Genomic DNA, 56737 nt, shown 5'->3' with positions numbered 1-56737 from the left:
GTCGGTGAAGGTGGCCACGCGGCGGCCGCCGCCGACCTCCTTGGCGGGGCTGGTCACCGTGGCGCCCGCGGCGGTGACCTCGGCCAGCTTGCCCTCGATGTCGGCCACGTGCCAGTAGGCGACCTGCGCGTCCTGCGCCCCGGCCGGCACCAGCCCGATGTGCTGGCCGGCCACGTCGAAGCCGACGTAGTACTCCGAGTCGGTCTGCGGCTCGATGCCGAACAGGGCGGTGTACAGCTTCTTGGCCGCTGCCACGTCCGCCACGGGGTGCAGCACGGTCCTGATTCCCTGGATGGCCTCGTCAGCCATTCTCACTCCCGGGGGTTGGGGGGTTTCCTCGCCCCCTCATGCTAAGGAAGTACCGGCATTCCCCGCGTCATCACGCGCCCTGCCTCCAGCGGACTTCCAGGCGTTCTTGAGCCGAAGCCGACAAGCCGGTGCCACGCTGCCAGCGCGCTGAATTCAGGAGGGGAATTACGTGAGAAAGCTTGCGTTGGTCACAACGGTGGTCGCGGCCGCCCTGGTGGGCTCGGCCGTCGTCCCGGTCGCGGCGGCCGAGGAGACGGCCCGCCCGGCCGCCGGCACCGTCGACTGGGCGCCCTGCGAGGGCGGCGACCCGGTCCTCGGCGACATGCTCGTGGGCCTGGAGTGCGGCTCGGTGCAGGTGCCGCTCGACTACGACGCCCCGGGAGGCAGGAAGATCAGCCTGGCACTGACCCGCGCCAAGCACACCGCTCCCGACAGCGAGTACAAGGGCGTCGTCGTGCTCAACCGCGGCCAGTGGCCCGGCGGCATAGGCCGCGACCTGCCCACCCGGTACGCCGAGGGCACCACCGGTCTCGCCAAGGACGTCGGCGACGCCTACGACTGGATCGGCTTCGACCCGCGCGGCGTCGGGGCCAGCGAGCCGTCCGTCGTCTGCGACAGCGGCTACCTCGACCCCGGGCACGCCCAGCCGGACCCGGTGCCGTCCACGCCCGCCGCCGAGCGGGAGTGGAAGGAGCGGGCCCGCGCCTACGCGGACAGCTGCGGCGACACGTACGGCGACGTGCTCGAGCACCTGACGACCGAGGACGCGGCCCGCGACCTGGACCGGATGCGCGTCGCGCTCGGCCAGGAGAAGATCACCTACTTCGGCACCGACTGGGGCACCTACCTCGGCTCGGTGTACGCCTCGCTGTTCCCGCGCCGGGTGGAGCGGATGGTGCTGGACAGCGTGGTGCGCCCCAGCGGCGTGGGATACCGCGACGCCCTGCGCAAGAACGTGCTCTCCGAGCGCAACGCCGGGATCTTCTTCGACTGGATCGCCAAGTACGACGACGTCTACCACCTGGGCACCACCGGGGCCGAGGTCGAGGCGAACTACTACGAGGGACAGGACGCGCTCCGCGCGGCGCCCGTCGACGGGCGGATCGGCCCGTCCGAGTGGGCGGACGTCTTCGAACCGGTCGTCTACCGCAGCTGGACCTGGCTCTCCCGCGCGAAGATCCTGTCCGACTGGGTGGTGAACGAGGACCCGGCGTCGCTGCGGGCCAACTACTCGCCGCCGGGCTTCCCGCACCAGAACCGGCACGCGATGACCAACGCGGTCAACTGCACCGACGGTCCCTGGCCGACCGACTGGAAGCGGTGGCACCGTGATTACACCCGCCAGTACAACGCCGGCAACCGGTTCCTGACCTGGACCAACGCCTGGTACAACGCGCCGTGCGCCTTCTGGCCCGAGCCTGCGCGGAGCGAGCCGGTCGACGTCGGCAACCGCAAGGTGGACGTCCTGCTGGTGCAGCCCCAGTTCGACACCGCGCACGGTGTGGCCGGCGCCGCCGAGACGCACCGGCTGTTCCCGAACTCCCGGTTGGTCCTGGAGAAGGGCGGCCACAACGTCGGCGCGGCCCTGTCGGCGAACGGCAACACCTGCCTCAACGAGTACGTCGGCGACTTCCTCAGGGACGGCACCCGGCCGCACTCCCGCCGGGGCGTCGACGCCGTCTGCCAGGCGGCACCGGACCCGGTGCCCACGTCCTGACCCGCACACCGGACGGGCCCCGCACGATCGCCGTGCGGGGCCCGTCCGGTGTCCCGGTGCGCCGGCGTCCTCAGCGCACGGCGGGTGCCCGGCCGGCCCGGTGGGCGGCGACCACGTCCTGAAGGGTGTGCGCCAGGTCGTTGGGGGAGGGCATGGCCCGCGTCTCCTCGCCCAGGCGCCGGGCGTTCGCGCGCAGCTCCCGGTCCGTCAGGAGGCGCAGCAGCGCGGAGCGGACCGCGGGCCCGTCCGCCTGGTCCGGCGTCATGGCCGTGCCCGCGCCGGCGCGTTCGAGGCAGCCGAACTTCAGCGGGGCGTCGAACGCCCGGCCGATCAGCAGCTGCGGAACGCCGTGGCGCAGGGCGCCCCCGAACGACCAGGTGCCGCCGTGGTGCACCACGGCCGAGCAGGTCGGCAGGACCTCGGCCAGCGGTACGGACCCGACCACGCGGGTGTTGGCCGGTACCTCGCGCAGCTCCCGCCGCGCCTGCGGCGGCAGGGCCAGCACCAGTTCCATCTCCAGGTCGGCCACCGCGTCGAGGATCTCCCGCACGCGCTCGACCGGCAGCAGCCGCAGCGGCCCGTCGTCGACCGAGTCGCCGAACGTCATCAGCACCCGCGGCGCCCGCGGCGGCCCGGCGAGCCAGCCGGGCACGACGGCCGGGCCGTTGTAGGGGACGTACTGCACGGGGAGCGTGGCCGGGCGCGAGTCGGGCCGGAACGCCTCGGGGAACGGGGCGACGGTGAACTGCCCGTCCACCAGCTCCTCGGAGAACTCCACGCCGTACCGGCCCGCCCAGCCCGCCAGCCAGTCGCGCAGCGCGTCGGGGCGCCGCCCGGGCGGCTGAAGGGCCTGGGCGTGCAGGAAGTCCTCCCGCAGCCGCGCGTAGACGTCCACGGAGTACAGCACCCGGGCGTGGGCCGCGCCCACCGCGGCGGCGGCCACCGCCCCCGCGAACGCCTTGGCGCCCCAGAGCACCAGGTCAGGACGCCAGGCGCGGGCCAGGGCGACCAGGTCCTCCATCATCGGGTCGTTGGACCGCCGGGCCTGCGGCAGCACCAGGTCGTCGAAGACCCGGGACACCTGCTCCCAGCCCAGCCGCTCGCGGTCCGGCCGGAGGTCGAACAGCGGGCCGAGCCCCTGCTGCGGGGCCCGCTTCGCGGCGGCGGCGCGCTCCGAGGTCTGGCGCCGGTCCCGGCGGCCGCGGACCTCGGGCGTCTCGCCGGGGCCGACGGCCAGCCCCGGCAGGCCGGCGTCGGTGACGGCGTCCAGGAGGTCGGGCCAGCCGGCCACGCGCACCTCGTGCCCGGCCGTCCGCAGCGACCACGCCAGCGGCACCAGGTTGTACAGGTGAGTCTTCCAGGGAAACGGCACGACGAGAACGCGCACGACGCACCCCTTTCGAATCGTGGGGGATGGAATCAACGCGTCCAGGAAAGGGGGTCGCGAACCCGGTGTTCAACCGCAGCGCCGCAGCGGTTGAACAAGTTGAGGGCCCGGCCGGCAACGCCGGTGAATGCGGGAACTTGACAGGGCCGAGTGCACAAAGGGACCGTCGATGCACTCGGTTGCCGAGTCATCCTCAGGAGGTGAAACAGATGAAGACGCTTCGTCAGTGGAACGCTCTGCGCTCGCAGCGCAAGGGCGGTGTCCGCCCGGCCGGTTCGCACTTCAAGTGGGCCGCCTGACCAGGGCAGATCTCATAGTCCGTGGAGGGCCGTGCGGCCCTCCACGGACTGGGCTGTGGGCCTGATGAATATCCGAGAAACCGGCAGTCGAGGTGAAACCAGTGCACCGATGGAGTTACGAGCGCTTTGCCGTTGAACAGAAAACATTGAACGGGCTGGTGGATCGTTTCCTGGCCCACGAACCGTGGCAGAAATCGCGCGATCCGCTGACCGACGCGGAACGCGCCGAACTGCGTGCGGAGATCGCCGATTTCCGGCACCCCAGGATCATTGAGGAAATCTGCGCGATGGCGGCCACCCACCCGCGCGCGGACGTCCGCCTGACGGTGCTCGAGGGCGTCGAGCCGTTCCTGGCCACCCACCCCGCGGCGCGGGAGTTCCTGGTCTGGCTGCTCGGCGACGACGAGGACTTCGTAGTGTTCACCGCCGCGACGATCGCCGGCCGGCACCGCGTCGGAGAGGCCTACGAGGAACTGGTCCACATCACCGGGCCGGCCGAGGCCGGTCTGTTCCGCAGCACCAAGCCGGTGGGCATCGGCGCCGCCGTGGTGGCCAAGGCGATGGACCGGATCCTGGGCGCCGAGGACCGCGCGGCCCGCCTCGGGATCGAGCGGGAGCACGCCGAGACCGGTCAGCTGCCGCCGGGAACCGCGCTGGACGAGCACTGGGACTACGACCCGGAGAACCTGCCCGGCGCCGTCCCCGACGGCATGGTGCGCGTCCCGGCCTCCGACTTCGTCACCGGCATCGGCATGGACGACGTCGTCCACCCGCTGTACGACGTGGACGACGCGGTCCCCCGGCAGGTCCGCCACCTGCCCGACTTCCTCATCGACCGCCACCCGGTGACCAACCGGGAGTACGACGCGTGGGCGGACGGCCCGCAGGCCGCCGAGCACGCGCTGTGCCACCCCGACGAGCCCGAGGGCAAGGACCACCGCCGCGGGATCGCCGGCGACGCCCGGTTCGGCCCCGACCACCCCGCCACGGGCGTCGACTGGTTCGACGCCTACGCCTACCTCGCCCACCTCGGCAAGCGGCTGCCGACCGAGCTGGAGTGGGAGAAGGCCGCACGGGGCGAGCAGGGGGCCCGCTACCCGTGGGGCGACGCGTTCGACCCGGACGCCCTGCGCTGGTTCGGCGCGTCCTTCGGACCGGCCCGGAGCCTGGAGCACTGGCGCGACGTCCTGAGCACCTTCGACGCGACGACCCCCGCCGTCACCACCGTCCCGGTCGGCTCCCACCCCCGCAACGTCAGCCCCTACGGCGTCGTGGACATGGTCGGCAACTGCTGGGAGTGGACGGACACCAACTTCTTCACCCGCGACCGGATGAAACCGATGATCTCCGGCCGGCCCCGCACCGAGTGGGCCACGGCCGAGGAGACCTCGGTGGTCATCCGGGGCGGCGCGTGGACCTCCATGCTGGAGCAGGTCACCACCTACTTCCGCGGCAAGGACCTCTTCACGGACCGGCACAACGAGATCGGCTTCCGGGGAGTGATCCGGTGAGCGCCCCGCAGCGCGTCCCGCGCTTCCACTACGACGGCACGGTCACCGCGGAACAACGCGCCTTCTACGAGCAGTACGGCTTCGTGATCTACCGCGGCGTGTTCGACGCCGAGGACGTGGAGGTCGTCCGCCGCGACGCCCGGCGCCTGGAGCGCGACACCCTCGACGGGAAGGTGCCCGCCGAGCACCGCGACCAGGTGATCAAGCCGTCCTACGACGAGGACGGCCGGGCCACCCTGCACCGGCTGCCCTACTTCACCCTGCACTGCGCCGACACCCGGGAACTGATCGGGCGCCGGAACCTGGACGCGCTCGGCCCCGGCCTGCTCGGCGGGCCGACCTGGCGGTTCGAGGACGCCATCGACGGCGCCGTGTGGCAGATGAAGCGGGGCAGGCGCAGCTCGTACAGTGCGCTGGACTGGCACCTCGACTTCCCGCACGACCTCCCGGTGACACCGCTGGTGAACGTGGGCATCTACCTGGACGCCGCCACCGTCCGCAACGGCTGCCTGGTCCTCGTGCCCGGCTCCCACCGCTATCCGCCCCGGCGGCTGGAGTCCGAGGGCCTCGCGCTGGAGGCCGAGGCGGGCGACGTCATCTGCCACACCTACAACATCCTCCACCACTCCGGCCCGGTGCTGGACGACACCAGCCGGGCGACGCTGTACGTGTACTACTCGGCGGGGGAGAAGCCCACCGCGGGCACGGCGTACAGCCACCGGGCGGGCGAGGATTTCGCAAGCATGATCACCGGAGCGGAGGCCGGCACGCGATGACCGTCACCGAGCAGTTCTCACCGGAGACCTCCACCGCACGAACGCCCCACGAGGTCCTGCGGATCGCCGGCTGGACCGAGGGCCCGGCGGCGGAACGCGACGCGCTGCTCGGCGGCTACCTGGGCGCGCTGGAACGGCTCACCGGCGACCCGGAACTCCTCGGGGAGTGCCTGGCCGTCGGCCTGCTGCACGACGCGCCGGAGATCCGCCGGCAGGCGCTCGCGGCCTGCGTACGGCTCTGTCCGGACCTGGCGGCCGAGGCCGTCGGGTGGGCGCTGGCCGACCCGGACGAGACCGTGCGCACCCCCGCCCTCGCGTCGCTGGCCCGGACCCCCGCCCTGCGCTCCGCGGGCGGCCCGTCGGCGCTGCACGCCCTGCTGGCCGTGCTCGGCCGCTCGCCGGACCAGATCGCCGCGGGCGCCGGCAACTTCGTCACCGTGGCGGACGCGCACGCGCTCGCCTCGGCGCGGACGCTGCTCGCCGACCCGGCGGTGGCCGGGGCGGTGCTGGACGACCTGCCCGTCCCGCTGTCCGCCGACCGGCTGCCCAGCAGGCTCTCGCTCGAGGGGATGCGGCACGTCCCGGCTGGCCGGCTGCGGCGCGGCCCGCGCCCCGGCCAGGAGAGCTCCTGGGGCGACCCGGGCGGCTCCGCGGTGGAGGAGGCCGACGTGGCGGGCTTCTACCTGGACACCCTGCCGGTCACCAACGACGCCTACGACGCGTTCGTCGCCGACGTCGCCGCCCACGGCCACCTGTGGTGCCACCCTGACGAGCCGCGCGGCACCGACCACACCCGCTCCACCGCCGACGACCCCCGCTTCGCCGGCGACCACCCGGTCACCGGCGTCAACTGGTACGACGCGGTCGCCTACGCCGACTGGTGCGGCAAGCGGCTGCCCACCGAGGACGAGTGGGAGCGGGCCGCGCGGGGCGACGACCACCGCCGCCACCCGTGGGGCGAGGAGTTCCGGCCCGCCCTGGTGCGCGGCCTGCACACGGTCGCCCCGGACGGCGAACAGGCCCCGGACCGCGCCACGTGGCTGCGCCGGCTGGCGGACCTGCGCGGCACCGAGCCGTCGGCGTCGACCGGCCCGGCCGGCGCGCTGCCGGGCGACGAGTCCCCGTTCGGGATCCGCGACCTGTGCGGCAACGTGTGGGAATGGACGTCCACCCGCTACCTGGACGGCCTCCCGCTCGAGCCGCGCTTCGGCACGATGGACCCCGGCGACCTGTGGGGCGAGTGGTCGGCCGAGGTCAGCGTGCGCGGCGGCGCGTGGAGTTCGCCCCCCGCGCTGCTGACGGCCGTGAGCCGGGCCGGGAAGGTTCTGACGGCCAGGAGCCCGGAGATCGGCTTCCGCTGCGCGGTGAGCGAAGCCGAGGCGCAGCGGTGACGAACGGAACACGGTGGGCGCGGCGGGTGCTGCCCGAGGGGTACGCCCGCTGCCTCGCCAACCCCGACTTCCGCCGGCTCCAGCCCGGCTTCCTGGTCTCCTTCCTCGGCGACGGCATGAGCTTCGTCGGCGTGGCCTGGCTGGCCGTCGAACTGGCCGCGCCGGCCGACCGGTCCACCGTGGTGGGCCTGGCCGTCGCCGCCTACAGCCTGCCCGCCGCGATCGGCTCGCTCACGCTGGGACGCTGGCTGAGCGGGCGCAACGCCAGAAGCCTGATCCTGCTGAACTCCGTGCTGCGCGCGGCCGTGTTCGCGCTGATCCCGGCCCTGTACTGGCTGGACCTGCTGGACGTCACGACGTACATCGCGCTGCTCGCGGCCTCCTCGGTGCTGCACGCCTGGGGCATCGCCGGGCGGCAGACGTTCGTCGCCGAGACCCTGCCGGCCGACGACCGGCTGGCCGGGCACGCGCTGGTGGGCAGCCAGGAGCAGCTGTCGTTCATCATCGGGCCGCCGCTGGCCGGTCTGGTGACGGCCGCGCTCGGACCGGCCGCGGTGCTGGCCGGCGACGCGATCAGCTACGTGTACCTCGCCGCCGTGTCGGCCCGGGTGCGCGGCGAGGGCAAGGTCGCCCGCCGTCCGGCGGTCCCGTTGCGGCGCAGCGGCCAGACCCTCGCCCGGCATCCGGAGCTGATGGGCCTGCTGGCGCTGACCTTCGTGTTCTACCTGCTGTACGGGCCGATCGAGGTGGCGGTCCCGGTCTTCGTGGCCGAGCGGATGGGCGGGGACCCCACCGCGCTGGGCTGGATCTGGGGCACCTTCGGCGTCGGCGCGGTCGTCGGCGCGCTGGTCGCCGGCACGCTGCGGCGGCTGCCGCTGTGGCCGACCGCGCTGGCCATCGTGGCCGGCTGGGGGCTGGCGATCCTGCCGTTCGCGCACTTCGGCACGCTCGCCGCGGGCGTCGTGGGCTTCGGCCTCGGCGGGCTGATCTACGCGCCCTACGGGCCGGTGACGATCACGCTGCTGCAGAAGAAGGCGCCCCTGGAGGAGCTGGTGAGCCTCAGCGCCTTCCGCAGCGCGATCCTGGTGATCGCGACGCCGCTGGGCGCGGCGCTCGGCGGACCCCTGGTCGGGGCGTTCGGGCCGGCGGGCACGATCAAGCTGTCCGGCCTGACCACGGTCGGCCTAGCCGTCCTGGGCGCGGTCCTGATCCTGCTGGTACGGCTGCGCCGGCAGCGCGGCGGACCGCGGCCGGTCGCCGACCGGCAACGGGAGCACGCCGACCGCACCTAGGCCGCACACCGGCCGACCGCACCTGGGCCGCACACCGGCCGACCGGATCTGAACGCGCCCCCGAACGGGCCGCGCGCACCGGCGCCGAGACCTCGGCGCCGGTCTTCTCGGCGCCGGGACCACCCGCGCCAGGGACAAGGAGGGGTGGAGATGAAACTCGGGCAGGACGAGATGCGGAGCCGGTTCGAGGGGGAGCGGTCCGTCCGGATGGGCACGGTCGACGCGCGCGGCGGAGCCCACCTGGTGCCCGTCATCTTCGTCGTCGACGGCGACGTCCTCTACTCGCCGACCGACCGGCCGAAGAACGGGAACCCGCGGCCCAAGCGGCTGCGCAACCTCGACCACGACCAGCGGGTCACGGTGCTGGCCGACCTCTACGACGACGACTGGCTGAAGGCGTGGTGGGTGCGGTTGCGCGGCACCGGCCGGGTGGTCGGCGAGAGCCCGGAGCGCACGCACGCGCTCGGCCTGATCGACCGCAAGTACGCGCAGTTCGACGGCGACCGCTACCTCAGGGACGGCGGGCCGGTGCTGGCGGTGGACATCAAGGACTGGCTCGGCTGGGCCTTCAGCGACCTGCCCGCCGAACCCGACCGGCCGCGGCGCGAGCGGTGGTGGCGGCGCTCCCGCTGACCCCCGGGCAGCCTCCCGGGCGGCGCGGTCCACCCGTCCTTGACCCGGGGTGCAGACGCCCTTGCCATGCTGCGAGCACTACCAAGCCCGGCACGTACGGCAGTCCCCGTTCCCCCGAGACGCAACGCCGGCGCGGGTCTGTCTGTCACCTTCCGAAAGGACGAACATGGGATCAGTCGAGGTTCCGGTTCTGATCGTGGGCGGTGGCGGATGCGGTCTGTCCGCCTCCGTCTTCCTGTCCGACCAGGGCGTCGACCATCTGCTGGTGGAGCGGCACCCGGACACGTCGCGGGTGCCGAAGGCGCACTACCTCAACCAGCGCACGATGGAGATCTACCGACAGCACTCGGTCGCCGACGACGTGCTCGCCGAGGCGGCGCCGCTGGAGAAGTTCGGCAAGGTGCGCTGGCAGACCACGCTGGCCGGCGACGGACCGCTGGACCGGCGCCTGATCCACGAGATGGACGCCTTCGGCGGCGGTGAACTGACCGAGACCTACGCGGCGGCCGGGCCGGTCCTGCCCGCCAAGCTGCCGCAGATGTGGCTGGAGCCGATCCTGCGCCGGCACGCGGAGGACCGCAATCCCGGCCGGATCCTCTTCCACCACGAGCTGCTCTCCTTCTCCGACGAGGGCGACCACGTCGTCGCCGAGGTGCGCGACCTCGACACCGGCGAGACCACCACGGTCACGTCGAAGTACCTCATCGGGGCCGACGGCGGCCGCATGGTCGGGGCCGAGGTCGGCATCGAGATGCAGGGCCCGCCCGGACTGGTCAACACCACGACCGCGTACTTCTCCGCCGACCTGTCGCAGTGGTGGGAGGAGGGCACGCTCATCACGCACTTCCTCAGCCCGGAGGACCCCGACCTGTCCAGCAACCTCATAGAGATGGGGCCGAGCTGGGGCAAGGACTGCGAGCAGTGGGGCCTGCACTTCGCCCCGGGCCCGCCCGGACGCTGGGACAACGAGACGGTCGTCCCCCGGATCCGCGAGCTGCTGCGCCTGCCGGACCTGGAGGTGACGGTGCACAAGGTGACGGACTGGATCGTGCACGCGCACCTCGCCGACCGCTACCGGGTCGGCCGGGTGCTGATCGCCGGCGACGCCGCGCACCGCCAGCCGCCCGCCGTCGGCCTCGGCCTCAACACCGGCATCCAGGACGCGCACAACCTCGCCTGGAAGCTGGCCGCGGTGCTCGACGGCCGGGCCACCGACGCCCTGATCGACACCTACGAGGCCGAACGCCGCCCCGTGGGCCGGGAGAACGTGGACTGGGCGGTGTCCGCCGCCGTCCACCACCAGGCGGTCATCGACGCCGTGGGCGCCGGCCACAACATCCCGGCGGGGCGCCGCAGGCAGCGTCTCGAGGCGTACTTCGACCCCTCGCCGCTCGGCGACACCGTGCGGGCCCGCGCCCTGGAGATCTTCCACACCCACCGCGGGGGCTGCCAGTCCCTCGACATGGAGGTCGGCTTCCACTACGAGGACGGGGCACTCGTCCCGGACGGCAGCGAGGCACCGGCCCGCGTCCCGATGCGCAACGAGCACGTGCCGACGTCCCGCCCCGGGCACCGGCTGCCGCACGCCTGGATCACCCGCGACGGCCGTCGCCTGTCCACCCTCGACACCACCCGCGGCACCGACTTCACGCTGATCACCAGTGGGCGGGGCACGGCGTGGGCCGAGGCCGCCGCGCGGGTGGCGGAGAAGTTCTCGGTCCGCCTCGCCGTGGTGCGCATCGGCGCCGGCGGCGAGTACGCCGACGTGGCCGGCGGCTGGGAGGCGGTGCGCGGCATCACCGACGACGGCGCGCTCCTGGTCCGTCCCGACCAGCACGTCGCCTGGCGCGGCACGGGCGCCTGCGAGGACCCGGAGCAGGCACTGACCCAGGCGTTCGCCGCGGTGCTGGAGCGCTGAGACCCCGCAGAGAAGCACGACACGTGGAAGGGGCCGTGCCCGGAGTTCCCGGGCACGGCCCCTTCCACGCGGTACCGGGACGGCTCAGGCGCCGGCCGCGACCGCGTCGCGCTGCCCGATCCCGGCCAGCACCTGCTCGACGGCCCGGCGCGCGGAGGCCATGCACACCCCGACGCCCACACCGTCGTACAGGGCGCCGCACACCGCGAGTCCGGGCTGGGCGGCCACCGTCTCCCGGATCCGGCGCACCCGCTCGAAGTGGCCGACGGTGTACTGCGGCAGGGCGTCCTGCCAGCGGCTGACCCGGGTCGCCACCGGGACGCCCGTCACGCCGGTGGCCTCGGCCAGTTCGGCGGCCGCCAGCGCCACCAGGTCGCCGTCGTCGCGCTGGAGCAGGCCCTCCTCGCCGAACCGCCCCATCGAGCAGCGGACGATCTCCACCTCGCCGGCCAGGTGCGGCCACTTCACCGTGGTGAACGTGACCTCCTTGACCGCCCTGCCCTCCACCGCGGGCACCCGGTAGCCGGCGTATCCGCGGTCCCGCAGCCCGCCGGGGAACGCCGCGCGCGGGTAGGCGAGCGTCACCATCGCCACGCTCGAGTACGGCACCTCCTCGAACGCCGAGACCGCCGCGGAGGTCCCGGGGACACCCGCGAGCAGCCGGGCCGAGGGGCCGGCCGGGGTGGCGACGACGACGGCGTCGGCGTCGATGTGCTCCGGCGCGGCGGCCGGACCGACGGTCACCCGCCAGCCGTCCGCGCGGCGGGCCAGCTCCCGCACGGGGGCGCCGGTGCGGATGGACGCGTCGGGCGAGGACGCCAGCACCTGGCGCACCAGCACGGGCGGCAGCGAACCGAACCCGCCGTCCAGGGTGGCCACCCGTACCGGCGGCGGCTTCTGCCCCTCGGCGAGCACCGGCACCAGCGAGCCCGCCGCGTCCGCGAGCGAGACGTGCGCGCGGGACGCCTTGGCCAGCGGCGTCAGCGTGGCCTCGAACGACAGGTCCGCGGCCCGGCCGGAGAACACCCCGGCGAGGAACGGCTCGACGAGTCGGTCCACGACCTCCTGGCCGAAGCGCCCGCCGACGTGGTCCGCGACCGAGACGTCGCCCTCCCGGTCGAAGGACGGCAGTACGAGATCCTGCCGGGCCCGGTCGACACCCTCGGCGGAGACGACACCGGACCGGGCGAGGTCGTCCATGTCGCAGGGCACGCCCATGAACTGACGGTCCGGCTGCCGCCGGATCCCGCCCCGGGTCCAGATCGCCGACGCGGTCTCGCCCGCCGACCTGATCGTCCCGCCGAGTCCGGCGTCCTCGATCAGGCCGGTGGTCCTGCGCCGGTTGGCGTACAGGGACTCGGCACCCTCGTCGACCGCGACGCCCGCCACCTCGGAGACCGAGAGCTTCCCGCCGAGCCGGGACGACGCCTCCAGGACGGTCACCCGGACCGGCTCGTCACGGAGCAGGAACGCCGCCGCAAGTCCCGCGATACCACCCCCGATGACGACCACATGGGGCTTTCCACTCACCTGATCCTGTTCGGTGCCAGCCATTCCACCAGATCCTTCGCGGTTAGTGTCGTAGAGGCCGTCCCGGCTCCGGCGCCCGGCGCGGGGACAGGTGCCTGGCAGTCTGACCGGGGGGACCGGCCCCCCGGTCGAGGGCGCCTAGAGGGCCGTGCGGGCGGGGCCGAACCAGCGGTCGAGGGCCTGGTCGAGGTCGTCGGTGGTGCCGGGTGCGGTCCAGGCGACGTAGCCGTCGGGGCGGACGAGGACGGCGTCGAGCGTGGCGTCGGGTGCGGGGTCGGGGGTGTCGGTCCAGGTGCCGGTGACGGTGTCGACGCGGTCGGCGTATTCGTTGTGGTGGGGTGCGGTGATGTCGGTGTCGCCGGTGGTGATGAGCAGGCCGCGGCCGGTGCGCAGGAGGTCGGCGACGCGGGTGCGGGTGCCGTCGGGGAGGGTGAGGGTGCGGTCGGGGGGCAGGCGCCGGCCGAGCAGCGGGTGGTCGCCCTTGGCCAGGTCGTAGCGGACGCCGAGGTTGCTCAGCATGCCGGCCGCGTACTCGGCGGCGTCGCGGTGGGTCAGCAGTTCGCCCACGATCTCGCGGACCGGGTCCATGTCCTCGCCGGTGAGCCGCAGTTCGATCGCCGCCCGGGCGTTGCGGGCCAGCTGCTCGCCGACGGGGTGGCGTTCGGCGTGGTAGGTGTCGAGCAGGCCCTCGGGGGCCCGGCCGCGGACCACCGCCGCCAGCTTCCAGCCGAGGTTCACCGCGTCCTGGACGCCCACGCTCAGCCCCTGCGCCATCGCCGGGGGCTGCACGTGCGCCGCGTCGCCCGCCAGGAAGACCCGCCCGCGCCGGTACTCGGCGGCGGCCCGCGAGGCGTCGGTGAAGCAGCTGATCCAGCGGCACCGCCCGTGGTGGATGGACTCGCCGGTGAGCCGCTGCCAGGCGTCGGCGAGGTCGGCGAAGGACAGCGCGTCGCGGTCGCGCGGCGGCGGGGTGCCGGCCTCGTGGACGACGACCCGGGTGACGCCGTTCTCCAGGTCCATGGCCATCACCATGCTGCCGCCCGGCAGGTCCTCGCCGATGCGCCGCTTGCGGGTGTCGATCCCGGTGACGTCGGCGGTGAGGAAGCCGCGCCGCCCGTCGGTGCCGGGGAAGCCGATCCCGGCGAGCTTGCGGACGGTGCTGCGCCCGCCGTCGCAGCCGACCAGGTGGGCGGCGCGCACCTCGGCCGGCCCGTCGGGTCCCTCGACGTCCACGACGACGCCGTCCGCGTCCTGCCGCAGTCCGGTCACCTCCCGGCCGCGCAGCACCGGTACGCCGAGTTCGCCCACCCACTCCTCCAGCATCCGCTCGGTGCGGAACTGGGAGACGCCCCGGTGCCCGTAGTGGTCCTGCGTCAGCATGCCGAGGTCGATGGGGACCCCGCCGAAGTGGCTGTCGGCGGGCTCGGTGGCGCCGAGACGGCCGAGCAGGCCCCGCTGGTCGAAGCACTCGGCGGTGCGCCTGGTGAAGCTCGCGCCGCGCGACTGCCGCGTCGGGGCGGGCAGCCGCTCGAGGACGACGACGTCCACGCCGCGGAGTCCGAGTTCGCCCGCCGTCATCAGCCCGACCGGGCCGGCCCCGACGACGATGACATCCCTGGCCATGTGCTCACTCCTCTTCGAAGGGTGCCGCCGGGCGCTCACCGGCCGCCGAACCAGCGGTCGAGGGCCTGGTCGAGGTCGTCGGTGGTGCCGGGTGCGGTCCAGGCGACGTAGCCGTCGGGGCGGACGAGGACGGCGTCGAGGGCATCGGGTGCGGTGCCGGGCGCGGTGCCGGGTGCGGTGCCCGGGGTGTCGGTCCAGGTGCCGGTGACGGTGTCGACGCGGTCGGCGTATTCGTTGTGGTGGGGTGCGGTGATGTCGGTGTCGCCGGTGGTGATGAGCAGGCCGCGGCCGGTGCGCAGGAGGTCGGCGACGCGGGTGCGGGTGCCGTCGGGGAGAGTGAGGGTGCGGTCCGGGGGCAGGCGCCGGCCGAGCAGCGGGTGGTCGCCCTTGGCCAGGTCGTAGCGGATGCCGAGACCGCTCACGATCCCGGCGATCCGCTCGGCGGCGTCCTTGTGGGCCAGCAGTTCGCCCACGACCTCGCGGACCGGGTCCATGGCCTCGTCGCCGAGGTAGAGCTTCGACGCCGCGCCGGAGTCGCGGACCAACTGCTCGCCGACGGGGTGGCGTTCGGCGTGGTAGGTGTCGAGCAGGCCCTCGGGGGCCCGGCCGCGGACCACCGCCGCCAGCTTCCAGCCGAGGTTCACCGCGTCCTGCAACCCGGCGCTCAGCCCCCACGCGGCCAGCGGCGGGATCTCGTGCGCCGCGTCGCCCACCAGCAGGACCCGCCCGCGCCGGTACTCGGCGGCCAGCGCCGCGGAGTTGCCGCACGCCCACAGCCACTGGCAGTCCGCGCCGTCGATGGACTCGCCGGTCAGCCGCCGCCACGCGCCGGCGACCTGGGCGAAGGTCAGCGCGCCCGGCTCCGGGCGGGCAGGCAGGTCCGGGTCGTGGACGACCACGCGGAACCGGCCGCCGCCCAGCGGGGTGCACACCACCATGCGTCCGCCGGGCAGCCGTTCGCCGATCGGCCGGGGACGCGGGGAGACGCCGCTGATCTCCGCGGTGAACATGCCCCGGGTCGGTTCCCGGTCCCGGGTGGGGATGCCGGCCAGCGCGCGCACCGCACTGCCCGCCCCGTCGCAGCCGGCCACGTACCCGGCGCTCACCTCGCCGGGCCCGTCGGGACCGGTGAAGGACACGACGACACCCTCGGGCGTCTGCCGCAGCCCGGTCACCTCGTGGCCGCGGCGCACCGGCACGCCGAGCTCGGCCAGCCGGCCGCCCAGCGCCTCCTCGGTCCTGGCCTGGGACAGGCCCAGCACACCGCTGTGGTCCTCGTCGAGCATGCCGAGGTCGAAACGGACCCCGCCGAAGTGGCCCATCGGGCCCCACCGGACCTCGCCCAGCCGCTCCAGCAGTCCGCGCTGTGCCAGCGACTCGGCCGCCCGCCGGTTGAAGCCGAGGGCCCGGGACTCCCCGTGCGGGGCGGGCAGCCGGTCCAGGACGGTCACGTCCGCTCCGCCCAGCCGGAGCTCCCCGGCCAGCATCAGGCCGGCCGGCCCCGCACCGACCACTATGACGTCAGTTCTCTTCATTTCATGAGGCCCTTTGCGCTGTGGCAATGGTTGGCCTTGTGAAGCTACTCAGGGCGAAGTGCGGCCGCAACGATTCCGGAATTCGACGGTGCACCCGCGCCGTGTTCGACTGCGGACCGGTGCCTTTTGAACGCGCCGGTGAACGCTTGAACGGAGGAGTGCGCCGCAGCAATATCGTCGGGTGGGAATTGTGCGCGTTTTCGGCCGCAGAAAGGAAGCTGACGTGACCCTCGAGAAGGTCGCCCTGGTCACGGGCGCCAACAAGGGCATCGGTTTCGCCGCCGCGCGGCAACTCGGTGAGCGGGGCATCGCCGTCCTCGTCGGCGCGCGGGACGAGGCCCTCGGCAAGCGGGCCGCCGACGCGCTGGCCGCCGACGGCATCGCCGCGACACCGATCGGGCTCGACGTGACGGACCCGGCGCGGGTGGCCGAGGCGGCCGGCGAGATCGAGCGGCGGTACGGGCGCCTGGACATCCTGGTGAACAACGCGGGCACCGCCGGCGGCTTCACCGGCGCGCCGAGCGAGGCGGGCGCGGCCGACCTGCGGGAGGTCTACGAGACCAACGTCTTCGGCGTGGTCACCGTGACCGGCGCGATGCTGCCGCTGCTGCTGCGCTCCCCGGCCGGACGCGTCGTCAACCTGTCCAGCCACGTGGGGTCGCTGACCCTTCAGTCGGACCCGGGCTCCCCACTGGCGGGCGTCAACATGATCGCCTACCAGTCCTCGAAGACCGCGCTGAACGCGGTCACCGTCGCCTACGCGAAGGAGCTGCGGGGGACCCCGGTCAAGGTCAACACCGCCCTGCCCGGGGTGGTGGCCACCGACATCAACCACCACCGAGGCCGCCGCACACCCGCCGAGGGGGCCGCGATCGTGGTCCGGCTCGCCCTGCTGGACGAGGACGGCCCGTCGGGCGCGTGCCTGGCGGACGAGGGGCCCGTGCCCTGGTAGCGCGCCCTGAGACGCACGGCGGCCGCGGTGCGGCCGCCGCATCCGACCGCACCGCCGGACCTGCGCCGGCGGGCACGACACTTGGAGAAGACAGTGGCGCTTGACCAGACGATCCTGGTGCTGGGCGGGACCGGCCGGCAGGGCGGGGCCGTGGCCCGCGAACTGCTGCGGCGCGGACACACCGTGCACGCCCTGGTCCGCGACCCCGCGGCGGAGCGGGCGGCCGAACTGCGGGAGGCGGGCGCGGTCCTGGTCCGCGGCGACATGGACGACGAGGCGTCGCTGACGGCGGCGATGGCCGGCGTCCACGGCGTGTTCAGCGTCCAGACCTTCCGGGGACCCGGCGGCGTCGAGGCCGAGGAACGCCAGGCCAGGGCGGTGGCCGACGCCGCGGTACGGGCCGGGGTGCGGCACTTCGTCTACAGCTCGGTCGGCGGCGCGGACCGCGACACCCGCGTCCCGCACTTCGAGAGCAAGCACCGCACCGAGCAGTACCTGCGCACGCTCGACCTGCCGACGACCGTGCTGCGGCCGGTCATGTTCCACGACATCCTGCTCGACATCGCCCCGCGCCCCGTCGAGGGCGAACTCGTGCTCTCCATGTGGCTGGACCCCGCCACCCCGGTGCAGCTCATCGCGACCGCCGACATCGGCGTGTTCGCGGCGGACGCCTTCGAGGACCCGGACGCGTGGCTGGGCCGGGTGGTCGAGATCGCCGGGGACTGCCTGACCGGACCGCAGATGGCCGCGGCGTTCGAGGCGGTCGCCGGCGTGCCGGTCAGCTACCGGCGGCTGCCGATCGAGCCGCTGCGCTCGGCCCGCCCCGACCTCGCCAACATGTTCGACTGGTTCGAGCGGGACGGCTACCGCGCCGACCTCGGGGAACTGCGCCGCGGCCGGCCCGGCCTCGTCTCCCTGGAGACCTGGCTGGCCGCCAACTGGACGGCCCCCGTGGCCGCCGCCCCCGCGACCCCCGTGGCCGCCGCGGGCCGCTGACGGCGCGGCCCAGGCGTCAGGGGCCCCGGCGTCAGGTGAGGACCGGCTTCCCGGTGCGGGTGCGCTTGAGCTCGAAGAACCCGTCGGTCGCGGCCACGGCGAGCACACCGTCCCACAGCCGCGTCGCCGCCTCACCGCGCGGGGCCGGGGACACCACCGGCCCGAAGAACGCGACGTCCCCCACCGCCACCACGGGCGTGCCGACGTCGGTGCCGACCCGGCCCACGGCGTTCTGGTGCGAGGCCCGCACCGCGTCGTCGTGGGCGCCGGAGCCGGCCGCGTCGGCGAGGCGGGGATCGAGGCCCGCGGCGGTGAGGGCGGCCGCGTAGGTGGCGTGCTCCTTGGGCGCCCCCTCCAGGTGGAACCGGGTGCCCAGCTCGGTGTAGAGCCCGCCCAGCACCCCGGGGCCGTACGCCTCCTCGGCGGCGGCGCAGACCCGTACCGGCTCCATCCGTACGGCCAGGTCCCGGTGCCAGCGTTCGGGCAGGTCGGTGCGCCCCTCGTTGAGCACCGTCAGGCTCATCAGGTGCCAGCGGATCTCCAGGGGCCGCAGGCGGGCGACCTCGAGGACCCAGCGGGAGGTCAGCCACGCCCAGGGGCAGGTCGGGTCGAACCAGAAATCCACCGTGGTCGGGTTGTCGTGCCGCAGGTGCCGCAACGGGGGCCTCCTCGATATAGCCGGGCCGGAACAATTTGACAAGCGGGGCCGGAATGCCGCTGGAGCGGTACTGGATCCGTCCTGTTCAACCGCTCAAATTCCCCGGTTGAACGTCCTTACGGCCATTGCGTGAATACCTTGGTTGCGGTTTTGAGAAGGCCCCGCCTATCGTCTGGAATCCGCGAGAAGAGGCGCTGGGAAAGGAATGGCATGTCCGTGCTGCCCGAGGTTCGTGACCAGTCCGAATCGTATGCACTGCTGCACCTCGTCCAGGGTGCGGTGATCACCCAGGCGATTTCCGTCGCGGCCCGGCTCGGCATCGCGGACGTGCTGGCCGACGGCCCGCTGTCCGCCCCGGACATCGCGGCGCGGGTCGGTTCCGACGCCAGGGCCACCCACCGCGTCCTGCGCGCGCTCACCGGCCACGGCGTGTTCGCCGTCCGCCCGGACGGCCGGTACGAGCAGACGCCGCTGTCCGACAAGCTCCGCGAGGACGCGACGGACTCGATGCGCGGCTTCGCCCTGCTGATGAACCACCCCACGCTGTGGGAGGAGTGGGGCCACCTGTACGACACCGTGGAGAGCGGCGAGGCCAACCTGCCCAAGCTGCGCGGCATGGGCGCGCTGGACTTCTTCCACGCCAACCCCGGCTACGCGAAGGTGTTCTTCGAGGCGTTCGGCGAGCTGTCCACCTCGGAGACCGACCCGATCCTGGCCGCCTACGACTTCTCCGGCTTCGGCACCGTCGTCGACGTCATCGCCGGCCGCGGCAACCTCCTGGCGGGCATTCTCGGCCAGGCGCCCGACACCAAGGGCGTGCTGTACGACTCCGAGGTCGCCACCGTGGACTCGCCGGCGCTCTTCGAGGCGGCCGGAGTGGCGGACCGGCTCACCATCGAGCACGGCGGCTACCTCGGCAAGCTGCCCGCGGGCGCCGACGCCTACCTCTTCAAGCACATCATCCACGACTTCTCCGAGGCCGACGCCGTCACGGCCCTGCGCAACGCGCGCGAGGCGATCGCCCCCGGCGGCCGGCTGCTCGTCCTCGAGTACGTGCTTCCGGAGAACAACGAGAAGCACATCGGCCACACCGTCGACCTCTGGCTGATGCTCATGCTGGGCGCCCGGGAACGCACCCGCGCCGAGTACGCCGCGCTGTTCGCCGAGGCCGGCTTCGAGCTCACCAGGGTGGTCCCCACCGGCTCGCCGATCTCGATCGTCGAGGGCATCCCGGTCTGAGACCCCGCCGCGAGCACCCGGCCCGTCCGCGCGAGCACCCGACCCGTCCACGCATACCGCACAGGAGAAGACCCGATGACCCCACGGATGGAAAATCCCTCCCTGGTCGTTCCCGGCGCACTGCAGCCCCTGCTCGACCTGACCGAGGTCATCGGCAAGGTGGGCGTACCGCAGAGCACCCTCGACCTGGTCCGGCTGCGCGTCAGCGAGATCAACGGCCGCGAGTACACCTTCCCGGACGGCCCCGGGCAGCCGGCGGACCAGCGGCTGCCGCGGGTGGCCGGCTGGCGCACCGAGTCCTGCTTCGACGATGCCGAGCGCGCCGCACTGGAGATGGCCGAGGCCGTCACGCTGATGACCGACCCGCAGGACATGGCGTCGGACGACATCTGGGAGAAGTCCTCCGGGCACTACACCGACGAGCAGCTCGGTGCCCTGGTCATGCACATCGGCCTGGTCAACTTCTGGAACCGGGTGAACGTCGCCACCCGCCAGGAAGCCGCGGCCTGGCGCTGAGGAAGGGACACACCGTGCTGAAGATCGTCAACGCCGGCCTCGGCAGGACCGGCACGACCTCGCTCAAGGCGGCCCTGGACCGGCTCGGCCTCGGCCCCTCCTTCCACATGTTCGACATCGTCGGCGACGCGGAACGGCTGCGGCAGTGGGAGCGGGTCGTCTGCGACGGCGAGAGCCCCGACTGGCAGGCCCTCTTCGCCGGCTACCGCTCCGCCGTGGACGGCCCCTGCGCCGTGTACTACCGGCAGATCAGCGAGGCGTTCGAGGACGCCAAGGTGATCCTGACGGTGCGCGACCCCGAGAGCTGGTACCGCAGCACCCACGACACGCTGTACCAGTTCGCCCTGCGCAGCGCCGCGCACCCGCCGGAGCCCGGCAGCCCGCAGGCCGCGCTGTTCCGTGTCACCACCACGATGGTCTGGGACGGCCTGTTCGGCGGCCGCTTCTCCGACAAGGACCACGCCATCGAGGTCTACCACCGGCACAACGAGGAGGTCGTGCGCACCCTGGGCGCGGACAACGTCCTCGTGTACGACGTGCGCGACGGCTGGGAGCCGCTGTGCGACTTCCTCGGCGTCGACGCCCCGCGGGAGGAGTTCCCGCGGACCAACGACACCGCCTCCATGCGGCAGCGGGTCGCGGCGGCGGCCGGGGCCGCCGCGGCGGTCACCGGCTGAGCCGCGAGGAGCCCGAGGTGCTGACAACGGAAATGACGGTCCCCGGCGCGTACCGCGTCGAACCCGAGCCCCTGCACGACCGGCGGGGCCACTTCTTCGAGTCCGTGCGGGCCAGCGCCCTGCTGTCCGGCGCCGGCTGGGAGTTCACGGTCCGCCAGGTCAACTACTCGGTGTCCCGGCGGGGCACCCTGCGCGGCATCCACGGCACGAAGGTCCCGCCGGGCCAGGCGAAGTTCGTCACGTGCGTGCGGGGTGCCGCCCTGGACATCGCCGTCGACCTGAGGGTGGGGTCGCCGACGTTCGGCCACTACGACGTCACCCACCAGAGCCCCGAGACGGGGACGGCCGTGTACCTGCCCGACGGGGTGGGGCACGCCTTCCTCGCCCTCACCGACGACACGTGCATGAGCTACCTGTGCTCCCAGGAGTACGAGCCCGGCACGATGATCGACGTCGACGCGCTCGACCCCGCGCTCGCCCTGCCCTGGGACCTGACGGAGCCGCCGATCCGCTCGGACAAGGACGCCGCGGCGCCCACCCTCGCCGAGGCCGCGGCGGCGGGACTGCTGCCCACCTGGGAGCAGTGCCCCCCGCGCCCCCTCGGCGCGGCACGGGCCGGAGCCGGAGTCGGAGCCGGACGGTAGCGCACGCGGAACGGCGGTCGGCACCCCCCCTGGGGGCCGACCGCCGTTCCGCGTCCTTCTCGTCGGTTTGTCGTTCTCACCGGGGCCGCGCGCCGAGGGCGTGCGCGCGGACGCCGGCCATCAGTCCCGCCTGCCGCACCAGGTCGCGGTGGTGCACCGCCCGTGCCGCCGGATCGCGCACGGCGTCGTGGAACGTGCCGAACACGCCGAGGAACTGGTCGAAGGCCGGGGCGAGGATCCGCGTCTCGCGGTCCCTCTGCTCCAGGCGCAGCACCGGACGTGCGCTGTGCGAGGGCGTGAACGCCCACTCCAGGACCAGCCGTCCCTCGCTGCCCCACAGGTCGTACGTCGACCGGTAGCCGTGGGACAGGCCGAAGGCGCAGTGGGCGGTGACGCCCTCGTCGTCGCCCAGCAGCGCCACCCCGGAGACGTCCACGCCCAGATCCGGATCGGACTTCAGGCCCGCCCCCAGGACCCGGGCCGACTCCCCGAGGTACTCCTGGGCGGCGCGCACCGGGTAGCAGCCGACCTCCCACAGGGCCCCGCCGCCGAGATCCGCCTGGTACTTGATCTGGCCCGGGTCGGTCGGCGGAATGCCGAACGCCCCGTTGTAGGAGCGCAGTTCCCCGATCGCCCCGTCGGCCACCAGGGCCCGCGCCTGCTCGTGCTGGGGGTGGCGCAGGAACGCGAAGTTCTCCATGACGGCCAGGGAGCGCTCCTCGGCGAGCGCGACGAGTTCCCGGGCACTGTCCCCGTCGGGCACCGCGGGCTTCTCCAGCAGGACGTGCTTGCCCGCCTCCAGCGCCAGCCGGGCCCACTTGGCGTGCTCACTGTTCGGCAGCGGGACGTAGACCGCGTCGACGCCGGGGGTCTCGAGGAGGCGCTCGTACCCCTCGACGGCCGTACAGCCGGCCCCGGCCGCGACGTCCTCGGCCTTCTCGCGGGAACGGCTCGCGACCGCCGCCAGCCGGAAGGGCGAGCGGAGAATCGCGGGGATGGCCCGCCGCACGGCGATGTCGGCGCACCCGATGATGCCGATACCGGCGCTCTGCCCGGATTCGAGAACGGGCGTCAGATCTTCGATTTCCACAGGTCCACCTAAACGAAGACAGTAAATGCGCATGCCTGAACCGGGTACGCCGCAAGCCTGAGTAAGCAGGCCCGATTCTGTCAACAGGAACGCCATTCGTACGGCGGCCGGGGAAAACTTTCGGGCGGGCGCCGGCCACCGATAAAGTGCGGACACGCCTGACGGGCACGAAGTCACTGAGGAGGCGCCACGGTGAAGGGCATCATCCTGGCCGGCGGCAATGGCACGAGACTCCATCCGATCACCCTCGGAGTCTCGAAGCAAATGCTCCCGGTCTACGACAAGCCGATGATTTACTACCCCCTGTCGGCGCTGATGCTGGCGGGGATCACCGAAATCGAGATCATCACGACGCCCGAGGACTCGGACATGTTCCGGCGGCTCCTCGGCGACGGGTCCTGGCTGGGCCTCACCCTGACCTACGCGGAACAGGACAAGCCCCGGGGGCTCGCCGACGCGTTCCTGGTCTCCGAGGAGCACATCGGGGACGACTCCGTCGCCCTGGTGCTGGGCGACAACATCTTCCACGGGTACGAGTTCGGGCCGATGCTCCAGAGGGCCGCCCGGGACATCAGCGGCTGCGTCCTGTTCGGCTACCCGGTGCGCGACCCCGAGCGCTACGGCGTGGGCACCCTCGACGAGCGGGGCAGACTCGTCGCCCTCGAGGAGAAGCCCGCGAACCCGCAGACCAACATGGCGATCACCGGGCTGTACCTCTACGACAACCAGGTCGTGGACATCGCCCGGCAGTTGCGGCCCTCGGAGCGCGGCGAACTGGAGATCACCGACCTCAACCGGGTCTACCTGGAGCGCGGCGAGGCCACCCTGGTCCCGCTCGGCCGCGGATTCGTCTGGCTGGACACCGGAACCCACGACGCGCTCATGGAGGCCGGGGACTACGTCCAGGTCCTGGAACACCGCCAGGGCGTGCGCATCGCCTGCCTCGAGGAGATCGCCTGGCGCATGGGCTACATCGACCAGGAGTCCTGCTACCGGCTCGGCAGCCGCCTCGCGCACTCCTCCTACGGCCGGTACGTCATGGAGATGGCCCAGGCCGGCTGATCCGACGCCGCCCCGACATCCCCAACGCCCCTCCCGCGCCGCCTCCCGGGCGCCCCCGCATCCGTCAACGGAAGAAGCGCACAGTCATGAAAATACTGTTCACCGTCGGGGGCAGCCAGGCGGCCGTCTTCGGCGTCGCACCCCTGGCCTCGGCCGCCCGCAGCGCCGGGCACGAGATCCTGCTGGCCGCCGACGAACCGCTGATGGCGGCCGCGCAGTCCGTCGGCCTCCCCGCGGTCTGCATCACCCCCGAGCGCATGCGCTACGGCCAGGACGGCATGACCGCCGCCGTCCGCATCGACGCCCTGCTGGAACTGACCCGGCAGTGGACCCCCGACCTGGTCGTCGGCGGCCTCTCCCACGTTCCCCGGGTGCTCGCCGCGGCCCTCAAGGTCCCCTTCGTCCGGCACATCTGGCACATCGCCCCGATGGCACGCCGGGACCGCACGGCGGTGGCGGAGCTCCAGCCGCAGCTGGAACGCCTCGGCCTGGCCGAACTGCCGCCGCCCGACCTCTTCGTCGACCTGTGCCCGCCGCCCCTGCGCCCGCCCGGCGCGCCGGACGGCCGGGCGATGCGCTGGGTGCCCCGGGTGAGCCAGCGCCGGATCGAGCCGTGGATGTACACCCGGCCCGAGGGCCGCCGCCGGGCGCTGATCACCGCGGGCACCCGCAACCTGATGCTCGACACCCCCGGCAGTTCGCTGCGCCGGCTGGTGGACGGGCTGGCCGGCGCGGGAGCGGAGGTGCTGATCGCCGCGCTGCCGGAGGCCGCCGAGCGGTACGGGGCGGAACTGGGCCACGTACGCATCGGCTGGATCCCCCTGGACGTCGTCGCCCCCACCCTGGACCTGGCGGTCCACCACGGCGGCGCCACCACCGCCATGACGCTGATCAACGCGGGCGTGCCCCAGGTGATCGTCCCCGACAACGGCTACGGCAAGGCCGTCGCCGAGGCCGTCAGCGGCTACGGCGCCGCCGTCCTGGTGGACCCGCACCGGCCCGGGGCCGGGCAGGACCCGGACGAGGTGACCGTCGCGGCCTGCCGGGAGATCCTCGCCGACCCGGGGTACGCCGAGCGCACCCGCACCCTCGCCGCGGCGGCCGCCGCACTGCCCACCCCGGACGAGGTGCTGCGCGACATCGAGGCCCTCGCCGCCCGCTGATCCGCACCCGCGCACACGAGGCCGCCCCGGGACCGAGAGTCCCGGGGCGGCCTCGTGTGCGGTGCCGGCGGTCAGACCAGCGCCTCCAGCCGGGGCACGATCTCGGCGGGGGTGGGGAGCGTCGCGATCTCCTTGGCGAGGTGCTGCGTCCGCTCGGTGTAGCTGGGGTTCTCCAGCAGTTCCCGGCAGGCCGCGGCGATCACCTCGCCGGGGGCCTTGTCGGGCTCCTGCGCCTGCGGCCACAGCGTCTTGCCGGCACCGAAGTCGGTGATGGCCTTGGCGATGGCCTCCCGGTGGTAGTTCGGCGGGAACTCCGGCGGGTTCTCCGGGATGACCAGCTGCGGCACGCCGTTGGCCATGAGCGTCGTGGCGGTGGTCGCGCCGCCGTGGTGGACCGCCAGGTCGCAGGTGGCGGCGGTGACGTCGATCGGGATCCAGCCGACGCGCGCGTCGCCCAGCTGGTCGCCGAACCGCTCGACGGCGCCCGGGTTCGACGCGATCAGCGCCTCGGCGCCCAGCTTCTCCAGCTCCTTGACCAGCAGCGGCATGGACCAGCCCGGGTCGCGGAACATCAGGCTGCGGAAACCGGAGGTGATGACCACCCGGCGGCGCCCCTCGGGACGGGTGTACATCCAGGGCTCCAGGCGGCGCTGCGGGTTGCTCGGGATCCAGCGCATCGACTGCGCGGCCGGGTCGTGGGCCGGGCGCAGCGACGGCGGGGTCGAGTCCAGCAGCAGGTCGGGCTTGAGCAGCCCGTCCACGCCGAGGCGCTCCATCTCGGGCCGCAGCTCCGCCTCGGCGCCCGGGTCGATGCCGGTGAGCGGAATGCCCAGGTACTCGACATGGCGCACGTAGGGGACCTTCAGGTGGGCGGCGAGCAGCATCGCGGCGTAGCTCTGCGAGCTGCCCACGACCACGTCCGGGGTCCAGTCCTTCGACAGCTCCAGCAGGGACTCGACGCCGGCCAGGCCCATCTTCGCGAAGCCGCGGCCCTGCCCGGTCATCTCCTCGTCGCCCAGCTCCCGGGGGAAGCGCAGGCCCTTGCCCGGGTTGGTGATCCGCATGAAGTGCCGGATCGGGTCGACGGTGAAGCAGAAGGTGGGGAGGCCGATGGCCTCCGCGGTCTCCACCCACGGTTCGTGGGCGGCCAGCATGACTTGGTGGCCCGCGTTGCGCGCGGCCGTCGCCAGCGGGGCAGCGGCGTAGTAGGTGGCCTGACTGCCCGTGGTGATGAACAGGATTTTCATGGCACTCCGGATGCTTTTCGTGGGACGCGGCCAACAGCATGGGCGGACGGTACCGATGGTCCTCAGCGCGGCCTTTTTCTGTCAAACAAAAGCAATTGACAAGCCCGTTCAATCGCGGATTTCCCGCAGTTGAACGGAGTATTCTCCGGGTCTCATTGCGCAGCTCTCCGCCGCTGACCATCATGAGGTCGGTACGTGTGGTCAGGAAGCCTTCAGAAAACAGATACCGAAAGTCGGTGGCACGCATGAACAACCTGATCTACAAGGCCCGGATGGCTCTCCGTGACGTCATGGAAGTGAACATCTACAGCCAGGGAAACGACAAGGTCTATCTGACCGTTTTCCCGGAGCTGGTCTGGGAGGGCACCGAGAAGACGCAGCCGGAGAAGGTCGTCCGGAACGTCATCGGCCGGCTCCACGACATGGACCTGGACGTCGACGGCGGGGAGACGGCCGTGAAGACCCTGCTGGACGCCGGTGCCGTGGAGATCGTCCGCAAGGCCGCCTGACCGCACCGCCCGACCGGTCCCCGAGTGCCCGCGCCGACCACCGCCGCGGGCACTCGTCGTGTCCGCGGCCGGGTCCGTGGCCGTGTCCGGGTCAGTGGTGGCCGCCCGCGTGCCGGTGGGCCGCCGGGGAGACGACCAGGGGGCGCACCATGTGCTGCTCGTGCTCCAGCATGTGGCAGTGGTGGACGCCCCTGCCCACGACCGGGAAGCGGACCAGCACGGTGACCAGTTCGCCGGGCGTGCCGTTCGGGCCGGGGACGATCTGACCGGCCGTACCCACCCTGATCGTGTCCTTGTCCCCGAGCTCGTGCGGTTCCAGCTCCGCCGCCCCCATGTGGCCGGCCGGCCGGGCGGTGCCGCGGACGGTCCGGTCGAAGCCGGTCACGTCGTAGTTCTCGCGGGACAGCACCCGGAAGTGGGCCAGGTGGATGTGCATGGGGTGCGGGGAGGCCGCGAGGTTGAGGTACTTCCAGACCTCCACGCCGCCGTGCGCCGCGGTGAACGCGTTGCCGTCGTCGTAGCTCAGCGCCGTCCGGCGCAGCGTCGTCACCGTCCCCTCGGCGTCCTCGACCTGGACGATCCCGGGGGACGGGAGCGTGATCCCCTCTGCCTCGGCGGGCTCCACCTCCTCCATCTCCCACAGTTCGGGCACGTCGGTCGTTCCCGGTCCGACCAGCACCACCCAGCGGGGGCGCCCGCCGTGCGGCAGGTCGTGGTGGGTGGGCCGCTCGGAGGCGGGCGAGAGCGTCCTGGGCGGGGTGTACCGGCCGCCGGAGCCGCGGCCGGCGACGCGGAACTGCATCACGTCCGGTTCCAGCAGGTCGTGCCGGACGCTGGAGTCGCCGGGCACGACGCCCTCCATCGTGTTGACCAGCTTCACGGACCGGCCGCGGAACGCGCCGAAGTCGACCAGCACGTCGGCGCGTTCGCCGGAGGAGAGGTTGAGCGCCCCCTCGACCGGACGCGGCCGGTCCAGCAGCCCCTGGTCGGTGCCGACGACCTGGAGGGCCCCGGGCACGGGCCGGCCGTCGGCCAGCAGCATCAGCCGGTAGATCCGCGCGTTGGCCGTGTTGACGATCCGGAACCGGTACCAGCGCGGCTGGACCTCGAGGTAGGGCCAGACCACCCCGTTGACCAGGGTGTAGGGGGCCGCGTGGACCCGCATGAGCTTCGCGTTGACCATCTCCACCTTGTGCACCAGACGCCCGGTCAGGGCGCCCGATCCGTCCAGCGCGAAGTTGCGGTCGCTGAGGACCAGCGGCACCTCGTACCTGCCGCGGGGCAGGTCCGGCGCCCGTTCCCCGGGATCGCGCAGGACGTACAGGCCCGCGAGACCGGCGTACACGCTGAAGCGGCTCACGTGGTGGGTGTGGTCGTGGTACCAGAGCGTGGTGGCGGCCTGGTCGTCCGGGTACGCCGACAGCTGGGCCTCGCCCGGGGCGACGAGGTTCTCCATCCAGCCGTCGTTGCCGCCGCCGGTCAGCATGCCGTGCAGGTGCACCGCCGCCCACGGTTCGAGGTCCGCCACCCCGGGCACCTCCCGGCAGCCCTCGGTGCCGGGGTAGTTGGTCAGCGGGTCGGCCATGGGGCCGCCGGGCCGGCCGAACTCGACGGCGGTGACCGGGATGTTCCCCGTCAGCCGGTTCTCCCAGGCCACCCGCAGCCGGCGGCCGCGGACCGCCTCGATCGTCGGCCCCGGGTAGCTGCCCTCGTACGTCCACATCCGCACCGGCGCCAGCTCCGAGTGCACGGTGACGTCGGCGGTGCGCAGCCGCACGGTCAGCTCGTCGTGGTCGCCGCGCCCGCGCGGGCGCAGCACCGGCGGGGTGCGCAGCGGGTCCCTGAACTTGGTCAGCAGCAGCCCGTCCGCCGACGGCTCGGGGCCGCCGGGGGCCGCCGCACGGGGCGCGGCGAAGGCGGAGGACGACGACACGAGCGCGCCCAGCGAGGCGACGGCGCCGCCCCGCAGCAGGGTGCGCCGGTCGATCCCGGACGGGGCCGGTATTGCGCCAGACGAGGTCTCCATGCGCCGGAGCGTAGGCAACGACCCCTCCAGATCCACTCGAAGCCCGCAGCCCCGTGCAGCGTCCTTCGAGCGGACCTGAAGGGTCCGCGCGGCCCGGCCCTCCGGCCGCCCCGCACGACTGCCCGAACGACTGCCTAAACGACCGCCATCTCGGTGTCCCGGCGCACCAGGGTGGCGTAGTGGCCGTCGAGGGCGAGCAGTTCGTCGTGGGTGCCGCGCTCGGCGATGCGCCCCCGCTCCAGGACGAGGATCTCGTCGGCGTTGCGGACGGTCGACAGCCGGTGCGCGACCGTGATCGTGGTGCGCCCCGCGCTCGCCGCGTCGACGGCCTGCTGCACGGACAGCTCGGTGCGCGTGTCCAGCGCGCTGGTGGCCTCGTCCAGCACCAGGACGGGCGGGTCGCGCAGGATGGCGCGGGCGATGGCCAGCCGCTGCTTCTCACCGCCGGAGAACCGGTAGCCGCGCTCGCCGACCACCGTGTCGTAGCCGTCGGGCAGGGACATCAGGTAGTCGTGGATGTGCGCCACCCGCGCCGCCGCGACCAGCTCCTCGTCGCTCGCGCCGGGCTTGGCGAACCTCAGGTTCTCCGCGACCGTCGCGTGGAAGAGGTACGTCTCCTGGGAGACGACGCCGACGGCGGCGGCGAGCGTGTCGAACGACAGGTCCCGCACGTCGACGCCGTCGATCGTCACCGTGCCCGACGTCGCGTCGTACAGCCGCGGTATCAGATAGCTCAGCGTGGTCTTGCCCGAGCCGGTCTCCCCGACGACGGCCAGACTGTGCCCGGCGGGCACCGTCACGTCCACGCCCTCCAGCGTCGGCCGCTCGGCACCCGCGTAGCGGAAACCGACGCCGCGCAGCCGCACCTCCCCCCGCAGGGCGGCCGGCACCACCGGCCGCTCGGGCTCGGCGACGTCGACCGGCAGGTCGAGGTACTCGAAGATGCGCCCGAACAACTCCAGCGAACTCTGGATGTCCAGACCGATGGTCAGCAGCCGCTGCGCGGGACGGAACAGGATCTGCTGGAGGGTGGCGAACGCGACCAGCGCGCCGATGGAGATGGACATCCGGCCGCCGCTGGAGGCCAGCCCCGCCACCCAGTAGATCACCGCGGGCATGGCCGCCATGACGATCCAGATCGTCGACTGGTACCACAGGCCGGCCGTGCTCGCGCGGACCTCGATGTCGGTGAGCTTGCGGGACTGCCCGGCGAACGCGTCGCTCAGCGAGCGGGAACGGCCCATGGTGTGACCGAGCATGATGCCGCTGACCGACAGCGACTCCTGCACGTTCGACGACAGGTCGGCGAACTGGCGCTGCCGCGCCCGGGTGAGGACGCGCAGCTCGTCCCCGACGTGCCGGCTCACCCAGACGAAGCCCGGCAGGACGACCAGCGACGCCAGCGTGAGACGCCAGTCGAGCAGGGCCATGGCGGTGACCGTGGTGATGACGGTGGTCACGTCCGACACCAGCGCCGTCGCGGTGGTCGTCACGGTCACCTGCATCCCGCCGATGTCGTTGGCGATGCGCGACTGGACCTCACCGGTGCGGGTGCGGGTGAAGAAGGCCAGCGACATGCGCTGGAGGTGGGAGTAGACGGCGGTGCGCAGGTCGTGCATGACGAGCTGGCCGACCTTGGCGGACAGATAGGTCTGCCACACGTTGAACGAGCTGTTCGCGACCGCCACGACGACCATGCCCAGGGCGAGCGCGGACAGCAGCCCGGTCCTGCCCTGCGGCAGCGCCACGTCGATGATCTCGCGGATCAGGAAGGGGTTGACGAGGGAGACCAGGGAGGACGCCACGACCAGGAACGCGACGAACAGCAGGCTCCTGCGGTACGGAAGGAACAGCTTGAGTATGCGCCGCTTGGGCACGGGAACACGCGCAGTGGCCGACCCGGTGGTGGGCACCCTGTTCTCCTTGTCCTCGGTCGTTACAGCGGAGTGGACGGGGCCGTCCACCGGGCGAACTCCCGCTCCGACAGCGGGGGCAGGCACGGCGGCTCGGCGGGCGGCATCGCATACCCGCTCCAGGGGTGCGGCGGCTGCGTGCCGTACCAGCCGAACCCCATCCACATCAGGCCCTCGCCGAGGCTCCTGCCGACGGCGCTCATGGCGGACGCGCGCGGTGTGCGCATGACGGTCTCCGTTTCGCCGGCCAACCCGTTGACCGCCACCCTGGTGGACCCGGCTCAAGGACCGGCGGGCGATGCGTCGAGCCCCGCTGGAGGCCGGGTCGGGCGGTGCGGGGCCCCGCACCCGGCTCCTCTGCCGGTGCTCCCGCCCCCTCCGCCGGTGCTACCGGCGCAGGGCCGCTTCGGGAGCCGTACGCGGCCGTCGTCGGGTGCGGGGCGCGGCCGGAGGGGAGGCGAGGGCCTCCCACACCGCGCCGGCGACCTCGGCGGCCTGCGTCCGGATCTCCGGTACGGCGGTGGTCTCCAGGAGGTTGCCGCGCCGGGCGGCCCCGAGCGTCCACAGTCGCGCGGCCGGGACCCCGGCCGCGGGCACCAACCGCCCGTCGTCGCCGGTGTCCAGGCCGAGACCGGCCGGGCCGGTGCGGGCCCAGCCGCGCTCCAGCAGGCAGCGCACCAGGGGATCGTCCGTGCGTCGCGGGTCCGTACGCGCCCCGGTGCAGGCGACGACCGCGCCGACCCGCAGCCGCCTGCCGTCGCTCAGGGCCACGGTCACCGCGTCCTCGCCGGGCACGGCCCCCACCACCTCACCGGCGGCCACCCGCAGCCGGCCGGCGGCCCGCAGCGCGCGCAGCGCGGCCGCCGTCGCGGGTGCGACGCGGTGGCGGTGCACCTCCCAGGTCCGCAGGTCCTCCTCGAGGAAGCGCAGGCGGTCGGCCGGGGACAGCTGCCGCCACAGGGCCGCCGTCACCGGACGCAGCCCGTCCATCGCGGGCCGCCAGTCCCCACGCGCACGACGGCAGGCGGCCAGGTGCCGTCGCACGCCGCGGCGCAGCGCGTCCAGACCGTGCGCGGCGTCCAGCTCCGGCGGCTCGGCCGGCGCGCCCGCGACGGGCAGGTGCTCCCGGGGCAGCAGCCCGTGCCGGGACACGGCGTGCAGGACCCGGCCGGGGCGGGCCAGGGTGACGGCCAGGTCGACCATGGTCAGACCGGTGCCGACGAGCAGGACGTCCCCTTCCGCGGCCGGACCGTCGAGGGCCCCGGGCGCCCAGGGGTCGCCGACGAAACGCCCGGACGCCCGGAGCGCGGGCCCCGCCCAGGCGTGCTCGGGACCCAGGCCGCCCAGCGCCAGGACGGCGCCGTCCACCCGCAGTTCACTACCGCCCGCGAGGCGCAGCACCGGCCCGCCGGAGCGGTCCCGGACGGCCACGACCCGCTCCCGCACCCGGTGCAGGCGGGCGTACCGGCACCGCCGCGCGGTCTCCTCGACGAGGTCGCCCAGGTAGCGCCCGTACTCCCGGCGGGGGACGAAGTCACCGGGCGCGACGTGCGGATACCGGCCGGCGATCGTGCGCAGGAAGTGCCCGGGATCGTCGGGGAAGGCGCTCATACGGGCGGCGGGCACGTTGAGCAGATGCCGGGGGTCCGAGGTGCCGTAGGCGACCCCGCGGCCCGTGTGCGGGGCCGGGTCGATCAGCCAGATCCCGGTGGCGTGTCCGGCGCGTTCGGCCCGCCGCATCAGCTGGACCGCCGTCAGCGCTCCCGCCGCACCGGCGCCCACCACCGCGACGCGGCGCGTCACGTCCGCCTCCTGTGCCGTATCCGCATGTCGGTCTCCGTTTCGCCGGCCGGCCGGTCACCGTCACCCTGCTGGGCACCGCTCGAGAACCGGCAGCCGACGCGTCGAGCACCGCTGGAGGCGGCGCGGACACGCCGTGTCTCAGCCCTTCACCAGCAGGCCGCGGCTGCGCAGGACCCAGCGTTCGAGGGGGCTGAAGATGAGCAGGTCGATGGCGATGCCGACGGTCAGGATGAGGAGGATGGCTTCGAAGACCATGGCCATGTCGCTGGCGTTGCGGCCGTTCTCGAGGAGTTGTCCGAGGCCGACGCCGAGGTCGGGGAAGGAGGCGATGATCTCGGCGGCCATCAGGGAGCGCCAGGAGAAGGCCCAGCCCTGTTTGAGGCCGGCGACGTAGCCGGGGAGTGCGGCGGGCAGCACGATGTGCCAGGTGCCCTTGAGTCCGGTGGCGCCGAGGGTGCGGCCGGCGCGGAGGAAGACGGGGGAGACCTGGTCGACGCCGGAGACGAGGCCGTTGGCGATGGAGGGCACGGCGCCGAGGAGGATGACGGCGTACATCATCGTGTTGTTCAGGCCCAGCCAGATCACGGCGGGAGGCACCCAGGCCACCGACGGCAGCGACTGGAGGCCGGAGAGGATGGGGCCGATGGCCGCGCGGACGAACTTCACGCGGGCGACGAGGAGTCCCAGCGGGGTGCCGATGAGGAGTGCGAAGCAGAAGCCGAGCAGGCCGCGGGAGACGCTGGTCCAGATGTAGCCGAGCAACTCGCCCTGGAGCCAGGCCTGGTGGACCACGTCCCACACGTCCAAGGGGGCGGGCAGCTTGGTCGGATCGTCGACGATCTTGAAGGAGACCAGGCCCTGCCACACCGCCAGCACGAGGAGCACCGCGACGGTGGGCGGCAGGACCTTCTCCACCAGGGTCCGCCGGAAGGGGGTACGGGCCCGGTGCCGGGTCTCCAGGGCGTCGAGGCCCGCCTCCAGCCCCGCCAGGTCGGCGCGCTCCTCGACGCGGGGCTCAGTGCTGGCCATGGCGGCGGATCTCCCCACGCAGTTCTTCGGTGATCTCGACGGACAGTTCCGCCACGGCGGTGTCCTCGATACGGCGCGGCTGCGGGATGCCGACGGTCCACTGGCGGGCGATGCGTCCGGGGCGGGAGGACAGCAGGACGACCCGTTCGGCCAGGCGTACGGCTTCGCGGACGTTGTGGGTGACGAAGAGGACGGACAGCTGCGTCTCGCGCCAGATGCGGGTCAGCTCGTCGTGCAGGACGTCGCGGGTGATGGCGTCGAGGGCTGCGAAGGGCTCGTCCATCAGGAGCAGCTTGCTCTCCTGGGCGAGCGCGCGGGCCATCGCGACCCGCTGGCGCATACCGCCGGACAGCTCGTGCACCCGCTTGCCGTACGCGCCCTTGAGGCGGACGAGTTCGAGCAGTTCCTCGGCCTTGTCGCGGCGGTCGGACTTGGGTACGCCGCGCAGTTTCAGGGCGAGTTCGATGTTCTTGCCCGCGGTCAGCCAGGGGAAGAGGGCGTGCTCCTGGAACATGAGGGCGGGGCGTCCGGCGGTGGTGATGTCGCCGGTGGTGGGCTTGTCGAGGCCTGCGACGAGGTTGAGCAGGGTGGACTTGCCGCAGCCGGAGGCGCCCAGGAGGGTGACGAACTCGCCGGGGGCGACATCGAGGGTGATGTCGTCCAGGACGAGCTGCTGCCCGGCGGGGCCCGCGAAGGACTTCGAGACGTGCTCGATCCGGGCGGCGCAGGCGGCCGCCGCCACCCCGCTCCTCTGGGCCGGGGCGGCCCCGGAGGGTCCGCGGTCGAGTGTGGACCGGGTTCCTTCGGCGATGGGCGCGGTCGTGGTCGTGGCCATGGTCGTCACCTCCTGGGTGGTCGGGTTCCGGGTCGGTGCTCTACTCGACGCCGAGTCCGGCGTCGTCGACCGGGGGCTTGCCCTTGGCCTTGAGGACCTTGTTCAGCAGCGTCAGGTCGTAGATGCCGTCCAGGTCGGGCTGCTCCAGCAGACCGGCCTTCACGGCGTGGTCCGCCTCGGCGTCGAGGGTGGCGGCCAGCGGGTCGTCGGTGACCCTGATCGATTCCCAGGCCGGGTCCAGGACGTCGGCGGGCAGGGCCTTGCCGGAGTCCTTCTCCAGCTGGGTGTTGGCCGCGGCCTTCGCCTCGTCGGGGTGGGTGGTGATCCAGGCGTTGGTGTCGACCGACGCCCCGAGAACCGCCTCCACGGCCTTGGGGTGCTCCTTGAGGAACTTCTGCGACACGATGATGTTCGTGATCACGAACTTCTCGTCCGGCCACAGTGCCGACTCGTCGAGCAGGACTGTGCCGCCCTCGGCGACCAGCCGGGACGCGGTCGGCTCGGGCACCCACGCGCCGTCGACGGAACCGGACTTGTAGGCGTTCGGGGTGACCTTGTTGTCACTGCGGACGACGGTGACGTCGCCCTTGCCGCTCTGCGCGTCGACCTTCCAGCCCTGCTCGGCGATCCAGTTGAGGAACGCGACGTCCTGGGTGTTGCCGAGCTGCGGGGTGGCGATGCGCTTGCCCTTGACGTCGTCCAGGGTCTTGATCTTGTCCGGGTTGACCACCAGTTTCACGCCGCCGGAGGCGGAGCCGCCGATGATGCGCAGGTTCTTGCCGCCGGACTTGGTGTAGCCGTTGATCGCCGGGGACGGGCCGATCCAGCCGATGTCGATGGAACCGGAGTTCAGCGCCTCGATCTCGGACGGGCCCGCGTTGAAGACCGCGTACGTGGCCTCGGTCGCGCCCAGTGCCTTCTGGAAGAAGCCCTTCTGGTTCGCGACCAGCGGGGTGGCGTGCGTGATGTTGCCGAAGTACCCGATCCGCACGGAGTCGAGACCGTCGATCTTCTCGGCACCGGCCGCGATCTTCGCCGCACCCGAGTCCCTCGCCTGGGACCCGTAGCCGCAGGCCGTCAGGGACAGCAGCGGAAGGGCCACCAGGACCGCCAGGGCACGGAGGAGGGCGAAGGAGACGGGCCCGGACGGATGCCTCCCGTCGGCCCCCCGGCGCCCGGTGGTCACGGTCGGCCGATCCGGTTGGCGCCGGCCATGCCTGCGGTGAGGGTGGTGCCGTCGGCGGGGTCGATGAGGATGAAGGAGCCGGTGCGCCGGGAGTCGGCGTAGGAGTCGGCGGGCAGCGGCTCGGCGGTGCGGATCTTGACGCGGCCGATGTCGTTGGCGACGAGCTGCCCGGGGTGCGGGTGCAGGGACAGGTCGTCGAGGGTGAGCCGGGCCGGGATGTCCTTGACGATCGCCTTGACGGTGCGGGTGCCGTGCTTGAGGAGGACCCGGTGGCCGACGGTGAGGGGTGCGTCGGCGACGTGGCAGACGGTGGCCTCGACGTCCTGGCTGGTGGCCGGGGCGTCCTCGCGGGGCACGATCAGGTCACCGCGCGAGATGTCGATGTCGTCCTCGAGGAGCAGTGTCACCGACTGCGGTGTCCAGGCGGCCTCGACGGGGGTGCCGAGCAGGTCGATGCCGGACACGGTGGAGGTGCGGCCGGAGGGCAGGACGGTGACCTCGTCGCCGACGCGGAAGGTGCCGGCGGCGATCTGGCCCGCGTAGCCGCGGTAGTCGGGGTGCTCGGCGGTGCGCGGCCGGATCACGTACTGCACCGGCAGCCGGGCGTGGCAGTGCGCCAGGTCGTGGCTGACCGGCACGGTCTCCAAGTGTTCGAGCACCGTCGGGCCGCCGTACCAGTCCATGACCGACGACGCCTCCACCACGTTGTCCCCGGCGAGGGCGGAGATGGGGATGGCGGTGACCTCCGGGACGCCCAGTTCGGTGGCGTAGGCGGTGAACTCCTCGGCGATGGCCGCGAACACGGGCTCCTGGTAGTCGACCAGGTCCATCTTGTTGACGGCGAGGACGACGTGGGGGACGCGCAGCAGGGCGGCGATCGCGGCATGCCGGCGGGTCTGCTCCACCACTCCGTTGCGGGCGTCGACCAGGATCACGGTGAGCTCGGCGGTGGAGGCGCCGGTGACCATGTTCCGCGTGTACTGCACATGCCCCGGCGTGTCGGCGAGGATGAAGCGGCGGCGGGGGGTGGCGAAGTAGCGGTAGGCCACGTCGATGGTGATGCCCTGCTCACGCTCGGCCCGCAGACCGTCGGTGAGCAGCGCCAGGTCCGGGGCGTCCTGGCCGCGGCTGGCGGAGGCACGCTCGACGGCCTCCAGCTGGTCGGTGAGGACCGACTTGGAGTCGTGCAGCAGTCGGCCCACCAGCGTGGACTTGCCGTCGTCGACCGACCCGGCGGTCGCGAACCGCAGCAGCGTCGACTCCGACAACTGCCACACCGACACCGCACTCTCACCGGAGACGGCGGGCTCGACGGGCTCTTGGGTGCTGGTCATGGTTAGAAGTACCCCTCGCGCTTGCGGTCTTCCATCGCGGCCTCGGACATCTTGTCGTCGGCCCGCGTCGCGCCGCGCTCGGTGAGCCGGGTGACGGCGATCTCCGCGATGACCTTCTCGATGCTGTCGGCGTCCGAGTCGACGGCGCCGGTGCAGGACATGTCACCGACCGTGCGGTAACGCACCCGCCGCTTCTCGATCGTCTCGCCGTCCCTCGGCCCGCCCCACTCACCGGCCGTCAGCCACATCCCGGAGCGGGCGAACACCTCACGCTCGTGCGCGTAGTAGATCTGCGGCAGCTCGATCCCCTCCCGGGCGATGTACTGCCACACGTCCAGCTCGGTCCAGTTCGACAGCGGAAAGACCCGCACGTGCTCGCCCGGCGCGTGCCGGCCGTTGTACAGGTTCCACAGCTCGGGACGCTGACGACGCGGATCCCACTGGGAGAACTCGTCCCGCAGCGAGAACACCCGCTCCTTGGCACGCGCCTTCTCCTCGTCCCTGCGCCCACCGCCGAAGACCGCGTCGAACCGCTCCGCCTGGATCTTCTCCGTCAGCGGCAGCGTCTGCAACGGATTACGCGTCCCGTCGGGGCGTTCGCGCAGCACCCCGCGGTCGATGTAGTCCTGCACCGACGCCACATGCAGCCGCAGCCCATGCCGCTCCACCGTGCGGTCCCGGTACTCCAGGACCTCGGGGAAGTTGTGCCCGGTGTCCACGTGCAGCAGCGAGAACGGCACCGCCGCCGGCGCGAACGCCTTCAGCGCCAGATGCAGCATCAGGATCGAGTCCTTACCGCCGGAGAACAGGATCACCGGCCGCTCGAACTCACCCGCCACCTCCCGGAAGATGTGCACCGCCTCCGATTCGAGCGCGTCCAGGTGCGGGACTGCCGCGGTGTCCTCGGCCACCGTGATCAGGGGTTGCGCCGCAACCGTCATGCCAGGCCCCTCTCGGTCAGAAAGGTGTGCAGTACGGCGGCGGTGTCGGCCACCGACCTGCCCTGTGTCCGGATCCGCAGCTCCGGTGTCTCGGGAACCTCGTAGGGGTCGTCGACCCCGGTGAGGCCGGTCAGTTCGCCCGCGGCCTGCTTGGCGTACAGGCCCTTCACGTCGCGCACCGAGCACACCTCCACGGGCGTGGCCACGTGCACCTCGACGTACGCCGTGCCGTTCGCCTCGTGACGCTCACGGACCGCGTCCCGGCTGTCCGCGTACGGCGCGATCACCGGGACCAGCGCCGTCACACCGTTGCGGGCCAGCAGTTCGGCGACGAAACCGATGCGCTGCACGTTGGTGTCCCGGTCCGCGCGGCCGAAGCCGAGGCCCGCCGACAGGAAGGCGCGGATCTCGTCACCGTCGAGCACCTCGACCCGGCGGCCTGCGTCGCGCAGCCGGTGCGCGACGGCACGGGCGAGCGTGGACTTGCCCGCGCTCGGCAGCCCGGTCAGCCACACGGTGGCCCCGGTGGCCGGGTCGTGAGCTGTGGTCACGATGGTGCCCTCCTGGACGTGGGACGACGTGGGACGTGGGACGGCGCGACGGAGTGTGCGACGGGCGTGCGGTCCGCGGTCCGCGCGGTGTTCAGGCGGTCGCGAACTCGGCCAGGGTCCGGCCGAGCACGTCCATGTCGATCCGGTGCCAGGAACCGGGCAGCTCCAGCGAGCGCCCCTCCGGCAGGGCCGCCGCGGTCGCCCGCGCCGCCGCCCGCAGCCACTCGCTGGTGCCGGAGCTGTTGAGGACGAGGGTCTGCGTCGTGTACCCGGCGAGCCGCTCGGCCGGGACGGTGCAGTCGCCGCAGATGGCCAGGTCGTAGGCGAGGGTGTGGGCGTTCGCCTCGTTCACGGCCCAGATGGGGCCCTGCCGCCACTGCGCGACCGTGTCCGGCGTGAGGCCCAGGAAGCTGCCGAGGTAGTACTCGACCGCCTCCTCGCGCCGGTCCTCCGCCATGAGGACACGCAGCGTCTTGGCCACGTTCCACGGCGGCTTGGGGAACCCGTCGACCCGGTAGAACGGCTCGTGCAGCGCCAGCTTCGAGATCGGGGCGCCGGCGAGCGCCGCCTCGACCGCCAGGTTGGCGCCCGACGACCCGGCGAACACCACCGCCGATCCGCCGGCCTCCTGGATCACCGCCTCGAGGTCCTCGATCTCGCGCCCGACGGCGTACTCCGGGCTGTCGCCGCTCTGGCCGCGCCCGCGGCGGTCGTAGACGTACGTGGTGCAGTGCGGCGCCAGTTCCGGCACGAGCGCGTCGAAGATGGTGTGGTCGCGGAACGAGCCGTTCAGGAGCACGATCGGGGGGCCGTCGCCCGTCTTCTCGTAAGCGATCGTCGTGCCGTCCCGGGAAACGACCTTGCGCATCACGCACTCCTCACGCCGAACGGAGGTGCTCTCACCTCCCCGTCTTGCGGCATCCTCGAGTGCTTCGCTGGACCAACGGTCGAGGACCGGTCGTGAGTCCACCGGATCCTGGTCGTTCGCCCCCACCGACGTGCGCGACCGTCCTGGACCAGCGCTTTCCCGTCCCTGACGGCCTTTACCGCCCTGCCGCTCTCCCCGGTCCTTCCGTCCGGCTGCCCTTTTCCTCCCCTTCGGTCCGCGGACCCGACCCGTCCGCGAGCCGGGCCACAGCCGGACTCGACCCGCGCACGGTGTCATGGGTGCGACGACGTGAGGCGTGGGGGCAGCCGTCAGCGGCGCGTCGGTCATCCGACCGCACCGGCGGCGACAGTGGTCCGGGCCCGTCCCGTCCCGTCCTGCCGTCGAACACCGGGAGACCGACATGAGCGACCGGGTCGCACTCGGCCGGGTGCACGCCGCACTCGTGTCGCTGCCCGGTGTGCGGGACGCGGCCGTCCACGTGACCCGCGACGCCTCGGGCGGCCGGCGGATCGTCGCGCACATGGTGACGCACGCCCCGCTCGCCGAGCTGCGTGCCGCCCTGGAGTCGAGCCTGCCCGCCCACCTGGTTCCGGCCCGTCTCCACCGGGTGCCGCACATCCCCCTGCTGCCCGACGGCAGCACCGACCGTCAGGCCCTGGCGGCACTGACGGCACTGACCGTCCCGGAGTCGGGTACCGCCGCCGTGGAGCCGGTCACCGCCGGTCCGGAGCCGGGTGCCGCTGCCGTGGAGCCGGGCATCGCCATCCCGGAGTCGGATGCCGCCGCTTCGGAGTTGGGCACTGCCGCCGTGGAGCCGGTCACCGCCGGTCCGGAACCGGGCGCCGCCGCCCCGAAGCCCGGTGCCGCCGCCGAGGACCCGGTCACCGTCACCCCGGAGCCCGGCACCGCCGCCCCCGAGCCGGGCACCGCGATCCCCCCGCCGCCGCCGGAGACCGTGCCGCTCACCCCGCAGCAGCACACCCTGCTCCTGGACGCGCTGGCCCACCGCGGGACCGGCCGCCACGTGGAGCAGCTCGACTGGCGCTGGCGCGGACCGCTGGACACCGACCGGTTCACCGCGGCCTGGCAGTCCGTGTTCGACCGGGAGACCGTCCTGCGCGCCGCCTTCGACTGGGGGAGCGGACCGCGTCTGGTGCTGCACGAGCACGCCGGCGTCGAAGTCGTCCGGCACCCGCCCGGCTCCGTGGACTTCGACCGGCTGAGAGAACGCGACCGGCTGCGCGGCTTCGACCTGCGCCGCCCGGGCCTGCTGCGGCTGAACCTCGTCGACGAACCGCACCCGGCCGGCGGCGGCCCCGCGGGCGCACGCGTCCTGCTCACCTTCCACCACGTCATGCTGGACGGCTGGAGCGTGTCGATCCTGCTCCAGGAGTTCTACCGCGCCTACCTCGCCGGCGGCCGGCTGCCGGGCGGCGAACGGCGCCCCGACATCCGCGACTACGCCCGCTGGCTCGCCCGCCAGGACACCGCGCCCGCCCGCGACTTCTGGTCCTCGGCCATCCCGGCCACCACCGCCCTGGTCCTGCCCGCGGTGCCCGGCCCGGACACCGGACTGCGCGGGACCGGCCGGGCCGAGGCCCGGCTCGAGGCCGGACCGGCCGACCGGCTGCGCGCCTGGGCGGCGTCCTGTGCGGCCACCGAGGCCGGCGCACTCCAGGTGGCGTGGGCGCTGCTGCTGTACCGGGCGGCCGTCACACGGGATCCCGCCCTGGTGGGCTTCGGCGTCACCGTCCCCGGCCGCGGCATCGCCCTCGACTCCGTCGAGCGGCTGCCAGGACCGCTGATGAACTCGCTGCCCATGACCGTCCGCGTCGACCCCGCCACGGCCGTGCCCCGGCTGCTGGCCGAACTGTGCGACCGCGCCCTGGACCTGGCCTCCTACGAGTGGGTGTCGCTCGGCCAGATCCACGAGTGGAGCGGGCGGCGCGCACAGGACTCGCTCGCCGAGAGCCTCATCGTCTTCGAGAACCGGCGCCGCCGCTTCGACGACCTGTACTCCGCGCTCGCCGCGCAGGGCGTCGGCGTCGAGCCGCCCCGCGCCTCCGGTGTCCACAGCCTGTTCCCCGTCTCCCTGTTCGCCCACCGCGACCCCGACGGCGGCCTCGCCCTGGCCGCCGTCCACGACCGCGCCCGGCTCGCCGACGACGACGCGACACGCCTGGTCGGCCAGTGCGTCCGGCTGCTGCGCGAACTGCCCCGGCTGAAGGGCGGGTCGGCGACCGTCGCCGACGCGCTGGCCATCCTCGCCGACGAGCCGCGGATCCGGATGGCCCGGGCCCCCGCGCCCGCCGCCCGCGACTCACCTGCCTGAGCCGGCCGTCCGGAAGGTTCGCGCACGTGGCCGATTCGAGTCGTGCTCCAGGTACGTCGGCGAGGCTCGAAGGCAGCCGATGCGCTCCCACCCACGGCGGCCGAGGAGGTGCGACACACCATGCGGGACGGTCCACCGTGCACGCTCTACTGCTTCGCACACGCCGGCGCGGGCGTGTCCGGGTTCCGGCACTGGCGCACCGGCACCGGACCCGGCGTGACAACCGTGCCCGTACTGCTGCCCGGACGGGGCGGCAGGCGCCGCGAGCCCCGCGCGACCTCGCGCGACGAGCTGCTCGCCGCACTCCTCGGCCCGCTGGCCGACCAGGTCGCCGACGGACACCCGTACGCGCTGTACGGCCACAGCCTGGGCGGCGTCGTCGCCCACACCCTGGCCCGGGCCCTCGTCGACCGCGGGCTGCCCGCCCCCGTCCTGCTCGCCGTCGGCGCGAGCCCCCCGCCCCACTTCCCGACCGTCCCCGGGGCGTGCGAGGCACCCCCGGCCGCGCCGCGCCGCGACGACATCACCGACGAACGGCTGCTGCGGTTCGCGGCCGACCTCGGTGCGGCGCCCGGCGACACGCTCGCCGCCCCCGGCAGCCTCTGGCACCGCACCGTGCTGCCCGTACTGCGGGACGACCTCCTGCTCGCCGGCGCCCTGCGCACCGCCGCGCTCGCCGAGGAGGCGCGCGGCACCCCCTTCCCGGTACCCGTCCTGGCCGTCGACGGCCGGGACGATCCCCTCGTCGGCGCGGCGGCCCTGGACGGCTGGGCGCGCTGGACCGACGGACGGTTCGTCCGGCGCACCGTCCCCGGTGACCACTTCTTCGTCCGCGGCCCGCACGCACCCCGACTGATCGGGCGCGCCTGCCGCGTGGTGCGGCGCACCCGGCGCGTACCTGGGCTCATATCTGGAGGACAACTGTGAGGGACAACCGATGAGGCGGGTCGTCATCACCGGCATCGGGGTCGTGGCCCCGGGTGGTGTGGGCACCCGCGCGTTCTGGAACACGCTGACCGCGGGCCGCACCGCCACACGCGGCATCACACTGTTCGACGCGAGCGCGTTCCGGTCGCGGATCGCCGCCGAGGCGGACTTCGACCCCGTGGCGCACGGATTCGATCCCGCCGAGGCCGCCCGCCTCGACCGCGCCGCCCAGTTCGCCCTGGTCAGCGCCAGGGAGGCGGTCGAGGACAGCGGACTGACCGGCGCCCTGGACGCCGTACGCACGGGCGTCACCCTCGGCAGCGCCGTCGGCTGCACCACCGGCCTCGACAACGAGTACGGCGTGGTCAGCGAGAACGGCAGCGTCTGGGAGGTCGACCACACCCGCGCGGTCGCCCACCTCTTCGACTACTTCGTACCCAGCTCCATGGCCGCCGAGGTGGCCGGTGCCGTCGGCGCCCAGGGGCCGGTGTCGCTGGTCTCCACCGGCTGCACCTCCGGCATCGACTCCGTCTGCCACGCCGTCGACCTGATCCGCGAGGGCAGCGCCGACGTGATGGTGACCGGCGCGACCGAGGCACCGATCTCGCCGATCACCGTGGCCTGCTTCGACGCCATCAAGGCGACCAGCCCGCGCAACGACGAGCCGGAGACCGCCTCGCGCCCCTTCGACCGCTCCCGCAACGGCTTCGTCCTCGGCGAGGGGTCGGCCGTACTGGTCCTCGAGGAGTTCGAGCACGCCCGCCGGCGCGGCGCCCACGTGTACGCCGAGGTCGCGGGGTTCGCCGGCCGCAGCAACGCGTACCACATGACCGGGCTGAAGTCCGACGGCGCGGAGATGGCCGAGGCGATCCGCGCGGCGCTCGACGAGGCCCGCCTGGACCCCACCGCCGTCGACTACGTCAACGCCCACGGCTCCGGCACCAAGCAGAACGACCGGCACGAGACCGCCGCGTTCAAGCGCAGCCTGGGCGAGCACGCGCACCGGGTGCCGGTCAGCTCCATCAAGTCGATGATCGGCCACTCGCTCGGCGCGATCGGCTCGCTGGAGGTGGCCGCCAGCGCCCTGGCCATCGAGCACAACACCGTCCCGCCGACGGCCAACCTGCACGAGGCCGACCCGGCCTGCGACCTCGACTACACCCCTTTGACCGCGCGCGAGCAGCGCACGGACACCGTACTCAGCGTCGGCAGCGGTTTCGGCGGCTTCCAGAGCGCCATCGTCCTGACCCGGCCGCGACTTCAGGAGGCGGCATGACCACGGCGACACTGGACCGCCCCGCCCAGCGGCGCGACGCCCGGGCCACCACCGGCTCCGTCGTCACCGGCATCGGCGTCACCGCCCCCAACGGGCTGGGCACCGAGGCCTGGTGGGCGGCGACCCTGCGCGGCGAGAGCGGCATCCGGCCGGTGACCCGCTTCGACGCCGCGCGCTACCCGGTGCGGCTGGCCGGCGAGGTGCCCGGCTTCGTCGACGAGGACCACCTGCCGGGCCGGCTGCTGCCGCAGACCGACCGGGTCACCCGGCTCTCGCTCACCGCGGCCAAGGAGGCCCTCGACGACTTCGGCGGCGACCCGACGGCCCTGCCCGAGTACGGCGCCGGCGTGGTCACCGCCTCCTCCGCCGGCGGTTTCGAGTTCGGGCAGCGCGAACTCCAGGCCCTGTGGTCCAAGGGCGGCCAGCACGTCAGCGCCTACCAGTCCTTCGCCTGGTTCTACGCCGTGAACACCGGCCAGATCTCCATCCGGCACGGCCTGCGCGGCTCCAGCGGCGTCGTCGTCGCCGAGCAGGCGGGCGGCCTGGACGCCCTCGCCCACGCACGGCGCCAGATCCGCAAGGGTGCCGGGCTGATGGTGACCGGCGGGGTCGACTCGGCGCTGTGCCCGTGGGGCTGGGCCGCCCACCTCGCCGCCGGCGAACTGAGCCCCGTCGCCGATCCCGGCCGCGCCTACCTCCCCTTCGACCCGGAGGCGTGCGGGCACGTGGTCGGCGAGGGCGGCGCCCTGTTCGTCCTGGAGAACGCCTCGGCCGCCCGCGAACGCGACGCCCGCGTGTACGGCGCCTTCACCGGCTACGCGGCCACCTTCGACGGCCCCGGCACCCCGCGCCTGGCCGACGCCGCCCGGCTGGCCCTCACCGACGCCGGGGTGCGCCCCGACGAGATCGACGTGGTCTTCGCCGACGCGGCCGGCCGGCGTGCCGCGGACCGCGCCGAGGCGGAGGCGCTCGCCGCCCTGTTCGGCCCGCGGGGCGTGCCGGTCACCGCCCCCAAGTCGATGACCGGGCGGCTGCTGGCCGGCGGCGCCCCGCTCGACGTGGCCGCCGCCCTGCTGACCCTGCGCGACCAGGTGATCCCGCCGACCGTCAACACCACCGGACCCGCCCCCGACTGTCCCGTCGACCTCGTCACCACCGCCCGGGAGACCGGCGTCCGCCACGCCCTCGTTCTCGCCCGCGGCCGCGGTGGCTTCAACTCGGCAGCCGTCCTCAGCACGCTCTGATCACGGCCTGACCGAACCGGCCGCCGGAACGACATCCCCCGCGTTCCGGCGGTCCGGGCCGCATCGGTATTCGCGACAGAATACTTCTCGTACACTCTCCGTGTGGACACGACGATCAAGATCGATGCGGAGACCCGCGACAAACTGGCGGCCCTGGCCGAGGCCAGGAACATGTCGATGCGGGCGTTGATCGAGGAGTTCGCCGCGACCGCGCTCACTCCCGCGCAGCTGCGTGAGCGGGCCGAGCGCACGGACGCCTTCCTGGCCGCGGAGTTCGGACACCGGGTCGGCGAGGACGAGGCCGACACCCTGCGCGACCGGATGCGTCGGGCCCAGAACGCGAGCCGTGGCACGGTGGCATGATCCTCGAGCACTACGTCCTGGACAGCCACACGCTCCTCGCCCTGGGCGGCAACAAGCAGGTCTCCGGACTCATCCACATCGCCGCGGGGGACCCCACGGTGCGTTTGTGGGTTCCCGTCGTGTGCGTGCTGGAGGCCGAGCGGGAACGGTCCGGGATCGTCGATTACCTCGGCATCCTCGACGTCCTGCACGTCCTGGACGCCGATTACGCAACGGCGCACACGGTCGCCGAACTGCATCGCCGCAACATCTCCTTCGGCGTGGGAGCCGCCGTGCACGCCGCCCGCCCCACCCTGGACCGCCCCGACGGCGCACTCGTCGCCACGGTGACCCCCACCGACTACGACGGTCTCGGCGCCCCGGTTCTGGACCTCAACCGGTAGGCGGTCGGGCTCTCCACAGTGCCGGCGAGTGGTCGTGCGACAGCGATCTCAGCGGATGGTCTCCTCCCGCTCGGGCCGCCCCCAGAGGGGAACGGCGTCGAGCGGGTCGTGCTTGCTGGTGTCGATGGTGCCGTCGGGGCGGTTGTAGACGTCGTCGGCGAGGGTGGAGGCCGCCGACCAGTCGCCGGCCGTGTTGCGCTCGGCGAGCGGGACGAGGGCCTCGGCCATGTCGGTGTTCGGTCCCGCGCGCAGGCTGTGGGAGGTGACCTTGAGGCCGTTGACGAGGGCGACACCGGCGGCGGCCGCGCGCGCCTTGACCATCTCGTTGACCGCCCGTCCGGTGAGGAAGAGCCCCCGTACAGTGGCATTCTGACGGCGTTTCAGATTTCCGGTCGTGGTGAGGGCCCGGAACAGCGGCTTGGCCGGCAGGTACGCGGGCTCCCCGTCCACCGGGTTCTGATCCCGCGCGACGGGCTCGCGCAGCTCCCGCAGATCGGCGAGCCAGGCCCGTACCCGGGCGACGGTCCGCAGATCGGCGCGGTCGCGGACGAACCGCCAACGGCCCCTGCCCGTGCGCCGCGTCTTGCTCATCGCGGTCCACACCCACACCCCGTCGGCGTCCACGCGGACGTGCTTGACCAGCAGGTTCGCGACCTCGACGGAGCGGTAGAGCATCCCGTACTGAAGGACGAGCACGGCCGCGTCGCGGCGCCCGATCCGGGTGGTCTCGTCGATCCCGGCGAGCACCTGGACCAGGTACTTCAGGGTGAGTCCGGCCGACCGCTCCGTCTCCCCTCCGGCCGGGATGAACTCCTCCAGCCGGTAGTCCTCGATCATCTCGCGCACGAGGGACGCGTCCGGCCGTTCGCCCTTCGGGTACCAGGAGACGATCCGGGAGCAGTAGGCGAGCAGACTGTCCGGGCTGTACCTGCCGCCGCCGTCCGGCTTGCCCGTCTCCATGAGGTGGCCGAAGTACGCGGCGACGTTCGCCGTGGTGGTCGTGGGCCGGGCGACCCGCCCTTCGTCCCGGCACCACTGCTCGAACCTCGTACGCGTGGAGTCGCGGTTGACCCGGGTGTTGCGCGCGCCGCGCTCGGCGATCCGCTTCTTCACCCGGTCGGGGACGGTGAAGTCCGTTGCGGTGAAGGTGGGTTGGCCGTCGGCACGTGGCGGCAGCTCGCCCTCGGCGAGGACCGTGTGGCGGGTGACGTGAAAGGGGACCGGGGCCGGCATCGGGGGAGTGGCCGGGGCGGCGTCGTCGACCGGGACCGCGGGCAGGAGCCGTTCGTCCTCGCCGACGATCTCGGCGTCGTGGATCTCGCCGTCCGCTCCGTCCGCTCCGGTCGCTTCCGTCGCCGCCACTGCCGACACGCGTGCCCTCCGTCCTGACTGACTGGGTGACTGCCTCTCACTACCTCGTATTCTGCCAGGAATAGGAGGTAAGGATCACCTAACACGCTCACCGTCGCCGAACCCGGCCGAAGCCGAGGACGACCGGGACGGTACGCGCTACCGTGAGCGGGCTCCACGTCTGACCGACCTCTGTCCACGTCTGATGCAACGGAATCCCCTTGAAGATCACCGTCACCGTCGAGGAACCGACCGACGCGTTCCGGACCGAGCTGCTGGAACTGCTCGCCCGGCACGCGGCCGCCGTCGAGGTCGACACCGACTGGACGCCCGTACGGGCCGAGCGCTACTACCGCGCGCTCCCGCCCCGCGCCGCCCGCATCATCCGCGAGGCCGTGCGGCGCGGCGGCTACGTGCCGGCCGATGCCCTCCGCGAGGACGGCAAGGGCCTGCGCGGACACTCCGGCCCTCTGACGACCACGCTCCTCAAAGGCATGACGGAGGGCTGGCTGCCCCAGGGCATCGAGCAGCCCCTGATCTACCACGGCCCCGGCTACGGCCCGGTCGTCGGCTACCAACTCCGCGACGACGTTAGGGACTTGTTCGACCTCGCCGTTGCCAAGGCCCAGCCCTCCGAGAACCCCTGACCACGACCCGCGCGCTCCAAGCGGGCTTGGCCGCCGAGGCCGGAAGCCCGCGCGTTCACGCGAATCCGCCTCAGACGAGGGCGGTGACCATGAGCGTGAAGGCGGCGACGATGACGGCGACGCGGACGTAGTGGTAGCGGTCCCAGCGGTTCATCTGCTCCTTCCAGTCCGCGGGCCGGTTCTCGGGGGTCCACGTCTTGCCCCGGTTGTTGATCGGGACGAGCAGCAGGATCGACATGATCACGCTGACGATCAGCAGCGCGGCGGAGACGACGACGAGCCGGGCGCCGGGGTGGCCCCATTCGGCGACGGCCCAGACCGCGCTGAGGGCGAGCGAGCCGATGTACCAGAACGGCATCAGGGCGCCGAGCATCCGGCCCCCGTGGGAGCGGGCGAGCTGGTCGCTGTCCTCGGGAAGGGCGCTGAAGATCCGGTTCATGACGAAGGCGACCGAGAACTCCACCCCCACCATCAGGCCGACGAGCACGGTGGTGAACACCTCGAGTGCGTTGAGCATGACGACCCCTCCAGGGATCTAGCGCCGCTAGATGACAAGGCAACGCTAGTACTACTGCCGCTCGCTTGTCTAGCAATGCTAGGGTCGGATCATGTCGGTACAAGAACGCAAGCAGCGCGAACGGGCGGAGCGCGAGCGCCTCATCGTGGCGACCGCCCGTGAACTCGCCGAGCAGCAGGGCTGGGACGCGGTCACCACCCGTCGGCTCGCCGAGCGCATCGAGTACAGCCAGCCCGTCCTCTACAGCCACTTCCGCGGCAAGCGGGAGATCATCGGCGCCGTCGCCCTGGAGGGCGCCGCCGAGATGGCCGCGGAGGTGCGTGCCGCGACCTCCGCCGCGGACGGCCCCCGCGGGCGGGTCGCCGCGCTCGCCCGCACCTACCTCGACTTCGCCGCACGCAACCCGGCGGTCTACGACGCCCTGTTCCAGCTCGACGGCGGCCTGCCGTACGCGCGGGAGGACACCCCGGAGCCGCTCAAGGACGCCTTCGCCGCGCTCCTCGAGAGCCTGGGCGAGGTCGCCGGGGACGGTGTCCACCCGGCGCTGTTCACCGAGGTGTTCTGGGCGTCCCTGCACGGCCTCGCGACCCTGACCCGGGCGGGACGCCTGCTGCCGGAGGACGCCGAGCGGAGGGTGGAACTGCTGGTGGACCGGCTCGCCGTGGTCTGACACAGGTCTGACACACCGCCCCGGCGGGCCCGCGCCGGCCGGGGCGGGCGGCGAGGTCCTGAAGGACCTCAGCCGCCGCGTCGCATCTCCTCCTCGAGGAGGGCCCGGAAGGCGCGCGGGGGCCGGCCGGTGACGCGTTGGACGGTGTCGGTGACGCGGTCCTCCGCCCCTGAGGCGATGGCACGGTCCAGGTCGGCCAGCATGGCGGCGAACTCCACCGGCACCTGCGTCGCGAGGCGGTCGCGTATCCGCTCGTGGGGCAGCCGGCGATGGATCACGGCCCGGCCGGTGACCTCGGTGATCACCGCGGCGATGTCGTCGTGGCTGAGTGCCTCGGGTCCGGTGAGGACGAGATCGGTGTTGGGGGCCTGCCCGTCGGTCAGGGCGCGGACGGCGACGGCCGCGATGTCCTCGGCGTCGACGAAGCCGACGCGTCCGCCTTCGGCGGCGGTCCGGATGACGCCCTCGTCGCGGATGCTCCGGGCGTGGGCGTGCGTGCCGGTGAAGTTCTGCATGAACCACGAGGGCCGCAGTACCGCCCACTGTTCGAACAGACCGGGCAGGGCCTGGTGCACCGCTCCCACCGCCGGGCCGCCCTCGGGGATGGCCGAGGAGCTCAGCAGCACCGCGCGGTGCACGCCGGCCGTGCGGGCCTGCCGGAGGAACGGCAGCATGGCCGCCGCGGGGTCGGAGTCGCCCACGGGCGGTACGAGGTAGACGCGGTCGACGCCGTCGAGGGCGGCCGCGTGGGTGGCGGGGACGTGCCAGTCGAAGGGGACCGGCTCGGCGCCGGCGACCGGGGTGGCCCGGCGGCCGGCGGCTCTGACACGGTGGCCCGCGGCCGTCAGCCGTGCGGCGGTGCGGCTTCCGGTGGTGCCGGTGGCGCCGATGACCAGCGTGGTGCCGGTAGTGCCGGTGGTGGTCATCGGCTGCTCCCGGTGAAGTCGGCGCCGGGCTGCTGGACGGCGAGGGGGTTCCAGTAGTCGCGGTAGGAGGTGATGTGTCCGTCCCGAACGGTCACGACGGCGATGTAGGTCATGTCGTAGGGGGCGCCGCTCTCCACCAGGCGGCCGACGCCGCGCATCTCGGCCACGATGGTCTGCGGATCGGTGGTCCCGTGGATCCGCAGGTCGGGGAAGTCGTGCAGGTCGATGTGGTCGGGGTAGTGGCGCATATAGGCGGCGACGGCCTCCCTGCCCTCCAGGCGCCTGGGCCAGCCCTCGGGGGCGAAGGGGAACTCCATGAGGCCGTCCTCGGCCCACAGGGCGACCCACGCGGAGATGTCCTTGTCGAGCAGCAGTCGCAGGCTGTGGCGGTACAGATCCGCCGGGGAAGTCGGTGCGGACATGGGTATCCTCCAGTCAAAGAATCCGGACCCAGGGTCCGTTTCGACAATACGGACCGCCGGTCCGTTTTACAAACGGAAGGAGCGGCGTGCCCGAACGCCAGTCGTCCCGCAAGGACGCCATCCGCAACCGGAAGGCCGTGCTCGCGGCCGCCGACGCCCTCTTCGCCCGCCGGGAGAGCCCCGAGGACGTCACCATGGCCGACGTCGCGGCCGCTGCCGGAGTCGGCAAGGGCACCCTCTTCCGGGCCTTCGGCGATCGCGCCGGGCTGCTGCGCGCGCTGTACGAGTCACGGCTCGAACCGGTCGGGCAGGCCATCGAGACCGGCCCGCCGCCCCTGGGGCCCGCGACCCCGCCGCGGGAGCGCGTACCCGCCCTGCTCGACGCCGTCCTGTGCTTCAAGCTCGACAACCGGCGCCTCGCGCTGGCCCTGGAGGAGGACGGGAGCGGCAGCCCGTACCGGGCGGAGCACTACGAGCGGTGGCACGGCCTGCTCCGCGCCGTACTGGAGCAGATCCCCGGCCTGACCGACAGCGGCTTCACCGCCCACGCCCTGCTGGCGGCCACACGAGCCGACCTCGTCGAACACCTGGCCCGGGAAGAGCACCTGGCGCGGGAAGAGCACCTGGCGCGGGAAAGCATGCGGCAGCAGCTGGCGCACTTCGTCACCAGAGTCCTGGCCTCCGGCCCGCCCCCGCAAGACCCGGCCGACGAGGAGTGACCAATGAGCAGTGACCGAGGGCTGGGCGAATCCCCGACCGGCATGACCGCGCCGCCCATGTCGGACCGGGCCCTCCCGTTCCGTTCTACCGGCGGTAGAATCGACCCCATGAGCAAGCCGACGAGCATCAAGACCAGCGAGGACGTCCGCGACCGGCTGCGGGTCCTCGCCGAGGAGCGGGGTACGACCATCACCGAGCTGCTGGAAGAGCTGGCCTCCCGCGAGCTCACCCGGGCGGAACGGGACGAGCGCGCCGCCGAGGCGGCCCGTGAGCTGGGAGTGGAGTACAGCGACCAGGTCCAGCAGGCCGGCCGGGCCGCCTGGGCGAGGATCCGCGCCCACCAGGGCGGCGCCGCCGCGTGAACCTGACGGCCGTCCTGGACCACACCGCCCTGGCCGCCCTGTACCGGGCGGACCCCTTCTTCACCGGCCTCTACATCGAGGCCTCACGCGGCACGGGCCGCGTCATCGTCCCGTCGCTGGCCGTCGTGGCCGCCGAGCGGCGCGTCGCAGGGGCCGGTACCCACGCGGCCTCCCTGCGGTACGCGGAGAGCGCCCCGTTCACCGCCGCGCACGCCACCGAGGCGATGAGCTGGCCCGACGTCGACTGGCCCGTCGCCCACGCAGCGGCGATCGCCTGGAACGCCGTCAAGGCGGGCGACCCCCTCACCGTCCTGTCCCTCGAGCCCGACCTGTACACGGGCACCGGGATCACCCCGCTGAACCCCACCTGAGCGCCACCGGCCGTGCCCTCCGGCGACGGCCCTCACCCGGCGTCCTCCGGAGCGCCGTAGGAGAACCTGTACCCGGCGAAGTCGCCGACGTGGACGTACCCCAGGCGCCGGTAGAGGGCGTTGCTGGTGGCGTTGTCCGGGTCGGTGAACAGGACCACGTCCGTCGCCCCCGCGGCCTGTGCGGCCCTGCTCGCCTCGAACGTCACGGCGCCCGCGTACCCGCGCCCCCGGAGGCGGGCCGGGGTGTAGACGGGGTCCACCCGGACCATGCCGCCGACGACCGGGGTCGAGGCGGCCATCGACACGGGGGTGCCGTCCGGGGTCTCCCAGAACGTGAAGTGCCGGTCGCCGAAGCGCGAGTCCTCGAAGGAACCGGCGTCGATCAGGCCGAGGGAGTGCCGCTCCCCGACGTCGACGCAGAACTCACGGCACCAGCGGACGACTTGCCCGCGGTCCTCTCCGGTGGTGAGGCGGCCCCCGGCCCCCGGGGCGCGGCCGCGGCGGGGTGAGCGTGCCGAGGCGATAGAGATGGGTCCGCCAGAACGGCACCGACGGCACCCCCGTGTGCCGCTGCCACGCCTTCGCGAACGCGCCGGCGGTGGCGTGGTCCGCGATGACGTGGGCGGGCGCGTGCCCGAGGGAGGCCAGGCGGGCAGCAAGGGTTCCGGTCTGCTCGGCGGACAGGGGCGTGAGGCCCAGACGCCCCGGGGGAGTGAGGTAGAAGACGGCGCGGACCCCGCCCTCCGACTCCAGCCGGCCGAAGACGGCGGTGCCCGCGTGCCGACCGGCCGCACCGTCGCTCGTCCGCAGCTTCTCGAGGTCCGTCAGCGGCGTGTTGTGCAGGGCGGCGCGCGAGCGGAGGAAGTCCCCGGCCCGGGCGAGGAAGTCGTCGACGTCTTGGGTGAGGTGCCACTCGTCCGGAAGCATCCTTCATGATCCCGGACGGTCGCGTCCCCGGGGGCTGCTCGGCGGGCCGGGAAACACCACGCCGCCCACCACCAGCAAGACGATGCGCTCCCCCGACACCCTGCTGGGGGAGCGCATCTCCGCGTAACCGCTTGCGTAAACCATTGGTGCCCGGCCTGCTCCGCTGATGGAATGACGCCCTACCGTGAGCCTGCCGCGTGACGGAGGTAGTGGTTGTGACGGGTTATGGCGTGCTTGCCGAGGTGTACGAATGGCTCATCTCGGATGCGAAGTTGCCTCCGGCCGACTTCGCTGCGTCGTTCGACGACGTCCTCAATCTCCTTCCGCCGAACGCTCACGTCCTCGACTGTTCGTGCGGAACCGGACAGCTGGCGGTTGGCCTCGCCGGTCGTGGCATGCAGGTCGTCGCAACTGACGCCAGCGAGGTGATGGTGCGCCGGACTGCGGAGTTGTCCGAGGAGTTCGGGGCATCCGTCCGGACCGTACGGGCGAGCTGGGAAGAGTTGCCCGACCATTTTCAGGACAACACGTTCGACCTGGTCTTCTGCGTTGGCAACTCGCTCCACCATGCCACGGGCGCGACAGGCAGGGGTGCTGCTCTTGAGTCGATGTCACGGCTTTTGCGCCCTGGCGGGCGCTTGGTACTCACATCCCGCACTTGGGAACTCGTGAGGGCCCGAGGTTCCCGGCTGGAGATCAGTGACCGACTCGTCCGCCGGAACGGTCGCGATGCCGTCGTGGTCTACCGCTGGGAGATTGCTCCGCACTGGGAGGAGGAGCACCATATCGAGATCGCGATCGCGCAAGTTGATGCGACCGGGTTGGTTCTTGTCCGCTCGGAACTGCTGTCCTGCTGGCCCTACCGGTACGAGGAACTCGAAGTCGAGCTGCACCGGGTCGGACTACGGACGGAACTGAGCACGTTCGATCTCGAGGCCGAGAACTACACGGTGGTCGCGAGCAAGGTGCAAACACCGGACTGAACCCGTCGTCTTCGAGGAGAACCCCGGGCCCCTCCAGCCGTTCGCAGCGCCCGAAGTTCCGCGAACTGCTCACTTACGCGCGACCGGGCGACACCGTGCACATCTCCGCGATGCTCCGCCTCGTACGCGGCACCGGACACATCCTCGGCAACAAGGGCGGACGCCGCCCTGCCGTGCCGACCGACCCTGGTGATGAGTTCTCGCGACCGCAGCCGTCACATGTACGACCGGACAGGGTGGGACGGAAGACGGAAGGATGACGCGATGAGCGCGGGCACCATGCTGGAGGAGCCGGGTATGAGCGGGCCGGGTATGAGCGGGCCGGATGCGCGCGGTCTGGGCGAGGCCGACGAGTCGAAGTTCTCGGGGCTGGCCGAGCGGCACCGGCGGGAGCTGCACGTGCACTGCTACCGGATGCTCGGGTCGTTCGAGGACGCCGAGGACACCGTGCAGGAGACCTTCCTGCGTGCCTGGCGTCGGCGGGAGACCTTCCAGGGGCGGTCGACGTTCCGGGCCTGGCTCTACCGGATCGCCACCAACGCCTGCCTGGACCTGCTGGCCAAGCGCCGCCCCGAGCCCGCGACCGGCGGCGAGGCGCGGTGGCTGCAGCCGTACCCGGACCGGCTGCTCGACGAACTGCCCGCGGGCGGCGCGGACGAGCCGGAGGCCGTCGCCGTCGCGCGGGAGACGATCGAGCTGGCGTACCTGGTCGCGGTCCAGCACCTCGCGCCGCGCCCGCGGGCCGTGCTGATCCTGCGGGACGTGCTCGGCTGGCCGGCGAAGGACGTCGCGGAACTCCTCGGCGACTCCGTCAACTCCGTGAACAGCGCGTTGCAACGCGCCCGGGCCGGGATGCGCGAACACCTGCCCGCGGAGCGGCAGGACTGGACCGGCGGAGACGAGGACGCCACCATGCGCGAGCTGGTGCACCGCTACACCGAGGCCAGCGTGGCCACGGACGTCAAGGCGCTCGCCTCGATGCTGCGGGACGACGTCCGCTTCTCGATGCCGCCCACGCCCGGCCTGCACGTCGGCCGCGACGCGGTGGTGGACTTCCTGGTCGAGAGCGGCTTCGAGGGCATGACCGGCCTGCGCGCCGTTCCCACCTCGGTGAACCGGCAGCCCGCCCTGGCCTTCTACCTCTGGCAGCGGTCCGAGGGCGCGTACCTGCCGCTGACGATCGACGTCCTGCGCGTTACCGGCGGGGCGATCACCGAGATCACCACGTTCCACGCCGACCGGTTCCCGCGGCTCGGACTGCCGGAGCGCCTGCCGGGCGTCGGCACCGAGTAGCCCGGTGCCGGCGCTCGCGCTGCGACCGAGTAGCCCGGTGCCGGCGCTCGCGCTGCGCGCCGGCGCACGCATCGCCGTGATCGCGGGAGACGGGAGAACGGCACCTCACTGCCCTCGCTGCCCTCACCGCCCCGCGGCCGGCTGACCCGGCATCACCGGTTGCGCCTCGACGGCCTCGCCCGACCCTGCCGGCACGCCGGTGCCGCCGCGCTGTCTTCCTCCGAGCAGCACCAGGCAGAGCCCGGCCAGAGTCCAGGCGCCGAGCGTGAGCGCCGGTCCACTCGCCGCGTTGCCGTCGAAGAAGGCGACCGAGCGCAGGAGTTGTCCGCCCGAGCCCACGGGCAGCCACTGGCCCAGCATGCCGACCGGCTCCGGCAGCATCTCGGGTGCGGAGGTGACGCCGGAGAACGGGTTGCCGAGGAAGACGTTGAGCACGGCTCCCAGGCCGATCCCGGCGGTGCCGAGCACGGCAGCGCACCCGGCCACCACCGCGCTGCCCGCCAGTGCCGTCAGTGCGAAGGCCCCGGCCTCCGCCCACCAGGTGCCGCCGAGGACGCCGAGCCAGCTGTCCGTGATCGCGGCGCCGACGAGGCCGATGCCGCATGCCGCACCGGCGAGGGCGACGACGGCACGCGAACCGCGCAGTCCCAGCAGGGTGACGCCGGCGCCGGCGATCACACCGGCCAGGGCCAGCGGCAGCACGCTGGAGCCGAACGCCGAGCCGCGCGGGTCCTCCTCCGGCGCCGCCACCACGTCATCGACGACGGGCTTCGCACCGGAGGGGGCGTTTTCCGCCGCGGCCGCGGTGAGCAGCTGGGCGACCACCGGGCTCGCGGCACTCGCGGTCAGCACCTTCGGACCCTCGGGAGTGACCACGAAGGCACCGTAGACGTCTCGCTCCTCGATGGCCGTACGGGCCGCGTCCTCGGTGGCGTAGGTGGTCACATCGAAGGCGCCCCCGCGCTCACCGAGCCGCTGCGCGAGCTGCGCGGTGGCGTTCGGCGGGCCGGCCACCCCGACCGGCAACTCGCGTGGCTGGAGGCGGGCGTTCGGCCAGACGAAGGCCATGACGGCGAGAGCACGACGCGGGCCTTCCGTGCGGCATCCCGAAGAAGAAGGATCGTTCGTTTTACGCATGCCGCCACCGTCCTCCAGGCCGCGCCCTTGCCAAGAAGGAACGTTCGCTTTACGTTGGCGTCATGGCACGCGTATCCCAGACCCACCTCGACGCGAGGCGCCGGCAGATCCTGGACGGCGCCAAGCGCAGCTTCACCCGCAACGGCTTCCACGCCACATCCATGCAGGACGTGCTGACGGAGGCCGGCCTGTCCGCCGGCGCCGTGTACCGCTACTTCAGCGGCAAGGACGAACTCATCGAAGCCGTCGCCTCAGAGGCTTTCGCGGAGGTCAGCGCGGCGTTCGAGACGGCCGCGCACGGCGCACCGCTACGGCCGCTGCACGAGGTTCTCACCGGGGTACTCGATGCCGCCCTCCAGAAGCAGAGCGAGCAGGCAGGCGCCACCGACCCGCAGGCATTCCCCCGCCTGGTGATCCAGGTCTGGGGCGAGGCCGCACGCAACGAAGCCCTGCGCAACGCCCTCAACGACGGGTACAGCCGGATGCGTGGCATCTGGAGCGAGCTGATCAAGGACTACCAGGAGGCGGGACAGCTGCGCACCGACGTCCCGGCGGATCACATCGTGCGTACGCTGCTGGCAGTGATCCAGGGCTTCATCATCCAGCGGGCCCTGTTCCACGAGGACGCCGGCGAGGCCATCAGCGACGGCCTGCGGGCACTGACGACCATGCAGGCCAAGGGGTGACTTACCTCATCACCGTCGGC

At 72.9% G+C, this 56737-nt stretch carries 54 protein-coding genes and 1 pseudogene (1 of these 55 running past the window's edge); 30 read left to right on the top strand and 25 right to left on the bottom strand.

Features of this window, described 5'->3' with window-relative positions:
• Nucleotides 1-309, bottom strand: the 5' portion of a protein-coding gene (locus tag OHA99_RS37660; protein ID WP_007389929.1) for a VOC family protein. It extends 39 nt beyond the left edge of the window; the window shows 309 of its 348 coding nt (coding positions 1-309); the start codon lies at nt 307-309; the stop codon falls past the left edge of the window.
• A 169-nt stretch (nt 310-478) separates the two neighbouring features.
• Between OHA99_RS37660 and OHA99_RS37655 the strand changes: the two genes are divergently transcribed.
• Nucleotides 479-2026, top strand: a complete 1548-nt coding sequence (locus OHA99_RS37655) for an alpha/beta fold hydrolase (protein WP_153182543.1) — start codon at nt 479-481, stop codon at nt 2024-2026.
• A 70-nt stretch (nt 2027-2096) separates the two neighbouring features.
• Here the strand turns inward: OHA99_RS37655 and OHA99_RS37650 are convergent, their stop codons facing one another.
• Complete coding sequence (locus OHA99_RS37650) at nt 2097-3413, bottom strand: nucleotide disphospho-sugar-binding domain-containing protein (protein WP_331723854.1); 1317 nt, start codon at nt 3411-3413, stop codon at nt 2097-2099.
• Nucleotides 3414-3870: 457 nt separating this feature from the next.
• Between OHA99_RS37650 and OHA99_RS37645 the strand changes: the two genes are divergently transcribed.
• The 6 genes from OHA99_RS37645 to OHA99_RS37620 all read left to right on the top strand — a co-directional run bounded on the left by OHA99_RS37645 (nt 3871) and on the right by OHA99_RS37620 (nt 11233).
• Entirely contained in the window at nt 3871-5223 is a 1353-nt protein-coding gene (locus OHA99_RS37645) for an SUMF1/EgtB/PvdO family nonheme iron enzyme (protein ID WP_153182545.1), read from the top strand.
• The gene (locus OHA99_RS37640) at nt 5220-5999 is read left to right on the top strand and encodes a phytanoyl-CoA dioxygenase family protein (RefSeq protein ID WP_007390197.1); all 780 of its coding nucleotides are present in this window, start codon (nt 5220-5222) and stop codon (nt 5997-5999) included. The genes OHA99_RS37645 and OHA99_RS37640 overlap by 4 nt, the downstream gene beginning before the upstream one ends.
• The gene (locus OHA99_RS37635; RefSeq protein WP_331723852.1) at nt 5996-7390 is read left to right on the top strand and encodes an SUMF1/EgtB/PvdO family nonheme iron enzyme; all 1395 of its coding nucleotides are present in this window, start codon (nt 5996-5998) and stop codon (nt 7388-7390) included. The genes OHA99_RS37640 and OHA99_RS37635 overlap by 4 nt, the downstream gene beginning before the upstream one ends.
• Nucleotides 7387-8682 (top strand): MFS transporter, encoded by a 1296-nt coding sequence (locus OHA99_RS37630; RefSeq protein ID WP_331723851.1) that lies wholly within the window; start codon nt 7387-7389, stop codon nt 8680-8682. Before OHA99_RS37635 ends, OHA99_RS37630 begins: the two co-directional genes overlap by 4 nt.
• 150 nt (nt 8683-8832) lie before the next feature.
• Nucleotides 8833-9315, top strand: a complete 483-nt coding sequence (locus OHA99_RS37625) for a pyridoxamine 5'-phosphate oxidase family protein (RefSeq protein ID WP_331723850.1) — start codon at nt 8833-8835, stop codon at nt 9313-9315.
• Between the two features lie 166 nt (nt 9316-9481).
• Nucleotides 9482-11233 (top strand): FAD-dependent monooxygenase, encoded by a 1752-nt coding sequence (locus OHA99_RS37620; protein WP_153182549.1) that lies wholly within the window; start codon nt 9482-9484, stop codon nt 11231-11233.
• A gap of 84 nt (nt 11234-11317) precedes the next feature.
• Here the strand turns inward: OHA99_RS37620 and hemG are convergent, their stop codons facing one another.
• From hemG to OHA99_RS37605, 3 genes are all read right to left on the bottom strand, one after another.
• Nucleotides 11318-12787, bottom strand: coding sequence for a protoporphyrinogen oxidase (hemG, locus tag OHA99_RS37615; protein ID WP_153182550.1), 1470 nt, complete (start codon nt 12785-12787; stop codon nt 11318-11320).
• A 114-nt stretch (nt 12788-12901) separates the two neighbouring features.
• Nucleotides 12902-14386 carry an FAD-dependent monooxygenase gene (locus OHA99_RS37610; RefSeq protein ID WP_331723849.1) on the bottom strand — a complete coding sequence of 495 codons (1485 nt, stop codon included), beginning with the start codon at nt 14384-14386 and terminating at the stop codon, nt 12902-12904.
• Between the two features lie 35 nt (nt 14387-14421).
• Entirely contained in the window at nt 14422-15921 is a 1500-nt protein-coding gene (locus OHA99_RS37605) for an FAD-dependent monooxygenase (protein ID WP_331723848.1), read from the bottom strand.
• 223 nt (nt 15922-16144) lie between these two features.
• On the opposite strand from OHA99_RS37605, the gene OHA99_RS37600 reads away from it, so the two are divergent.
• Nucleotides 16145-16873 carry an SDR family oxidoreductase gene (locus OHA99_RS37600; protein ID WP_007389953.1) on the top strand — a complete coding sequence of 243 codons (729 nt, stop codon included), beginning with the start codon at nt 16145-16147 and terminating at the stop codon, nt 16871-16873.
• Nucleotides 16874-16966: 93 nt separating this feature from the next.
• Nucleotides 16967-17869 carry an NmrA/HSCARG family protein gene (locus OHA99_RS37595; protein ID WP_331723898.1) on the top strand — a complete coding sequence of 301 codons (903 nt, stop codon included), beginning with the start codon at nt 16967-16969 and terminating at the stop codon, nt 17867-17869.
• Nucleotides 17870-17900: 31 nt separating this feature from the next.
• On the opposite strand, the gene OHA99_RS37590 is transcribed toward OHA99_RS37595, so the two are convergent.
• Nucleotides 17901-18527, bottom strand: a complete 627-nt coding sequence (locus OHA99_RS37590) for a DsbA family protein (protein ID WP_366473775.1) — start codon at nt 18525-18527, stop codon at nt 17901-17903.
• Nucleotides 18528-18737: 210 nt separating this feature from the next.
• Here OHA99_RS37590 and OHA99_RS37585 point away from each other — a divergent pair, with 210 nt between their 5' ends.
• From OHA99_RS37585 to OHA99_RS37570, 4 genes are all read left to right on the top strand, one after another.
• Nucleotides 18738-19766 carry a methyltransferase gene (locus tag OHA99_RS37585; protein WP_153182474.1) on the top strand — a complete coding sequence of 343 codons (1029 nt, stop codon included), beginning with the start codon at nt 18738-18740 and terminating at the stop codon, nt 19764-19766.
• An 87-nt stretch (nt 19767-19853) separates the two neighbouring features.
• On the top strand, nt 19854-20282 hold the full coding sequence (locus OHA99_RS37580; protein WP_228126406.1) for a carboxymuconolactone decarboxylase family protein: 429 nt from the start codon (nt 19854-19856) through the stop codon (nt 20280-20282).
• A gap of 14 nt (nt 20283-20296) precedes the next feature.
• On the top strand, nt 20297-20959 hold the full coding sequence (locus tag OHA99_RS37575) for a sulfotransferase family protein (RefSeq protein ID WP_153182476.1): 663 nt from the start codon (nt 20297-20299) through the stop codon (nt 20957-20959).
• A gap of 17 nt (nt 20960-20976) precedes the next feature.
• Nucleotides 20977-21603, top strand: a complete 627-nt coding sequence (locus tag OHA99_RS37570; RefSeq protein ID WP_240469303.1) for a dTDP-4-dehydrorhamnose 3,5-epimerase family protein — start codon at nt 20977-20979, stop codon at nt 21601-21603.
• A 76-nt stretch (nt 21604-21679) separates the two neighbouring features.
• Here OHA99_RS37570 and OHA99_RS37565 read toward each other — a convergent pair whose 3' ends face one another.
• Nucleotides 21680-22693: a Gfo/Idh/MocA family oxidoreductase gene (locus tag OHA99_RS37565; RefSeq protein WP_331723847.1), complete on the bottom strand. Its 1014-nt coding sequence runs from the start codon at nt 22691-22693 to the stop codon at nt 21680-21682.
• A gap of 192 nt (nt 22694-22885) precedes the next feature.
• Between OHA99_RS37565 and rfbA the strand changes: the two genes are divergently transcribed.
• Nucleotides 22886-23755 (top strand): glucose-1-phosphate thymidylyltransferase RfbA, encoded by an 870-nt coding sequence (gene rfbA, locus OHA99_RS37560; protein ID WP_331723846.1) that lies wholly within the window; start codon nt 22886-22888, stop codon nt 23753-23755.
• Nucleotides 23756-23841: 86 nt separating this feature from the next.
• On the top strand, nt 23842-24918 hold the full coding sequence (locus OHA99_RS37555; RefSeq protein WP_331723845.1) for a nucleotide disphospho-sugar-binding domain-containing protein: 1077 nt from the start codon (nt 23842-23844) through the stop codon (nt 24916-24918).
• Nucleotides 24919-24989: 71 nt separating this feature from the next.
• On the opposite strand, the gene OHA99_RS37550 is transcribed toward OHA99_RS37555, so the two are convergent.
• Nucleotides 24990-26165 carry a nucleotide disphospho-sugar-binding domain-containing protein gene (locus OHA99_RS37550; RefSeq protein WP_331723844.1) on the bottom strand — a complete coding sequence of 392 codons (1176 nt, stop codon included), beginning with the start codon at nt 26163-26165 and terminating at the stop codon, nt 24990-24992.
• A gap of 245 nt (nt 26166-26410) precedes the next feature.
• Here OHA99_RS37550 and OHA99_RS37545 point away from each other — a divergent pair, with 245 nt between their 5' ends.
• Nucleotides 26411-26674: a hypothetical protein gene (locus tag OHA99_RS37545; protein ID WP_007389945.1), complete on the top strand. Its 264-nt coding sequence runs from the start codon at nt 26411-26413 to the stop codon at nt 26672-26674.
• 91 nt (nt 26675-26765) lie between these two features.
• Here the strand turns inward: OHA99_RS37545 and OHA99_RS37540 are convergent, their stop codons facing one another.
• The 11 genes from OHA99_RS37540 to OHA99_RS37490 form a co-directional block, all read right to left on the bottom strand.
• Nucleotides 26766-28700: a multicopper oxidase domain-containing protein gene (locus tag OHA99_RS37540; protein ID WP_331723843.1), complete on the bottom strand. Its 1935-nt coding sequence runs from the start codon at nt 28698-28700 to the stop codon at nt 26766-26768.
• Nucleotides 28701-28834: 134 nt separating this feature from the next.
• A complete protein-coding gene (locus OHA99_RS37535; protein ID WP_153182481.1) occupies nt 28835-30613 on the bottom strand; it encodes an ABC transporter ATP-binding protein in 1779 nt (592 codons plus the stop codon).
• Nucleotides 30614-30636: 23 nt separating this feature from the next.
• Nucleotides 30637-30840: a hypothetical protein gene (locus OHA99_RS37530; protein WP_087793224.1), complete on the bottom strand. Its 204-nt coding sequence runs from the start codon at nt 30838-30840 to the stop codon at nt 30637-30639.
• 160 nt (nt 30841-31000) lie between these two features.
• Nucleotides 31001-32416 carry an FAD/NAD(P)-binding protein gene (locus OHA99_RS37525; protein WP_153182482.1) on the bottom strand — a complete coding sequence of 472 codons (1416 nt, stop codon included), beginning with the start codon at nt 32414-32416 and terminating at the stop codon, nt 31001-31003.
• A gap of 138 nt (nt 32417-32554) precedes the next feature.
• Nucleotides 32555-33445, bottom strand: a complete 891-nt coding sequence (locus OHA99_RS37520; protein ID WP_331723842.1) for an ABC transporter permease — start codon at nt 33443-33445, stop codon at nt 32555-32557.
• Nucleotides 33432-34280: an ABC transporter ATP-binding protein gene (locus OHA99_RS37515; protein WP_153182484.1), complete on the bottom strand. Its 849-nt coding sequence runs from the start codon at nt 34278-34280 to the stop codon at nt 33432-33434. The genes OHA99_RS37520 and OHA99_RS37515 overlap by 14 nt, the downstream gene beginning before the upstream one ends.
• 40 nt (nt 34281-34320) lie before the next feature.
• On the bottom strand, nt 34321-35466 hold the full coding sequence (locus OHA99_RS37510) for an aliphatic sulfonate ABC transporter substrate-binding protein (protein WP_228126407.1): 1146 nt from the start codon (nt 35464-35466) through the stop codon (nt 34321-34323).
• Entirely contained in the window at nt 35463-36800 is a 1338-nt protein-coding gene (locus OHA99_RS37505; RefSeq protein WP_331723841.1) for a GTP-binding protein, read from the bottom strand. Before OHA99_RS37505 ends, OHA99_RS37510 begins: the two co-directional genes overlap by 4 nt.
• A gap of 2 nt (nt 36801-36802) precedes the next feature.
• A complete protein-coding gene (gene cysD / locus OHA99_RS37500) occupies nt 36803-37741 on the bottom strand; it encodes a sulfate adenylyltransferase subunit CysD (protein WP_153182486.1) in 939 nt (312 codons plus the stop codon).
• On the bottom strand, nt 37738-38292 hold the full coding sequence (gene cysC, locus OHA99_RS37495) for an adenylyl-sulfate kinase (RefSeq protein ID WP_153182487.1): 555 nt from the start codon (nt 38290-38292) through the stop codon (nt 37738-37740). The genes cysD and cysC overlap by 4 nt, the downstream gene beginning before the upstream one ends.
• Before the next feature lie 91 nt (nt 38293-38383).
• Nucleotides 38384-39160, bottom strand: a complete 777-nt coding sequence (locus tag OHA99_RS37490; protein WP_153182488.1) for an alpha/beta fold hydrolase — start codon at nt 39158-39160, stop codon at nt 38384-38386.
• A 421-nt stretch (nt 39161-39581) separates the two neighbouring features.
• Between OHA99_RS37490 and OHA99_RS37485 the strand changes: the two genes are divergently transcribed.
• The 6 genes from OHA99_RS37485 (at nt 39582) to OHA99_RS37460 (ending at nt 45706) form a co-directional block, all read left to right on the top strand.
• Nucleotides 39582-41513 (top strand): condensation domain-containing protein, encoded by a 1932-nt coding sequence (locus OHA99_RS37485; protein WP_153182489.1) that lies wholly within the window; start codon nt 39582-39584, stop codon nt 41511-41513.
• Between the two features lie 120 nt (nt 41514-41633).
• A complete protein-coding gene (locus OHA99_RS37480; RefSeq protein WP_153182490.1) occupies nt 41634-42440 on the top strand; it encodes a thioesterase II family protein in 807 nt (268 codons plus the stop codon).
• A 10-nt stretch (nt 42441-42450) separates the two neighbouring features.
• Nucleotides 42451-43716: a beta-ketoacyl synthase gene (locus tag OHA99_RS37475; RefSeq protein ID WP_007389922.1), complete on the top strand. Its 1266-nt coding sequence runs from the start codon at nt 42451-42453 to the stop codon at nt 43714-43716.
• Nucleotides 43713-44960 carry a ketosynthase chain-length factor gene (locus OHA99_RS37470; protein WP_153182491.1) on the top strand — a complete coding sequence of 416 codons (1248 nt, stop codon included), beginning with the start codon at nt 43713-43715 and terminating at the stop codon, nt 44958-44960. The genes OHA99_RS37475 and OHA99_RS37470 overlap by 4 nt, the downstream gene beginning before the upstream one ends.
• Nucleotides 44961-45062: 102 nt before the next feature.
• Nucleotides 45063-45323 (top strand): ribbon-helix-helix protein, CopG family, encoded by a 261-nt coding sequence (locus OHA99_RS37465; protein WP_153182492.1) that lies wholly within the window; start codon nt 45063-45065, stop codon nt 45321-45323.
• Entirely contained in the window at nt 45320-45706 is a 387-nt protein-coding gene (locus OHA99_RS37460; protein WP_087793155.1) for a hypothetical protein, read from the top strand. The genes OHA99_RS37465 and OHA99_RS37460 overlap by 4 nt, the downstream gene beginning before the upstream one ends.
• 48 nt (nt 45707-45754) lie before the next feature.
• Here the strand turns inward: OHA99_RS37460 and OHA99_RS37455 are convergent, their stop codons facing one another.
• Nucleotides 45755-47077, bottom strand: a complete 1323-nt coding sequence (locus OHA99_RS37455; protein ID WP_331723840.1) for a hypothetical protein — start codon at nt 47075-47077, stop codon at nt 45755-45757.
• Between the two features lie 200 nt (nt 47078-47277).
• Here OHA99_RS37455 and OHA99_RS37450 point away from each other — a divergent pair, with 200 nt between their 5' ends.
• Nucleotides 47278-47703 carry a hypothetical protein gene (locus OHA99_RS37450; RefSeq protein ID WP_331723839.1) on the top strand — a complete coding sequence of 142 codons (426 nt, stop codon included), beginning with the start codon at nt 47278-47280 and terminating at the stop codon, nt 47701-47703.
• Between the two features lie 70 nt (nt 47704-47773).
• On the opposite strand, the gene OHA99_RS37445 is transcribed toward OHA99_RS37450, so the two are convergent.
• Nucleotides 47774-48220, bottom strand: coding sequence for a DUF1772 domain-containing protein (locus tag OHA99_RS37445; RefSeq protein WP_153182494.1), 447 nt, complete (start codon nt 48218-48220; stop codon nt 47774-47776).
• 91 nt (nt 48221-48311) lie between these two features.
• Here OHA99_RS37445 and OHA99_RS37440 point away from each other — a divergent pair, with 91 nt between their 5' ends.
• On the top strand, nt 48312-48890 hold the full coding sequence (locus tag OHA99_RS37440) for a TetR/AcrR family transcriptional regulator (RefSeq protein ID WP_153182495.1): 579 nt from the start codon (nt 48312-48314) through the stop codon (nt 48888-48890).
• A 68-nt stretch (nt 48891-48958) separates the two neighbouring features.
• Here OHA99_RS37440 and OHA99_RS37435 read toward each other — a convergent pair whose 3' ends face one another.
• Both OHA99_RS37435 and OHA99_RS37430 read right to left on the bottom strand, forming a co-directional pair.
• Nucleotides 48959-49816: an NAD(P)H-binding protein gene (locus tag OHA99_RS37435; protein ID WP_331723894.1), complete on the bottom strand. Its 858-nt coding sequence runs from the start codon at nt 49814-49816 to the stop codon at nt 48959-48961.
• Nucleotides 49813-50238, bottom strand: a complete 426-nt coding sequence (locus OHA99_RS37430; protein WP_153182497.1) for a nuclear transport factor 2 family protein — start codon at nt 50236-50238, stop codon at nt 49813-49815. Before OHA99_RS37430 ends, OHA99_RS37435 begins: the two co-directional genes overlap by 4 nt.
• An 86-nt stretch (nt 50239-50324) precedes the next feature.
• Here OHA99_RS37430 and OHA99_RS37425 point away from each other — a divergent pair, with 86 nt between their 5' ends.
• From OHA99_RS37425 to OHA99_RS37415, 3 genes are all read left to right on the top strand, one after another.
• Nucleotides 50325-50957, top strand: a complete 633-nt coding sequence (locus tag OHA99_RS37425) for a TetR family transcriptional regulator (RefSeq protein WP_331723893.1) — start codon at nt 50325-50327, stop codon at nt 50955-50957.
• Nucleotides 50958-51065: 108 nt separating this feature from the next.
• The gene (locus OHA99_RS37420; protein ID WP_007387448.1) at nt 51066-51320 is read left to right on the top strand and encodes a hypothetical protein; all 255 of its coding nucleotides are present in this window, start codon (nt 51066-51068) and stop codon (nt 51318-51320) included.
• The gene (locus tag OHA99_RS37415; RefSeq protein WP_194280402.1) at nt 51317-51691 is read left to right on the top strand and encodes a PIN domain-containing protein; all 375 of its coding nucleotides are present in this window, start codon (nt 51317-51319) and stop codon (nt 51689-51691) included. Before OHA99_RS37420 ends, OHA99_RS37415 begins: the two co-directional genes overlap by 4 nt.
• 32 nt (nt 51692-51723) lie before the next feature.
• Here the strand turns inward: OHA99_RS37415 and OHA99_RS37410 are convergent.
• Nucleotides 51724-52618 (bottom strand): annotated as a pseudogene (locus tag OHA99_RS37410) (GNAT family N-acetyltransferase).
• 215 nt (nt 52619-52833) lie between these two features.
• Between OHA99_RS37410 and OHA99_RS37405 the strand changes: the two are divergent.
• Both OHA99_RS37405 and OHA99_RS37400 read left to right on the top strand, forming a co-directional pair.
• Complete coding sequence (locus tag OHA99_RS37405; protein WP_331723896.1) at nt 52834-53601, top strand: class I SAM-dependent methyltransferase; 768 nt, start codon at nt 52834-52836, stop codon at nt 53599-53601.
• 264 nt (nt 53602-53865) lie between these two features.
• Nucleotides 53866-54894, top strand: a complete 1029-nt coding sequence (locus tag OHA99_RS37400) for an RNA polymerase subunit sigma-70 (protein ID WP_331723892.1) — start codon at nt 53866-53868, stop codon at nt 54892-54894.
• 123 nt (nt 54895-55017) lie between these two features.
• Here OHA99_RS37400 and OHA99_RS37395 read toward each other — a convergent pair whose 3' ends face one another.
• Complete coding sequence (locus tag OHA99_RS37395) at nt 55018-56031, bottom strand: ABC transporter permease (RefSeq protein ID WP_405699203.1); 1014 nt, start codon at nt 56029-56031, stop codon at nt 55018-55020.
• 62 nt (nt 56032-56093) lie between these two features.
• On the opposite strand from OHA99_RS37395, the gene OHA99_RS37390 reads away from it, so the two are divergent.
• Nucleotides 56094-56717, top strand: a complete 624-nt coding sequence (locus OHA99_RS37390; protein WP_331723891.1) for a TetR/AcrR family transcriptional regulator — start codon at nt 56094-56096, stop codon at nt 56715-56717.
• Nucleotides 56718-56737: the final 20 nt, after the last annotated feature.

The sequence above is a fragment of the Streptomyces coelicoflavus genome, assembly GCF_045041415.1.
Taxonomy (GTDB): Bacteria; Actinomycetota; Actinomycetes; order Streptomycetales; family Streptomycetaceae; genus Streptomyces; species Streptomyces coelicoflavus.
This window is presented reverse-complemented; position numbering and strand designations above follow the sequence as displayed.

Excerpts from the sequence above, each read along its gene's own strand:
- OHA99_RS37635 (WP_331723852.1), top strand. The coding sequence starts at position 5,996 with ATGACCGTCACCGAGCAGTTCTCACCGGAGACCTCCACCGCACGAACG.
- OHA99_RS37625 (WP_331723850.1), top strand. The coding sequence starts at position 8,833 with ATGAAACTCGGGCAGGACGAGATGCGGAGCCGGTTCGAGGGGGAGCGG.
- OHA99_RS37620 (WP_153182549.1), top strand. The coding sequence starts at position 9,482 with ATGGGATCAGTCGAGGTTCCGGTTCTGATCGTGGGCGGTGGCGGATGC.
- hemG (WP_153182550.1), bottom strand. The coding sequence starts at position 12,787 with ATGGCTGGCACCGAACAGGATCAGGTGAGTGGAAAGCCCCATGTGGTC.
- OHA99_RS37610 (WP_331723849.1), bottom strand. The coding sequence starts at position 14,386 with ATGGCCAGGGATGTCATCGTCGTCGGGGCCGGCCCGGTCGGGCTGATG.
- OHA99_RS37605 (WP_331723848.1), bottom strand. The coding sequence starts at position 15,921 with ATGAAGAGAACTGACGTCATAGTGGTCGGTGCGGGGCCGGCCGGCCTG.
- OHA99_RS37585 (WP_153182474.1), top strand. The coding sequence starts at position 18,738 with ATGTCCGTGCTGCCCGAGGTTCGTGACCAGTCCGAATCGTATGCACTG.
- OHA99_RS37580 (WP_228126406.1), top strand. The coding sequence starts at position 19,854 with ATGGAAAATCCCTCCCTGGTCGTTCCCGGCGCACTGCAGCCCCTGCTC.
- OHA99_RS37555 (WP_331723845.1), top strand. The coding sequence starts at position 23,842 with ATGAAAATACTGTTCACCGTCGGGGGCAGCCAGGCGGCCGTCTTCGGC.
- OHA99_RS37550 (WP_331723844.1), bottom strand. The coding sequence starts at position 26,165 with ATGAAAATCCTGTTCATCACCACGGGCAGTCAGGCCACCTACTACGCC.
- OHA99_RS37545 (WP_007389945.1), top strand. The coding sequence starts at position 26,411 with ATGAACAACCTGATCTACAAGGCCCGGATGGCTCTCCGTGACGTCATG.
- OHA99_RS37540 (WP_331723843.1), bottom strand. The coding sequence starts at position 28,700 with ATGGAGACCTCGTCTGGCGCAATACCGGCCCCGTCCGGGATCGACCGG.
- OHA99_RS37530 (WP_087793224.1), bottom strand. The coding sequence starts at position 30,840 with ATGCGCACACCGCGCGCGTCCGCCATGAGCGCCGTCGGCAGGAGCCTC.
- OHA99_RS37520 (WP_331723842.1), bottom strand. The coding sequence starts at position 33,445 with ATGGCCAGCACTGAGCCCCGCGTCGAGGAGCGCGCCGACCTGGCGGGG.
- OHA99_RS37515 (WP_153182484.1), bottom strand. The coding sequence starts at position 34,280 with ATGGCCACGACCACGACCGCGCCCATCGCCGAAGGAACCCGGTCCACA.
- OHA99_RS37505 (WP_331723841.1), bottom strand. The coding sequence starts at position 36,800 with ATGACCAGCACCCAAGAGCCCGTCGAGCCCGCCGTCTCCGGTGAGAGT.
- cysD (WP_153182486.1), bottom strand. The coding sequence starts at position 37,741 with ATGACGGTTGCGGCGCAACCCCTGATCACGGTGGCCGAGGACACCGCG.
- OHA99_RS37490 (WP_153182488.1), bottom strand. The coding sequence starts at position 39,160 with ATGCGCAAGGTCGTTTCCCGGGACGGCACGACGATCGCTTACGAGAAG.
- OHA99_RS37485 (WP_153182489.1), top strand. The coding sequence starts at position 39,582 with ATGAGCGACCGGGTCGCACTCGGCCGGGTGCACGCCGCACTCGTGTCG.
- OHA99_RS37480 (WP_153182490.1), top strand. The coding sequence starts at position 41,634 with ATGCGGGACGGTCCACCGTGCACGCTCTACTGCTTCGCACACGCCGGC.
- OHA99_RS37475 (WP_007389922.1), top strand. The coding sequence starts at position 42,451 with ATGAGGCGGGTCGTCATCACCGGCATCGGGGTCGTGGCCCCGGGTGGT.
- OHA99_RS37470 (WP_153182491.1), top strand. The coding sequence starts at position 43,713 with ATGACCACGGCGACACTGGACCGCCCCGCCCAGCGGCGCGACGCCCGG.
- OHA99_RS37460 (WP_087793155.1), top strand. The coding sequence starts at position 45,320 with ATGATCCTCGAGCACTACGTCCTGGACAGCCACACGCTCCTCGCCCTG.
- OHA99_RS37445 (WP_153182494.1), bottom strand. The coding sequence starts at position 48,220 with ATGCTCAACGCACTCGAGGTGTTCACCACCGTGCTCGTCGGCCTGATG.
- OHA99_RS37440 (WP_153182495.1), top strand. The coding sequence starts at position 48,312 with ATGTCGGTACAAGAACGCAAGCAGCGCGAACGGGCGGAGCGCGAGCGC.
- OHA99_RS37435 (WP_331723894.1), bottom strand. The coding sequence starts at position 49,816 with ATGACCACCACCGGCACTACCGGCACCACGCTGGTCATCGGCGCCACC.
- OHA99_RS37430 (WP_153182497.1), bottom strand. The coding sequence starts at position 50,238 with ATGTCCGCACCGACTTCCCCGGCGGATCTGTACCGCCACAGCCTGCGA.
- OHA99_RS37420 (WP_007387448.1), top strand. The coding sequence starts at position 51,066 with ATGAGCAAGCCGACGAGCATCAAGACCAGCGAGGACGTCCGCGACCGG.
- OHA99_RS37400 (WP_331723892.1), top strand. The coding sequence starts at position 53,866 with ATGAGCGCGGGCACCATGCTGGAGGAGCCGGGTATGAGCGGGCCGGGT.
- OHA99_RS37395 (WP_405699203.1), bottom strand. The coding sequence starts at position 56,031 with ATGCGTAAAACGAACGATCCTTCTTCTTCGGGATGCCGCACGGAAGGC.
- OHA99_RS37390 (WP_331723891.1), top strand. The coding sequence starts at position 56,094 with ATGGCACGCGTATCCCAGACCCACCTCGACGCGAGGCGCCGGCAGATC.